The 43,826-nt window shown below is 64.0% G+C and carries 44 protein-coding genes and 1 tRNA gene (1 of these 45 cut by a window edge); 25 read left to right on the forward strand and 20 right to left on the reverse strand.

Annotated elements, in window-relative coordinates; all coding sequences use genetic code 11:
• From RY1_RS22385 to RY1_RS22395, 3 genes are all read left to right on the forward strand, one after another.
• Nucleotides 1–26, forward strand: partial view of a putative bifunctional diguanylate cyclase/phosphodiesterase gene (locus RY1_RS22385; RefSeq protein ID WP_245819869.1) — the final stretch only. 1,777 nt of this gene lie to the left of the window's left edge; only the last 26 of its 1,803 coding nucleotides appear in the window; its start codon lies off the left edge, out of view; its stop codon occupies nt 24–26.
• 52 nt (nt 27–78) lie between these two features.
• Nucleotides 79–149: transfer RNA gene (locus RY1_RS22390), tRNA-Gly, on the forward strand.
• Nucleotides 150–404: 255 nt separating this feature from the next.
• A complete protein-coding gene (locus tag RY1_RS22395) occupies nt 405–1,358 on the forward strand; it encodes an esterase/lipase family protein (RefSeq protein WP_072806249.1) in 954 nt (317 codons plus the stop codon).
• A 21-nt stretch (nt 1,359–1,379) separates the two neighbouring features.
• Here RY1_RS22395 and RY1_RS22400 read toward each other — a convergent pair whose 3' ends face one another.
• Complete coding sequence (locus tag RY1_RS22400) at nt 1,380–2,573, reverse strand: PucR family transcriptional regulator (protein WP_084727729.1); 1,194 nt, start codon at nt 2,571–2,573, stop codon at nt 1,380–1,382.
• Between the two features lie 195 nt (nt 2,574–2,768).
• Between RY1_RS22400 and RY1_RS22405 the strand changes: the two genes are divergently transcribed.
• Together RY1_RS22405 and RY1_RS22410 are read left to right on the forward strand one after the other, a co-directional pair.
• Nucleotides 2,769–4,475, forward strand: coding sequence for an aldehyde dehydrogenase family protein (locus RY1_RS22405; protein ID WP_072806301.1), 1,707 nt, complete (start codon nt 2,769–2,771; stop codon nt 4,473–4,475).
• A 12-nt stretch (nt 4,476–4,487) separates the two neighbouring features.
• Nucleotides 4,488–6,062 (forward strand): GMC family oxidoreductase, encoded by a 1,575-nt coding sequence (locus tag RY1_RS22410; protein ID WP_072806250.1) that lies wholly within the window; start codon nt 4,488–4,490, stop codon nt 6,060–6,062.
• 9 nt (nt 6,063–6,071) lie between these two features.
• Here the strand turns inward: RY1_RS22410 and RY1_RS22415 are convergent, their stop codons facing one another.
• Nucleotides 6,072–6,902, reverse strand: a complete 831-nt coding sequence (locus RY1_RS22415) for a sulfurtransferase (RefSeq protein WP_072806251.1) — start codon at nt 6,900–6,902, stop codon at nt 6,072–6,074.
• A gap of 385 nt (nt 6,903–7,287) precedes the next feature.
• Here RY1_RS22415 and RY1_RS22420 point away from each other — a divergent pair, with 385 nt between their 5' ends.
• The 4 genes from RY1_RS22420 to RY1_RS22435 are packed head-to-tail and all read left to right on the forward strand — an operon-like array spanning nt 7,288 to nt 10,390.
• Nucleotides 7,288–7,974 (forward strand): hypothetical protein, encoded by a 687-nt coding sequence (locus RY1_RS22420; protein ID WP_072806252.1) that lies wholly within the window; start codon nt 7,288–7,290, stop codon nt 7,972–7,974.
• Nucleotides 7,975–9,237 (forward strand): molybdopterin-dependent oxidoreductase, encoded by a 1,263-nt coding sequence (locus tag RY1_RS22425; protein ID WP_072806253.1) that lies wholly within the window; start codon nt 7,975–7,977, stop codon nt 9,235–9,237.
• Nucleotides 9,237–9,731, forward strand: a complete 495-nt coding sequence (locus RY1_RS22430) for a hypothetical protein (RefSeq protein ID WP_072806254.1) — start codon at nt 9,237–9,239, stop codon at nt 9,729–9,731. The genes RY1_RS22425 and RY1_RS22430 overlap by 1 nt, the downstream gene beginning before the upstream one ends.
• Nucleotides 9,728–10,390: a methyltransferase domain-containing protein gene (locus tag RY1_RS22435; RefSeq protein WP_072806255.1), complete on the forward strand. Its 663-nt coding sequence runs from the start codon at nt 9,728–9,730 to the stop codon at nt 10,388–10,390. Before RY1_RS22430 ends, RY1_RS22435 begins: the two co-directional genes overlap by 4 nt.
• A 27-nt stretch (nt 10,391–10,417) precedes the next feature.
• On the opposite strand, the gene RY1_RS22440 is transcribed toward RY1_RS22435, so the two are convergent.
• Nucleotides 10,418–11,743, reverse strand: a complete 1,326-nt coding sequence (locus RY1_RS22440; protein ID WP_072806256.1) for a glycosyltransferase family protein — start codon at nt 11,741–11,743, stop codon at nt 10,418–10,420.
• 59 nt (nt 11,744–11,802) lie between these two features.
• On the opposite strand from RY1_RS22440, the gene RY1_RS22445 reads away from it, so the two are divergent.
• The 9 genes from RY1_RS22445 to RY1_RS30215 are packed head-to-tail and all read left to right on the forward strand — an operon-like array spanning nt 11,803 to nt 16,623.
• Nucleotides 11,803–12,594 (forward strand): S-methyl-5'-thioadenosine phosphorylase, encoded by a 792-nt coding sequence (locus RY1_RS22445; RefSeq protein WP_072806257.1) that lies wholly within the window; start codon nt 11,803–11,805, stop codon nt 12,592–12,594.
• Nucleotides 12,591–13,646: an NAD-dependent epimerase/dehydratase family protein gene (locus RY1_RS22450; RefSeq protein WP_072806258.1), complete on the forward strand. Its 1,056-nt coding sequence runs from the start codon at nt 12,591–12,593 to the stop codon at nt 13,644–13,646. Before RY1_RS22445 ends, RY1_RS22450 begins: the two co-directional genes overlap by 4 nt.
• On the forward strand, nt 13,630–14,274 hold the full coding sequence (locus RY1_RS22455) for a glycosyltransferase family 2 protein (protein WP_139279954.1): 645 nt from the start codon (nt 13,630–13,632) through the stop codon (nt 14,272–14,274). Before RY1_RS22450 ends, RY1_RS22455 begins: the two co-directional genes overlap by 17 nt.
• Nucleotides 14,275–14,931 carry a TIGR04282 family arsenosugar biosynthesis glycosyltransferase gene (locus RY1_RS22460; protein ID WP_072806259.1) on the forward strand — a complete coding sequence of 219 codons (657 nt, stop codon included), beginning with the start codon at nt 14,275–14,277 and terminating at the stop codon, nt 14,929–14,931.
• 7 nt (nt 14,932–14,938) lie between these two features.
• On the forward strand, nt 14,939–15,094 hold the full coding sequence (locus tag RY1_RS30210; RefSeq protein WP_169914796.1) for a hypothetical protein: 156 nt from the start codon (nt 14,939–14,941) through the stop codon (nt 15,092–15,094).
• A gap of 15 nt (nt 15,095–15,109) precedes the next feature.
• Nucleotides 15,110–15,622: a DinB family protein gene (locus RY1_RS22465; protein ID WP_072806260.1), complete on the forward strand. Its 513-nt coding sequence runs from the start codon at nt 15,110–15,112 to the stop codon at nt 15,620–15,622.
• A 42-nt stretch (nt 15,623–15,664) separates the two neighbouring features.
• Nucleotides 15,665–16,081 carry a helix-turn-helix domain-containing protein gene (locus tag RY1_RS22470; RefSeq protein ID WP_072806261.1) on the forward strand — a complete coding sequence of 139 codons (417 nt, stop codon included), beginning with the start codon at nt 15,665–15,667 and terminating at the stop codon, nt 16,079–16,081.
• Complete coding sequence (locus tag RY1_RS22475; RefSeq protein ID WP_072806262.1) at nt 16,078–16,419, forward strand: DUF4180 domain-containing protein; 342 nt, start codon at nt 16,078–16,080, stop codon at nt 16,417–16,419. Before RY1_RS22470 ends, RY1_RS22475 begins: the two co-directional genes overlap by 4 nt.
• A 45-nt stretch (nt 16,420–16,464) precedes the next feature.
• Nucleotides 16,465–16,623, forward strand: a complete 159-nt coding sequence (locus RY1_RS30215; protein ID WP_169914798.1) for a hypothetical protein — start codon at nt 16,465–16,467, stop codon at nt 16,621–16,623.
• Nucleotides 16,624–16,627: 4 nt separating this feature from the next.
• Here RY1_RS30215 and RY1_RS22480 read toward each other — a convergent pair whose 3' ends face one another.
• Nucleotides 16,628–17,056, reverse strand: coding sequence for a MarR family winged helix-turn-helix transcriptional regulator (locus RY1_RS22480; protein WP_245819873.1), 429 nt, complete (start codon nt 17,054–17,056; stop codon nt 16,628–16,630).
• Between the two features lie 156 nt (nt 17,057–17,212).
• On the opposite strand from RY1_RS22480, the gene RY1_RS22485 reads away from it, so the two are divergent.
• The 3 genes from RY1_RS22485 (at nt 17,213) to RY1_RS22495 (ending at nt 20,850) form a co-directional block, all read left to right on the forward strand.
• Nucleotides 17,213–18,268 (forward strand): glycoside hydrolase family 183 protein, encoded by a 1,056-nt coding sequence (locus RY1_RS22485; protein WP_084727748.1) that lies wholly within the window; start codon nt 17,213–17,215, stop codon nt 18,266–18,268.
• 28 nt (nt 18,269–18,296) lie between these two features.
• A complete protein-coding gene (locus tag RY1_RS22490) occupies nt 18,297–18,920 on the forward strand; it encodes a class I SAM-dependent methyltransferase (RefSeq protein ID WP_072806264.1) in 624 nt (207 codons plus the stop codon).
• Between the two features lie 94 nt (nt 18,921–19,014).
• Entirely contained in the window at nt 19,015–20,850 is a 1,836-nt protein-coding gene (locus RY1_RS22495) for an acyl-CoA dehydrogenase (RefSeq protein ID WP_072806265.1), read from the forward strand.
• A gap of 295 nt (nt 20,851–21,145) precedes the next feature.
• Here RY1_RS22495 and RY1_RS22500 read toward each other — a convergent pair whose 3' ends face one another.
• The 6 genes from RY1_RS22500 to RY1_RS22525 all read right to left on the reverse strand — a co-directional run bounded on the left by RY1_RS22500 (nt 21,146) and on the right by RY1_RS22525 (nt 25,887).
• Nucleotides 21,146–22,114 (reverse strand): hypothetical protein, encoded by a 969-nt coding sequence (locus tag RY1_RS22500; RefSeq protein WP_072806266.1) that lies wholly within the window; start codon nt 22,112–22,114, stop codon nt 21,146–21,148.
• 248 nt (nt 22,115–22,362) lie between these two features.
• Nucleotides 22,363–23,580 carry a GTP cyclohydrolase II gene (gene ribA, locus RY1_RS22505; RefSeq protein ID WP_371829500.1) on the reverse strand — a complete coding sequence of 406 codons (1,218 nt, stop codon included), beginning with the start codon at nt 23,578–23,580 and terminating at the stop codon, nt 22,363–22,365.
• Nucleotides 23,580–24,080 (reverse strand): flavin reductase family protein, encoded by a 501-nt coding sequence (locus RY1_RS22510; protein ID WP_072806268.1) that lies wholly within the window; start codon nt 24,078–24,080, stop codon nt 23,580–23,582. The genes ribA and RY1_RS22510 overlap by 1 nt, the downstream gene beginning before the upstream one ends.
• The gene (locus RY1_RS22515) at nt 24,077–24,586 is read right to left on the reverse strand and encodes an NADPH-dependent FMN reductase (protein ID WP_072806269.1); all 510 of its coding nucleotides are present in this window, start codon (nt 24,584–24,586) and stop codon (nt 24,077–24,079) included. The genes RY1_RS22510 and RY1_RS22515 overlap by 4 nt, the downstream gene beginning before the upstream one ends.
• A gap of 300 nt (nt 24,587–24,886) precedes the next feature.
• The gene (locus RY1_RS22520) at nt 24,887–25,378 is read right to left on the reverse strand and encodes a flavin reductase family protein (protein ID WP_072806270.1); all 492 of its coding nucleotides are present in this window, start codon (nt 25,376–25,378) and stop codon (nt 24,887–24,889) included.
• A complete protein-coding gene (locus tag RY1_RS22525; protein WP_072806271.1) occupies nt 25,375–25,887 on the reverse strand; it encodes an NADPH-dependent FMN reductase in 513 nt (170 codons plus the stop codon). The genes RY1_RS22520 and RY1_RS22525 overlap by 4 nt, the downstream gene beginning before the upstream one ends.
• A 182-nt stretch (nt 25,888–26,069) precedes the next feature.
• On the opposite strand from RY1_RS22525, the gene RY1_RS22530 reads away from it, so the two are divergent.
• Both RY1_RS22530 and RY1_RS22535 read left to right on the forward strand, forming a co-directional pair.
• Complete coding sequence (locus tag RY1_RS22530; protein WP_072806272.1) at nt 26,070–26,837, forward strand: SGNH/GDSL hydrolase family protein; 768 nt, start codon at nt 26,070–26,072, stop codon at nt 26,835–26,837.
• A gap of 293 nt (nt 26,838–27,130) precedes the next feature.
• Complete coding sequence (locus RY1_RS22535; RefSeq protein ID WP_072806273.1) at nt 27,131–27,880, forward strand: GntR family transcriptional regulator; 750 nt, start codon at nt 27,131–27,133, stop codon at nt 27,878–27,880.
• Nucleotides 27,881–27,928: 48 nt separating this feature from the next.
• Here the strand turns inward: RY1_RS22535 and RY1_RS22540 are convergent, their stop codons facing one another.
• From RY1_RS22540 to RY1_RS22585, 10 genes are all read right to left on the reverse strand, one after another.
• Nucleotides 27,929–29,563 (reverse strand): ABC transporter substrate-binding protein, encoded by a 1,635-nt coding sequence (locus tag RY1_RS22540; RefSeq protein WP_072806274.1) that lies wholly within the window; start codon nt 29,561–29,563, stop codon nt 27,929–27,931.
• 40 nt (nt 29,564–29,603) lie between these two features.
• The gene (locus RY1_RS22545; RefSeq protein ID WP_084727733.1) at nt 29,604–30,503 is read right to left on the reverse strand and encodes an ABC transporter permease; all 900 of its coding nucleotides are present in this window, start codon (nt 30,501–30,503) and stop codon (nt 29,604–29,606) included.
• A 2-nt stretch (nt 30,504–30,505) separates the two neighbouring features.
• Entirely contained in the window at nt 30,506–31,549 is a 1,044-nt protein-coding gene (locus tag RY1_RS22550) for an ABC transporter permease (protein ID WP_072806275.1), read from the reverse strand.
• Entirely contained in the window at nt 31,546–32,349 is an 804-nt protein-coding gene (locus RY1_RS22555; protein WP_084727735.1) for an ABC transporter ATP-binding protein, read from the reverse strand. Before RY1_RS22555 ends, RY1_RS22550 begins: the two co-directional genes overlap by 4 nt.
• Nucleotides 32,346–33,242, reverse strand: coding sequence for an ABC transporter ATP-binding protein (locus RY1_RS22560; RefSeq protein WP_072806276.1), 897 nt, complete (start codon nt 33,240–33,242; stop codon nt 32,346–32,348). Before RY1_RS22560 ends, RY1_RS22555 begins: the two co-directional genes overlap by 4 nt.
• A 101-nt stretch (nt 33,243–33,343) precedes the next feature.
• Nucleotides 33,344–34,651, reverse strand: coding sequence for an NtaA/DmoA family FMN-dependent monooxygenase (locus RY1_RS22565; RefSeq protein WP_072806277.1), 1,308 nt, complete (start codon nt 34,649–34,651; stop codon nt 33,344–33,346).
• Nucleotides 34,652–34,678: 27 nt separating this feature from the next.
• A complete protein-coding gene (locus RY1_RS22570; protein WP_072806278.1) occupies nt 34,679–35,983 on the reverse strand; it encodes an NtaA/DmoA family FMN-dependent monooxygenase in 1,305 nt (434 codons plus the stop codon).
• 77 nt (nt 35,984–36,060) lie between these two features.
• Entirely contained in the window at nt 36,061–37,365 is a 1,305-nt protein-coding gene (locus RY1_RS22575) for an MFS transporter (protein ID WP_072806279.1), read from the reverse strand.
• Between the two features lie 168 nt (nt 37,366–37,533).
• Entirely contained in the window at nt 37,534–39,696 is a 2,163-nt protein-coding gene (locus RY1_RS22580) for a VanW family protein (protein ID WP_072806280.1), read from the reverse strand.
• 335 nt (nt 39,697–40,031) lie between these two features.
• The gene (locus RY1_RS22585; RefSeq protein ID WP_072806281.1) at nt 40,032–41,330 is read right to left on the reverse strand and encodes an acetyl-CoA C-acetyltransferase; all 1,299 of its coding nucleotides are present in this window, start codon (nt 41,328–41,330) and stop codon (nt 40,032–40,034) included.
• A 185-nt stretch (nt 41,331–41,515) separates the two neighbouring features.
• Between RY1_RS22585 and RY1_RS22590 the strand changes: the two genes are divergently transcribed.
• Both RY1_RS22590 and RY1_RS22595 read left to right on the forward strand, forming a co-directional pair.
• A complete protein-coding gene (locus RY1_RS22590; protein ID WP_072806282.1) occupies nt 41,516–42,862 on the forward strand; it encodes a 3-oxoacyl-ACP reductase in 1,347 nt (448 codons plus the stop codon).
• Nucleotides 42,859–43,716, forward strand: a complete 858-nt coding sequence (locus RY1_RS22595; RefSeq protein ID WP_072806283.1) for a MaoC/PaaZ C-terminal domain-containing protein — start codon at nt 42,859–42,861, stop codon at nt 43,714–43,716. The genes RY1_RS22590 and RY1_RS22595 overlap by 4 nt, the downstream gene beginning before the upstream one ends.
• The last annotated feature ends 110 nt before the right edge of the window (nt 43,717–43,826 follow it).

A 43,826-nucleotide genomic window follows, 5' to 3' on the forward strand; every position in this document is an offset into this window, starting at 1 on the left:
TCCGCGACGTCACCATCGACATCTGACGGTCCGCGCTACTGCTAGAGTGTTCCCTCGCGGGCCTTGTCGGCCCGCAACGCCGGTGTAGTTCATTGGTAGAATGCGACCTTCCCAAGGTTGAGAGGCGGGTTCGATTCCCGTCACCGGCTCTCTCTTCTCTCCGTCTCGCTCTTACTTCCCAAGTTTGCGAGCCGTATTCAGCACTCTCCCTCCCGAAGACCTGCCTCCCGAAGACGCATGTCACGAGGATGTCGCGCGCAGCCGGTCGCGGGGAGGTTTCAGTCCGCTCTCGTGTCGCAACCGTGTCATCATGTATCCCAAAAATTTACGCGTCTCATTGGGACAACACACATACATCGGCATACCCTTGGGCCCAACGGACAATCGAAGACCTGGGGTATTGCGTGAACTTTCGACTTGCGACGACACTCGGTGCGGCATTGGCCGCCATTGCGGTCGGTGCTGGAGTCTGCGGCGCCGCGCCCGTCGTGCCGACGGTTCCAGGTCCCGCGCAGTCCAACCACGCAGATGCCATCAGATACGCCTCCGCGCATCCCGACGCCACGCCTCCCGGGGTCAACGAGCCCGATTGTGTTCCATCCCCTGATCATCCGGTACCGGTGATTCTGGTTCACGGAACGGACGCGACTGCCTACGCGGACTGGGCCGGGTTCGGCCCGATACTGAAGCAGCAGGGCTACTGCGCGTACGCCTTGAACTACGGCCAATCCGCCGATGGAACCACGTTCGGCTACACCGATATTCGTGACAGCGCGAAGGAACTGCAGGAGTTCACCGACTCCGTACTCGTGCGGACCGGCGCGGAATCGGTCGACCTGGTGGGCTACTCGCAGGGAGCCGCCGTGTCGAGGTACTACACCAACGAGCTGGGCGGATCGGCGGTGGTGGACAAGTGGATCGGCATCGCCTCCCCCACGTACGGCGGCACAGCATACGGATTATCACCTGCGCTGCAAGCACTTCCGGGCGGCACCACCCTGGTCTCACACGAATTCGGGCCTGCGCTCGTCCAATTGCTGCAAGGATCGCAGTTCCTCGACGAGTTGAATGCAGGCGGTGATACCGTGCCCGGCGTCGAGTACACATCCATCGCCACACGCGTCGACGAGACCATTCAGCCCTATACCAATGCGCTCTTCCGCGATCCAGGGGTGAAGAACATCGTCGTCCAGGACGTGTGCCCGTCGAACAACGTCGCGCACTTCACGTTCACCTACGATCCGACCACACTCGGTCTCGTCTTGCAGGCGCTCGATCCATCGGCGGGCATCACACCGTTCTGCGGTCCCGTTCCACTCGGTGCAGGCATACTCGACGTCGTGATCGCGAGCCACTGATTCGGCAGCACCGAAGTTCGATCACTCCGACTCTGCTGCCATGCACAGTTGATACGCACGAAGCCCGACGTACAACTCGGCCGCATGGACCGGGTCGAGGAAATCCCGCCCGGTCAGCTCGCCGATCCGGCGCAGCCGATACAGCACCGTGTTGCGGTGGTAATGCACACGATCGGCAGCGTCGGTAGTGGAGCCCTTCGCCTGGAACCATGCCTCGAGTGTGCCGAGCAGACTGGCTCGTTCGCTCTCCGGTAGATCCAACAACCTTCCCAGAATCTGCTCGGCCGCAACACGTCCGGAACCGGGGTTGCTCGCGATCAACACGGGCACCGGAACCGATTCGAACCTCGTCACCCCAGGGCCGTCGACCCGCGCGCACACCCGCGACAACCGAGCCTGTTCGACGGCTGCGGGCGCACCGGACGGCGTTGCGAACACGGCACTGACACCGATGTTGCCGTTGCCCGAGTCGATGCCCGCCAGCACTGCGTCGAGTGCCGAATCGGAGAACGCGTACAGCAACCCCAGCACTCCGTCGATCTCGGTGTCCCAGATGGCGTCTGCCCCCGGCGTCGCAATATCGGCGCACCGCGCGTCCGCCGACAGGACGACGAAGCTTCCGCGGTCCGGGATGCGGAAGGTACGCACGGCATCGGTCATGGCTGAAGGGTTGGCCCCGTGGCCTGCGAACAGTGCGCGCACGAGACGGCGTCGCTCATCGGCGTCCTGCTCGGCTCTGGCGTCGATACTGAGGCGGTACGCCTCGGCTGCCGCATCGGAACAGACGTCGACCAGGGCCCACACCTGCGCTGCCATCTCGAGCAGCACCCGCGGCGCGTCCCCTTCGGATCGGCGCATCAACTCCTCCCAGATGAGGCGCCCGCCCAAACGGAACGCGTGAAGAAGAGCCGCCAGCGGTACACCCTGCGCGGCCTTGAGTCGACCGGCAGCCCGCGCGGATTCGAGGTCCACCGGTTTCTCGCCCGCAAGATCGGCGATCATGGCCGTGACGTTCGCCAGACACGCACTGCGCAGTTGATCACGAGTCAACGCAGTGGACTCGACGTAGGCGTGTTCGGCGGTCAGTATGCGGCGAACCAATTCGTCGGTCAGTTCTTCCGCGCCGTCCATCAGTGGCGCAGCCAGCTCGAACGAACTGGGTGGCGCAGCCAGCTCGAACGAACTGGGTGCGGCAGTCGCCGTCGTATTCGTCATGCTTCGACACTATCGGACCCCATGTAATCCACGCCACAGCCATTTTGTGCGGCTGCACAAACCGGCGGCACAGTTCGAGAGCGTCCGCCCATAGCGCCGGAAGGGCGTGCGAGAAGACAATCACAGTTCGAGGAACGGACGCCGACCGAGACGGAGTTACCCGAAGTGACCGAACACATCGCACCCCGATCACCGGTGCCGCCCAGCACCGAAGCGCACGCAGCCGTGGACTCCGCGCTGGCCGACCTCCGTGCAGGGGAGAACACGTGGGCAGCACTGCCGCTGCGAGGTCGCCGCGCGCTACTCGAACGCGTCCGCGATCTCACGGTCGCCCATGGCGCCGACTGGGTCGACGCCGCACGAACCATCAAGGGGCTCGACGCGTCGTCGCCTCTCGTCGGAGAAGAGTGGATGTCGGGTCCGTACGCGTTCGCCAGCGGCGCCGCGACCCTCGCCCACACCCTCGATGCCCTCGACTCCGGCAGGAGCCCACTGGAATCGGCCACGTTCGGCTCCGCACCCGGCGACCGCACGACCATCCAGGTTCTCCCGCTCGGCATCTTCGATTCACTGCTACTGAACGGCTTTCACGCCGAGGTATGGCTGAACCCCGGAGTCGACGCCGAAAAGGCCAAGCGCACAGCAGGTCTCGCTCAGCTGGACCCGGCCGCCACCAACGGCATCGGCGTCGTCCTCGGTGCAGGGAACATCACCTCCATCGCGCCACTGGACACCCTGTACGAGCTGATCGCGCACAATCGCGTCGTAGCGCTCAAACTCAACCCCATCACCGACCCTCTGCTCCCGGTGCTGACCACGGTCCTCGGTCCACTCATCGAGGTCGGGGCAGTCCGCATCCTCACCGGAGGACCGGACACCGGCACCTACCTCGTCCACCATGCGCACGTCGATCACGTTCACATGACCGGCAGTTCGACCACGCACGACGCCATCGTCTTCGGTCCCGGCGAAACCGGTGCCGAGCGCAAGGCGGCCAACGATCCGATCCTGACGAAGCCGATGACCAGTGAACTCGGTGGGGTGTCGCCGACCATCGTTCTGCCGGGCCAGTGGAGCCGCGCCGACATCGCGTTCCAGGCCGAGCACATCGCCACACAACGCCTGCACAACAGCGGCTACAACTGCGTCGCCTCGCAGGTCGTCGTCCTGTCCTCGGGCTGGAAGCAACGAGACGAGTTCATCGCCGCGCTACGGGCGGCTCTCGATCGAGCTCCGACACGCCGTGCCTACTACCCCGGCAGCGACGCACGGGTGAGCGGAGCGCTGGAGAATTATCCCCAGTCCGCGCGTCTGCGCGGCGGACGCGTCCTGATCGGGGATCTCGATCCGGGCTCCGAGACCGCGCTGCTGACCACCGAATACTTCGCGCCGGTACTCGGGGTGATCGAACTCCCCTACGACGGTGAGCAATTCGCGATCAAGGCGGTCGAGGCGGCCAACAGCAGGTTCGTCGGAACCCTCGGGGTCAACATCATCGCCCATCCGAAGACCCTGCACGCTCTCGGTGATCGTTTCGAATCCCTTCTCGCCGAACTTCGATACGGAACCATCGCCGTCAACTCGTGGACCGGACTCGGATTTCTCAGCGCCGCGGCGACGTGGGGAGCATTCCCCGGCCACACCATCGACGACGTCCAGAGCGGAATCGGCATCGTGCACAACGCATTGCTCATCGACGGCGCCGAACGCACCGTGGTTCGAGGACCGTTCCGGCCGTCACCGCGATCGTTGATCAATCGCGAGTGGACCATCTCGCCGAAACCACCGTGGTTCGTCACCAATAGGACCGCGGCCACGACGGGCAGGCTGTTGACCGGGTTCGCAGGCGCACCGTCCTGGGCAAAGCTGCCCGCCATCTTCGCCTCGGCTCTGCGCGGATAGGGGGCCGGCACCGTGACGCATCCATCGATCGCAGATTACGTCGTCGTCGGGGCAGGATCGGCAGGCGCCGTGCTCGCGAACCGGCTGAGCGCCGATCCACGCAACACCGTCGTTCTCCTGGAGGCAGGACCGGAGGACAAGAACAAGTTCGCGCACATCCCAGCGGCGTTCTCCAAACTGTTCCGCAGCGAGGTCGACTGGAGCTACGACTCCGAGCCGCAACCGGAGTTGAAGGGCCGCAGCATATTCTGGCCACGCGGCAAGATGCTCGGCGGGTCGTCGTCGATGAACGCGATGATGTGGGTGCGCGGTTTCGCCGCCGACTACGACGAGTGGGCGTCGCTGACGGATCCGTCGTGGTCGTTCGAGCGCATCGTTCCGTACTTCCGCAGGATCGAGACCGTCGAGGGAACAGCAGCACCCGATGCGGGACGAGCAGGTCCGCTGATCGTGTCGAATCAGCGGAGCCCGCGTGCGTTGACATCGTCGTTCCTCGACGCCGTGAAGGAGGCCGGCTATCCCGTCGAGCCGGCGAATCTCCCCGAGCCCAAGGGCTTCTCGCAAACCATGGTCAATCAGAAGCGCGGTGCGCGGTGGAGTACCGCCGACGCGTATCTGAAGCCGATCCGCAAGCGCGAAAATCTGACGATTCTCACCGAGGCGCTCGCGACGCGTGTTCTCTTCGAAGGCTCGGCGGCCGTCGGAGTCGAGTACGTCGCGGGCGGCGCAACCCGCACGGTGCGCGCCGCCCGAGAGGTGATTCTCGCCGGCGGCGCGATCAATTCGCCGCAGCTGCTGATGCTGTCGGGAATCGGCGACAAGGATCAGCTGGCACCCAACGGAATCGCCGTCCGGCATCACTCGCCGCAGGTCGGCAAGAACCTCACCGACCACCTGTCCGCGCTCATAGGCTGGAGCGTCGAACGAGACTCCCTGTTCTTCGCGGAGAAGATCCCCGAGCTCGCCAACTACCTCGCACGACGACGCGGAATGCTGACCTCGAACGTCGCCGAGGCGTACGGCTTCATCAAGAGCCGCGACGAATTGGCGCTGCCGGACGTCGAGCTCATCTATGCACCGGCTCCGTTCTTCGACGAGGGGCTCATCGCGCCCGACGCGCATGCCGCCGTCATCGGCGCGGTTCTGCTCAAGCCGGAGAGCCGCGGCGAGATCACACTGAGATCGGCCGACCCGGCGGCCAAGCCGATCATCGAGCCTCGGTATCTCAGCGATCCCGACGGCGTCGACCGAGCAGCGATGCTCGAAGGGCTGCGTGTCTGCACCGAGATCGCCTCACGACCGGCGCTGAAAGGCCTGCTGGGCGATATCGTGCGGCCCCGGATCGGCGCGAACGAAGACCTGCTCACCGAGGCGCTGGAGCGGAACGCGCACACCCTGTACCACCCGGTCAGCACGTGCCGTATGGGAAACGACGCCGCAAGCGTCGTCTCACCTGACCTCAGGGTGCGCGGTGTCGACAGGCTGCGTGTCGCGGACGCGTCGGTCATGCCCACGATCGTTCGCGGGCACACCCACGCGCCGAGCGTGCTGATCGGGGAGAAGGCCGCCGATCTGATTCTGAGCTAGAAGCGCAGGTCAGCGTGGGGACGGGCCCGTCGCAACCGGACGGGCAGGGTCGTTGGACCACTGGGACCACGACCCTGGGAACAGTGCAGCATCGATCCCGGCAATCGCCAACGCCGCGATCTGATGCGCCGCGGTGACTCCTGATCCGCAGTACACGCCGACGTCGCCGTGCACACCCGCGAAGCGGGCCCGCAAGGCCTCCTCGGGCAGAAAGCGCCCGTCGGCGTCGAGATTGGCGGACGTCGGCGCACTGACGGCTCCAGGAATGTGGCCTGCCCGCGGATCGACGGGTTCGGCTTCACCGGAGTATCGCTCGGCCGCCCGCGCGTCGAGCAACGTACCCGTATCGGCCAGTGCCGCTGCTTCGTCCGCGGTCAAGGTCGGAAGGTGACCTGGGCTCAGTTCCACATCCCCCTCGGCGCGGGCGGTCTCCTCGCCGGACGCCGTCTCGTTGCCTCCGGCGATCCACGCCCGCAGACCGCCGTCGAGCAACGCGACGTCCTGCACACCCGCCCACTTCAGCAACCACCATGCACGTGCGGCCGCGAGATTTCCCGTGTTGTCGTAGACGACCACCGGAATTCCCACGGTGACGCCCCAGCGACGTGCCGCGGCCTGCAGATTCTCGATCGACGGCAGCGGGTGTCTGCCCTGCTCCGACGCCCCGTGGTCGGCGAGCTCGGAATCGAGGTCCACGTACACGGCACCGGGGATGTGCGCTTCGAGGTAGTGGTCGCGGCCGGCGGTGTCTCCGAGCGCCCAGCGCACATCCAGTACGACGGGCGGAACGAGACTCCCCAGCGCTGGCAGCAGGTCGGAAACGGTGCGGAACGGGCTCATGCAGATTCCTTCGGTCGACGTCGGGTAGGAGCCTAACGAGGAAGGGGCATGTCGAACCAGTCCTCGCCCGGGAACAGGCCCGCGCCGACCCTGCTGCAGTAACGGTGCGGTCACGAACCGTACCGTCGAACATCACGGGCCGTAACGATCCCGTCGAACCCATTCTGCCCTTTCTCCCTGGGGAGTAGCGTCGTCGACACAGAGCACGATGCCGAATGACACACCGCCGCAACCGATATGGCCCCGCACACCGTTTCGTGGGGTTTGTCAGAACAAAGGCGCGGCGGAGATCGTGTGCGATCCATACCCATCCGGATGACACACCGCGGCGAATCACCCACAACGCTCGAGAGATTCGAGAGCCGATGCAAGGGAGTAAACAGACATGATTTCGATCCGTAAAGTAATGGCCGCCACCGCAATTGGCGCACTGACGCTCGTCCCTCTCGCCGCATGCTCCAGTGACGACTCGTCGTCCAGCAGCAGCACCACATCCGCAGCAGCAGCGGAGACGACGGAAGCGACACCGGAGCCCGCAGCCGAGGTCGATGACCTCAGCAACGGCGTCAGCACCGCAGTCGCCCTCGATCCCGGATTCACGGGCGCTCTGACGACCCTGGGCCTCACACCGGGAACCATCGGAACAGCCACTCTCGCAGACGGTTCCGTCACCTTCCCGATCACCGGCGGCAACGTCAAGTACTGGGAGCCCGGCACTGTCGATCCCTACGTCCAGGGCGAGATCGAGCACGACGGCAGCGGACTGTCGCTCACCGCAGGCGACACCGTCGTCGAGCTCACCGACTTCGACATCGACCCCGGCACCTCGCTCCTGACCGGCACCGTCACGGTCAACGGCGCAGTCGCAGCCGAAGACGCAGTCATCTTCGACCTCGACGGCCGTACCCTGAACCCGCTGGCCACCGGCCCGAACAACACGGCCATCCTGCAGGGCACCCAGGTCAAGATATCCGAGACCGCCGCGGGCCTGCTGAACGACACGTTCAAGACCGACGCCGTCACCCCCGGCCTGCTCGTGGGCGTCGCAACCATCACCGTCGCAACTGCGTAAATGAATACCGACTCCGTGGGCCCGCGGTCACCGCAGACGGTGACCTCGGGCCCACGGTTTCGTAGTCCGCTGCGGGGTCCATGGTTGACCTCGATCTTCGGCGCAGTACTTCTCGTCGGTCTCCCGATCGTCATCGTGACCGGACTGCTGTCCTACATCGCGTACGGCCCGCAGTTCGGTCAGGCCATCCCCGGTGACGTCGGGTGGCTTCGCCTACCGCAGTTCGACTGGCCGACAGATCCCGCGTGGCTCTACCGCCTGACCCAGGGTCTGCACGTCGGCCTCGGTCTCGTCCTCGTTCCCATCGTGGCGGCGAAACTGTGGTCGGTCATTCCCAAGCTCTTCGCTCGGCCGCCGGTACGGTCGATCGCCCAAGCACTGGAACGACTTTCGCTCATCGCCCTCGTCGGCGGCATCCTGTTCGAGATCGTCACCGGGGTACTGAACATCCAGTACGACTACATCTTCGGCTTCAGCTTCTACACCGCGCACTACTGGGGCGCCTGGATCTTCATCGCAGGCTTCGTCACCCACGCAGTTCTGAAGACTCCATTGATGATTCGGACACTACGTGGCCGCTCGCTGATGCAGGTACTGCAGGACGGCCAGGAGAAGGGCGACTCGGATCTCATCGCCGAGAACCCGTCCGAGCAGACGATCAGCCGACGCGGAGCCCTCGCCCTCGTCGGCGGAGGTGCCCTGTTCGTCGCCGTCCTCACCGCAGGCCAGACGACCGGTGGATTCCTCAGGAACGCAGCAATTCTGCTCCCCCGCGGACGCTCCTACGGCGACGGTCCCAACGACTTCCAGATCAACCGCACGGCATCCGCCGCACAGATCACCGAGGACAAGACCAGCGCAGACTGGACCCTCGAACTGACGGGCGGATCGGAACCGCTGACGTTCACCCGCGAGGCGTTGGAACGCATGGAACAGCACACCGCGGATCTCCCCATCGCATGCGTCGAAGGGTGGTCGACGGTGCAGACATGGACCGGCGTGCGACTGCGCGATCTGGCCACGGCAGCAGGCGTCGGGAATCTCGAATCGGCGCAGGTCACCTCGCTGGAGGAAAACGGACCGTTCCGGCAGGCGACGCTGCAGTCGAACCAGGTTCTGCACCCGGATTCGCTGCTGGCTCTGCGAGTGAACGGGGCAGACCTGTCCCCTGACCACGGCTACCCCGCCCGCATCATCGTCCCCGCCATGCCTGGGGTGCACAACACCAAATGGGTCAAGACGATCGAGTTCAGGAGCGCGTGATGAAGACCTTCGCTCGCTTCTACGGTGCGCACCCCCTGCACCTGCTCGCGATGGGTTTCGCCTTCGCGCTCATGGGATATGTGGTGTACGTGGCCGGCATACAGACCTTCTGGAACCGAGACGTATGGTGGCAATCCATCGCAGTCTGGTTCGCCGGCGCCGTCGTCGTCCACGATCTCGTGCTCTTCCCGCTGTACTCGCTCGCCGATCGATCGCTCTCCGCAGGCCTGAACGCCGTACGCGGCAGAGCACCGAACATTCGCCTGCGTATCTCGCCATTGAACTACGTCCGGATTCCACTGATGGGAACGGCACTGACATTCGCTCTGTTCTTCCCCGGCATCATCGAACAGGGATCCGACACCTTCACCACGGCAACAGGACTGACGCAGGAACCGTATCTGGGCCGGTGGCTCGTATTGACCGCATGCCTGTTCGGCGCCAGCGCAGTCGTCTACGCAGTTCGCCTCGCATCCTCCAGGAGACCCTCATGACAGTCACAGCCGACGAGCTGTTTCGCCGGGCCTCCTCCGGCCTTCCCTGTTGGATGGGAAACCCCGACGGCACTCGCGAACCGCTGCCGATCGCCCGCTGGATGGGCGGCGACGCGTCGAGCATGGAAGACCGTGCCGCCGACCGTACGATGATCGGCCAGTGCACCGGCCCCACACTCGACCTCGGCTGCGGCCCCGGCCGTCTCACCGAAGGGCTTGCCCGACGCGGAATCTCGGCGCTCGGCGTCGACACCTCGCGTGAGGCGGTCGACCTGACCGTCGGCCGCGGCGGACGCGCGGTACTGCGTGATCTGTTCGAGCCGCTTCCCCGTGCCGGTGAATGGTCGTGTGTCCTGCTCGCCGACGGCAACATCGGCATCGGCGGCGATCCGGTGCGGCTGCTGCGTAGAGCAGCAGACCTGATTCGACCCGACGGTGCCGTCATCGCCGAGGTCGACGCGCCGGGCGCCGCACGGTTCCAGAAGCGCACGGTTCGCTGGGAGACCGACACCATGGTCGGTGACTGGTTCGCGTGGGCAAGTGTCAGCACCGCCGCGATCGCCGATCTGGCCCGGACCGCAGGTCTGACCGTCGTCGACATCGCACCGATGCACGGTCGGTATTTCGCTCGGATGTGCCCCGCCCCCGTGGGTGGGTAGTTGCGCCGGGCAGCAGCTGTGCACTCGCTACCAGTTCGTGAACAACACGTGATTGATCGCCAGCGCTCCTGCCACCTGCAGTGCGAGCCAGAACTTGTGCGTACGCTGCGGCAGAACCGCGGGTGCGAGCAGCATCCACATCGCGAACGGCAACCAGATGCGTTCGGTCTCCGCCTTGCTCAGCTGGCTCAGGTCGGCCATCACGACGGCGGCGAGCCCGGCGATCACGAGCAGGTTGATCGGCTGCAGCCGTGTGGCGATGCGCGGGAACGCAGCGGGCACCGCGATCCCGAGCGCGCAGAACAATGCCGCGAAATTCGCCCATCCCCAATAGGCGAACGGACGGTCCGTGGCGATACCCTGGTAATAGCGTTCCTGGACCAGCTCGTACCCGTCGAACCACCAGAATCCGTATGCGGTGAAGATCCCGGCGACGACGAGCGCTCCGAGTACCGCACCGATCAGCGGCCACGCGGTCCGCGCTCCGATCAGTACTGCAACGGCGACCAATCCCATCAGCACCAGGCCGTAGTTGAGGTAGATGCCGAAACCGAGCAGCACCCCGGCCGCGATCGACGCAGGCCACCGGTACCGCGTCGTCGAGATCGCAAGAAGCGCAATACCCCACGCGACGACGCCCGCATAGAACGCATCCGCCGACACCGCGATCCAGATCGCTGCGGGTGCCAACGCGACGAACGGGGCTGCGCGACGCGCCATCGTCTCGTCGCCCAGTGCCTTCACGGTCACGAGAACGGCCACCGCAGCGCTGGTTCCGACGAACACGCACAACCCTGCTGCCCACGCGCCGCCGCTCAGACCGAGCCGGTCGAGCCACACGAACGTCAGCAACGCCCCGGGCGGATGACCGGAGACGTGCGTCGTCCACGAGTCGACCTGGTAGTCGAGTATGCGTTCGGAGAAGCCGCGCAACGTCGCCGGGATGTCCGTGATTCCCGGGACCTCGTGCAGATATTCGTCCGTGGACGCGAGTCTGGTGGTGAATCCGCGACGCCAGCCGTCGATCAACGCGAGCGACATCGTCCACGCGGCGGACGCGGCCCATGTGGTCAGCAGGAGTCGGCGCCACGGCAGTCTGCGCGCAAGATCCGGGCCCCACAGCACCCCGGCGATCGCGATCAGGATCGCCGGCGGAGTTCCCCAACCGAAGTGAAGTTCTCGAAATCCGAAAAGCGGTGCTGCGTCTGCGAAATCACGCACCTGCTGCGGAGTGCGGTTGATGATCGGGGTGATCAGCTCGTTGCCGAGGTACGGAACCACGAACGCCACTGCGACCAACAATGCAGCGAGGGTGGCCGCAACGGACTCTCTCCAGTACCGGATAGCGTTCACCTAACGTTGTGCGATCGTGTTACTGCGCTCAGCATAGAAGAAGTACGGAAGAGGAGACCATGACAACCAGTCACCGACCCGAGATCGCCGTCATCGGCGGCAGCGGCTTCTACTCGTTCTTCGACGACGACGCCGAATCGGTCACGCTCGACACACCGTACGGCCCGACGAGCGGTCCGATCACCATCGGTGACGTCGACGGTCGCAGCGTCGCCTTCCTACCCCGGCACGGCGCGAACCACGAGTACTCCCCGCACACATTGCCGTACCGGGCGAACATGTGGGCACTGCGGATGCTCGGGGTACAGCGGGTCTTCGCCCCGTGTGCCGTCGGCAGTCTGGTGGCCGAGTACGGACCAGGGACCTTCGTGGTTCCGGATCAACTCGTCGATCGAACCAGCGGCCGTGCACAGACATACTTCGACCGAGGCGGTGTGCACGTCGAATTCGCCGATCCGTACTGCGGTGAACTCCGCAGTGCGGCCCTCGGAGACGGTGTGATCGACGGCGGAACCATGGTCGTCGTCGAAGGCCCCCGGTTCTCCACCCGCGCCGAGAGCCAGTGGTTCGCCCGACAGGGGTGGACCCTGGTCAACATGACCGGCCACCCCGAAGCCGTCCTCGCCCGCGAACTCGAACTCTGCTACGCCCCGATCGCACTCGTCACCGACCTCGATGCGGGGATCGAGGCGGGGCAGGGAGTTCGGGCGGTCGACGTGTTCGCCGAGTTCCAGCGAAACATCGAGCCACTGAAAACGCTGGTCCGTGCGGCAATCGGCGCTGCCGCGACCGGCCCGTGCACCTCGTGCCGAATCCACGACGGCGCGAACCTCCCCATCGAGCTGCCATGACCCGCGTACTGCTCACCGGCGCAGCCGGTTTCATCGGCGGGCACATCCACACGGCCCTGCAACCCGAGTACGACGTCGTCGCCATCGACGCGCTGCTTCCGTCGGCGCACGGCTCCGGTGGACAGATCGAGGGCATCGCGACGGTGGACGTGCGGGATCGAGCTGCTCTGGCCGAGGTTCTCACCGGTGTGGATGTCGTCTGCCATCAAGCAGCCGTCGTCGGCGCAGGCGTGAATGCAGCCGACGCGCCCGCGTACGCGAGCCACAACGACTTCGGCACCGCGGTGCTGCTCGCGGCGATGGCCGACGCCGGTTGTTCGCGGCTGGTGCTGGCGTCGTCGATGGTCGTGTACGGCGAGGGCAGATACCGCAATCGAGCGGGCGAGCAGATCGCTCCCGGTCCGCGCTCGCGCGGCGATCTCGATGCGGGGCAATTCGACAACACCGATCCGAACACCGGCGAGATCCTCGACTGGGCACTGGTACACGAGGATTCGGCTCTACAGCCGCGCAGCACCTATGCGGCCAGCAAACTCGCACAGGAGAACTACGCGCTCGCATGGTCACTGGCGACCGGCGGATCGGTGACCGCGCTGCGCTACCACAACGTCTACGGCCCGCACATGCCGCGCAACACTCCGTATTCCGGGGTGGCAGCCATGTTCCGATCCTCTCTGGAGGCCGGGCGAGCTCCGCAGGTGTACGAGGACGGCCGCCAGGCACGCGATTTCGTCCACGTCACGGACATCGCGCGGGCCAATGCACTGTCGGTCGCCGCCGCGCTTCCCGGATTCACCGCACTCAACGTCTCCTCCGGGCAACCGATCACCATCGGCGAGGTCGCCGCCGCACTGTCCGACGCGTGCCACGGACCCGCCCCCGAGATCACCGGCCAGTACCGCCCCGGCGACGTCCGCCACATCGTCGCCAGCCCCGAACTGGCGCGCGAGAGAATCGGTTTCGACGCCTCCGTCGGGCCGGCCGACGGGTTACGCGAGTTCGCCACTGCGCCACTGCGCGACGCCGAAGGAACGGGTGCGCCGAGTGTCTGAGGTGACCGTGATCATTCCGTGCATGAACGAGGCCGGCTCGCTCCCCGGGGTTCTCGGTAGAATCCCGGACGGCTACCACGTCGTCGTCGTGGACAACAACTCCACCGACGACACGGCCGAGGTCGCGCGGGCCCACGGTGCGACGGTGGTCGGCGAAACCGTTCCTGGATACGGATCCGCGGTGCACACAGGAGTTCTCGCCGCCGAGACCGAGGTGATCTGCGTGCTCGACGGCGACGGATCGATGGACCCACAGGACCTGACACACCTCGTCGCCGCGTTGGAGGGTGCCGATCTCGCCGTCGGGCGGCGCGCCGCGGGACACTCCCCACTGCACGCCCGTATCGGCAATGCCGGGCTGTCGCTGCGCCTTCGGACCAAGTACAAGCTTCCCGTGCACGATCTCGGCGCGATTCGGGCGGTTCGACGGCAGGCACTGCTCGACCTGAACGTGACCGACCGCCGATCCGGCTACCCCCTGCAGCTGCTCGTGCTCGCCTCGAAGGCCGGATGGAAGGTCGTCGAACGCGACGTGTCCTACAGCCCGCGTACCGCAGGCACATCGAAGGTCTCGGGTTCGTTCAAGGGGACCGTCGTCGCGGTCCGAGACTTCTGGAAGGTGTTGTAAGTGAACGTTACCGCGCTGATCGTCGCGAAAGCACCCGTGCCGGGGCTCGCCAAGACTCGTCTCGCCGCAACACTGGGCGACGACACGGCCGCCGACATCGCCGCCGCAGCGCTCCTCGACACTCTCGACGCCGTGTCCGCCGCCGACTTCGCGGTCCGCGCCGTCGCGCTTACGGGCGATCTCGCCGACGCGGCCCGGGGGCCGGAAATATCGGCGAAGTTGGCGTCGTACACCGTTTTTCGGCAACGCGGCGACGGATTCGCCGAGCGGCTGCTGCACGCTCACCTCGACGCGGCAGGTGCCGGTCATCCCGTGTTCCAGATCGGTATGGACACACCGCAAGTGACGGCCGAACTACTCGAGTCCTCCGCATCGTTGCTCACCGACCCCGGCGCATCGGTACTGGGGATGGCCGAGGACGGCGGGTGGTGGGCGCTCGGCATCCCGGACCCGGAGTTGGCGCGGGCGTTGCTCGGCGTGCCGATGTCGACACCGGACACGGGCGCGAAAACACGTGCAGCTCTTGTCGATCTCGGTGCTCACGTGAGCGCGCTGCCCGAGCTTCGCGATGTGGACCATGCGTCCGACCTCGCGGCCGTGGCGGCGGTATGCCCGCCGGGGAGCCGGTTCAGGGCGGTTGCTGCGTCTCTGCAATGATCGAGTCATGCTCGCACTCATAGGATTTCTTCTTGTTGTCTGGCTTGTTTTCGTCGTTCTCGGTTTTGTCGTCAAGGGGCTCGTCTGGCTCGCGATCATCGGCATCGTGTTGTTCGTCGCCACAGCAGGCTGGGGCTGGCTCAAGCGCAACACTCGTGCCTGAGCGGATGATGGACCGATGAACTGGACATCACCGGAGGTCGTCGTTCCCGACGGACCCCTGACCGGCGACGATCGCGCCATTCTGATTCCGTATCTGAACGCGCAACGCCACACACTGCTCAACATCTGCGCCGGGCTGACTGCCGAGCAGCTGTCGACGCGGGCAGTTGCTCCGTCGCGTCTGTCCCTGCATGGCCTCGTCCGTCACGCGGCGAAAGTCGAGCGAGTCTGGTTTCGGATTCGGGTCGCAGGCGAGGAGATCCCGCATCTCTACGGCGGGCCGGGCGATCCGAGCGACTTCGAGGACATCGATCCTGCGTCTGCCGAAGCCGAGGTCGAGCAGTTGCGTCGGGAATGGACACTGGCCGACGCCGCAGTCGCCGACCGATCCTTCGACGTCGAGTTCTCCCACCGCGGAGACCCCATGTCGCTGCGCATGGTCTACGTCCACATGATCGGTGAGTACGCGCGCCACAACGGCCACGCCGACCTCCTGCGCGAGCAACTGGACGGGGTCACCGGGCGGTAGAAATTTCCGTATACTCCCGAAAACAGGGTAGTTTAGGGAACCATGGGGAATGACTTCTACACCGCCGAGCAGGTGGCCGAGCTGCTCGGCCTCCATGTGCGGACCGTGCGCAACTACATCCAGGACGGGCGACTACCTGCGGTTCGTATCGGCAAGCAGTACCGCATCACCCCGGATGGACTTGCGACGCTCACCGGCGGTGAGACCCGAACCGAACGCCCGCGCATCGATGTGACCAGCATCGTCACCGTCGACCCCATCGACAGCCACACCGCATCACGGCTGACCACCTCGCTCTCGGCCGCCACCATGGGACGCGGCAACACCGGAACACGCCTGCGTGTGGACACCGCATACGACAACGGCACGTCCTCGCTGAAGATCGTGGTCATCGGAGATCCGCTCGACTCGGCCGAAGTGCTCAGACTCGTCGACACGTTCGTCGAGGGCACCCTATGACCGTGCTGTTCGTCGACTCCGACGGCCCTCCGCTCGGGTCCGAAGCGGACGCCGTCGACCTCATCGGTCACGCGTTCGGCGAGCAGGCATCCACGATCGTGGTGCCGGTGGAACGTTTTCGACCCGAATTCTTCGATCTCCGCACCAGGCTGCTGGGGGAATTCGCGCAAAAATTGGTCAACTATCGAATTCTGCTCGTGATCCTCGGAAACATCGATCAGTACACACTGGCCAGCGAGTCACTGCGCGCATTCGTTCACGAATCCAATCGCGGCCGACACATTTGGTTCACCCAGGATCGGAAATCTTTTCAAGACCGGATTGCAACCAACACATAGCCCGTTTCTCCAGCTTTTCACAGGACCAGGTGCTACAAACGAAGCATGCTCGGGGTTCTGATCGGCGTAGCGATCTGGTTGGCGGTGGCAACGATTGTTGCCGTCGTGCTGGGACGCGTCGCGAGGCGGGCGGACGCCGAAGAACTCGGGTCCACGTTGGACTGGAACACCCACGAGATCGACGAGGCCGTTCAGCACGACTGAGCCGTCACTCCGCCCGTTCGACGATCTCGGTCAAAATTTCGGCGGCCCGCGCGAGCGTGTTGCGCTGGTCGTCGGTCAACGACGTCAGCTGCTCGGCGAGCGCTCGCTCTCTCTCCGCGACGTCTTCCATCGCCATCCGGCGCCCCTCGGCGGTGAGTGTCAGTAGTACCTGACGCCCGTCTGTGGCGTGCGGCACGCGCTCGACCAGGCCGATCTCGAACAATGCGTGCGAAGAACGCGAGATCGACGGCGGTTTGATGCGCTCACGCAACGCCAATTCACCCGTCGTCAACGGACCTTCCCGAAGCAGCGTGGTCAGGATCGACAACTGCGCGACCGGAATTCTGTCGCTCGAGTGCCGCAACCTGAGTTGCCGGTTGAGACGCATGGCCGACACCGACAGGTCGCGGGCAAGGTGCGGGTCGCTGCTCACCGCAACACATTAGCCCGCCACATCATTTTTCCGGTTGTCCGATCGCCGGTTTTCAGCGATTTACTGGGCTAAACTACCGGTCGCTCGACCAAAACAATACTGACGCCCGGGGGATTCGTGAATCGTTCTGTACACGTGGCAACTACGGTGCTCGTGATGTCGCTGATTCTCGCGGGCCCCGCGGCAGCAGATCCCAATACCGTCAATCCCATTCCGGGATTGAACGGAGTCTTCGGCCTACCACCGTTGGTCGGACGCACAGTCGCCGTCGCGCAGGCCACCGGAATCGCCAGCGGCAACGAAACCCAGAACTTCAACATGCTCGGGACCGACCTCGGCATCATGTGGGACAACGGCAACGGCGAGATTCTGACGGCGTTCGGAGATACGGCCGGCCTCGGACTTCCCAACCTGCTGCAGGGCAGTATCTGGTCGTGGCGCAGCAACTCGCTCATCCGTAGTCGCGACGGCAATCTCGCCGACGGCATGAACTTCGACAATGTCGTCCGGGATCCACTCGGCCAGTCGAAGGAACTCGTGCCGAGTCCCAAAATTCCGTTCGTGGAGATCAGTCGCATCCCGACCGCAGGCGTGGCGCTTGGCCCCAACCAGTTCATGAGCCTGATGTCGGTCAAGGACTGGGGTCAGCCCGGCAAGTGGGAGACCAACTACTCCGGCCTTGCGGTGTCGGGGGACAACGGCGAGAACTGGGCCGTGATTCCCGAGACCGCGCGCCCGAGCGAAGGCGGCAATCGGAACTTCCAGCAGAACGCGTTCCTCAAAGACGGCGGTTTCGTCTACGAGTACGGGACGCCGCCCGGCCGCGGCACCCTCGGCCACGTGGCGCGTGTGCCCGAGAAGGACATCCTGAACCTCGGCGAATACGAGTACTGGAACGGCCACGAGTGGAAGAAGAACGATCCCGCAGCCGCGGCGCCCATCGTCGATGACGTCGGTGAATTGTCGGTGGCCTACAACGAGTACCTCGGGCAATACCTGATGCTCACGACCGACAGATTCGATTCGATCGTGATGCGACGGGCCCCCTCACCCGTCGGCCCGTGGAGTCCACCGGAAGTGCTCGTCGACACCCGCCAGCTGCCGAGCGCATACGCGCCGTACATTCACCCATGGTCCTCCGGCCCGGATCTGTACTTCCTTGCCACTGTTCATCGCAACTACAACGTGCTGCTGCTCCGCGCCAGCTTGTGACGCTGCTCCGGCCGCATACTGTCGGTGCATGGACAGCGCCGCATGGGATGCCAAGTACTCAGCCGAAGATCTGGTGTACGGCGCACCGCCGAATCAGACGCTGGTCGAGTTCGTCACCGCTCTTCCGCGTGGGCGCGCGTTGGATCTGGCGTCGGGCGAGGGCAGAAATGCCCTGTGGCTCGCCACTCGCGGCTGGGACGTCACGGCCGTCGATTTCTCCGGCGTCGCGCTGACCAAGGCGAGTCGGATCACCGCGACGGCACCCCGCTCGGTTCGCGAACGTCTCACGTGGGTCCACGCAGATGTGACGGATCTCGCTCCCGAGCCGATCTATGACTTGGTTCTCATGCTTTATCTACACCTGCCCCACGAGCAACGCCGCAAAGCAGTCGACGTGGCACTGGCAGGGCTCGAACCTGACGGATTCCTCATGATTCTGGGTCACCACTCGGACAACATCGAGCATGGAATCGGCGGCCCGAGAGTGCCCGAGATACTCTATACGCCAGAGGAATTGGCGTCGGACGTCGGGGATCGAGCGGTCATTCACCTCTGCGAGAAGAGGCTACCGACAACCGACAGCGGTACCGCCATCGACGCCTTGCTACTCGCCGGTAAGTCCGGTCTTGGCACCGGGAATGAACCGGGGTAATATGCCGTTATGTTACCGACGAGTAGCTATACCGAGTAGCTAGATGCTTGGGCGGTACTCACGAGACCGCACCACCGACTGGAGAGCGAACGCAATGGGCCATTACAAGAGCAACCTTCGGGATCTCGAGTTCAACCTCTTCGAGCTGTTCGGGCTCGACGAGTCGCTCTCGGGTGACAAGTTCGGCGACCTCGACAGCGAGGCAGCCCGTGACATGCTGAAGGAGGTCGCGCGCCTGGCAGAAGGCCCGTTGGCCGAATCCTTCGCAGACACGGACCGCAATCCCCCCGTGTTCGACCCAGAGACTCACACCGTGAAGCTGCCGGACTCCTTCAAGAAGTCCTTCAAGGCGCTGTACGACGGTGAGTGGTGGCGCGTCGGCCTCGACGAGGAGGTCGGCGGCATCCCGGCCCCTCGCAACCTCGGTTGGGCGCTCAACGAGATGCTCCTCGGCTCACAGCCCGCTGCGTTCATGTACTCCGCAGGCCCCTCCTTCGCCAACGTGCTCTACCACAACGGCACCGACGAGCAGAAGGAATGGGCCAAGGTCATCGTCGAGCGCCGGTGGGGCGCCACCATGGTTCTCACCGAGCCCGACGCAGGCTCCGACGTCGGCGCAGGCCGCACCAAAGCGATCAAGCAGGAAGACGGCTCCTGGCACATCGAGGGCGTCAAGCGGTTCATCACCTCGGCCGTGTCCGACGACCTGTTCGAGAACACGATGCACCTCGTGCTCGCACGCCCCGAAGGCGCCGGCCCCGGCACCAAGGGTCTGAGCCTGTTCTACGTTCCCAACACGCACTTCGACTTCGACAAGGGTGAGCTCGGCGAACGCAACGGCGTCTTCGTCACCGGCGTCGAGCACAAGATGGGCCTCAAGGCGTCCACCACCTGCGAGCTCACGTTCGGCGGACACGGAATCCCCGCGCAGGGCTGGCTCGTCGGCGAGGTCCACAAAGGCATCGCGCAGATGTTCGACGTCATCGAGCACGCACGAATGATGGTCGGCACCAAGGCAATCGCCACGCTGTCCACCGGATACCTCAACGCGCTCGCATACGCCAAGGATCGCGTCCAGGGTGCAGACCTGACGCAGATGACCGACAAGGCCGCTCCCCGCGTCACCATCACCCACCACCCCGACGTGCGTCGCAGCCTCATCACCCAGAAGGCATATGCCGAGGGTCTCCGCGCCGTGTACCTCTACACGGCGGCACACCAGAACCCGATCACCGCACAGCAGGTGTCCGACGCCGACGAGGACCTCGCCTACCGCGTCAACGACCTGCTCCTCCCGATCGTCAAAGGTGTCGGCTCCGAGATCGCCTACCGTCAGCTCGCCGAAAGCCTGCAGACACTCGGCGGCTCCGGCTTCCTGCAGGACTACCCGATCGAGCAGTACATCCGCGACTCCAAGATCGACTCGCTGTACGAAGGCACCACGGCCATCCAGGCCCAGGACTTCTTCTTCCGCAAGATCGCCCGTGACCGCGGCGTCGCACTCGCTCACGTTGCGGGACAGATCAAGTCGTTCATCGACAGCGAAGCAGGCAACGGTCGCCTCAAGGCCGAGCGCGCCCTGCTGTCCACCGCACTCGAAGACGTACAGGCCATCGTCACCGGAATGACCCAGCAGCTCATGGGCGCTCAGGAGCAGCCGACCGAGCTGTACAAGGTCGGACTCGCATCCGTGCGCTTCCTCATGGGCTTCGGCGACCTGCTCATCGGTTGGCTTCTGCTCCGTCAGGCCGAGATCGCCATCAAGGCACTCGACAACGGCGCAGAGGGCAAGGAGAAGTCGTTCTACGAGGGCAAGATCGGCGTCGCATCGTTCTTCGCCAAGAACGTGCTCCCCGAGCTCACCGCTACCCGCAGCATCCTCGCCAACATCGACCTCGACGTGATGGAGCTCGACGAAGCAGCCTTCTGATCCTCGATTCGCCAGCGGCCGCACCCTCGTCGGGGTGCGGCCGTTGTTCGTTTTCCTCGCTGATCACCCCTACCCCGCAGCACCACCCCTCCCCTCCCCTCCCCTCCCCGCAAACGCACACGCATTTGCGCCGACCGGCGGGCTCAGCCCCACCACCCACACAAACGCACACGCATTTGCGCACACCAGCAGGCCAGACCCAGCACCCACACAAACGCACGTGCATTTGCGCACACCAGCAGGCCAGACCCAGCACCCACGCAAACGCACGTGCATTTGCTGGGCCGAAATCGGATCAGCTCCGTGAGCCGAACGGCGGCATATAGATCACACGCCCGAGGGGTGTAGGAAGTTTCTCAGCCAATGCCAGAGCCTGCTCGATACGCTTCACGACCGGATCGAAGTTCCACAACTCGTCCCACGTGATACGAACGAACGGGTACCCGAGCGCGCGGACGTTGTCCTCACGCTTCTTCTCCTCGAACACAACGTCTCCCGGATCCTGTCCCGGTCGAAGGTCACGCCCGTATTTGACCTCGCCGTCGAACTCGATGACAACCTTTCGCGCCGCCAGAATGTCGACGCGGGCAATGATTCGACCTTCGGTATCCACAATCTTCGCCTGTGGATCGAGGTCTCTGAAACCTGCCGTCAACAATCGAGTTCGACTCAGTGACTCACCGACACTTTCACTTCTACCGTCGAGGATTTCGATCGCCTGCCTCGCAGCGGCTATCCCCTTCCGCCCGCGAGCACGATCCAACTCGAGGTTCAGCGCAGAATGCGACAGCCCACCTCGAACGGCGGCGTCTCCGAGTGCCACAGCTGTGTCGAGAGATGCAGTTCGCCCCATGTCGACGACAGTGCGCGCCTGCGTGGTCACCCTCCGACCGTCCAGGATCTCGACCTCCTCCAGCGGTGCACAGTGCACCACCGACCTGGCGCTCGAACGACCACCGCCCTTCCGATCGCGTGTCACGTGAACCTTGCTCAGATTGATGCCGGTCAGCGGCAGCCGGTGCAGCACTGCTGCAGAATGATGACTCACCACCGCTGCGTCGTCCACGCAGGGGAGGAGAGCATCGACGGCCAGAACATGTCGGGCAACATCGCTGAGCAGCGCGTAATTGCTCGAGCTGACGTAACTTCCGTAGCCCAACCGTCGCCATCCACCTTCGGTGTACAGCAGCCGCAACTGAAAGTCGGTAAGTCCTGCTTCGAGTGCGTCGACGCGACGAAGAGGATGCGCGGGATCCGGTTTCATGCATACAGCGTGCCCCACGAAAACCCCGATTCGACCGGGCTCCGGCAATCTGTGGATAACTATTTCCCGCGCCGGAGGGTTATCCACAGGTGGCCGAAGAGCACTGGTGGACTGCCACTTTCAGTGGTATACGACGCCAGCATCACGCAAACGCACGTGCATTTGCGTAGCAACCTGGGCCGCACACCCCACCACACGCAAACGCACGTGCGTTTGCGCAGGTACCAGCGGCGACGACCCCGGGTCGATCAGATGCTTCGCTCCAAATGCCCCGGAAGCAGGTGGCCCATCCGGTCGCGTTTGGTCTCGAGGTAGCGAACGTTGGCGGGGGCAGCCCCCACGATCAGTGGGACTCGGGCGGTGACGCCGATTCCGTTGGCGCGCAACCCGTCGACCTTGTTCGGGTTGTTGGTCAGCAGCCGCACTTCAGTCACACCGAGATCTTCGAGTATCGCTGCGGCACCGCCGTATTCGCGGCCGTCGGCGGGCTCGTCCAGTTCGAGGTTGGCCTGCATGGTGTCGAATCCCTGGTCCTGCAGTCGGTATGCCGCGAGCTTCTTGAGCAGCCCGATGCCTCGCCCCTCGTGTCCGCGCAGGTACACGACGACACCACCCTCGCGCGCGACACGTGCCAGCGCCGCGTCGAGTTGCGGGCCGCATTCGCATCGTTCGGACGAAAATGATTCACCGGTAAGGCATTCGGAGTGCACACGCACAATAGGTGCACCGGCAAGATCCCCGTTGGCCAAGGCGATGTGCTCGGCGCCCGTTTCTCGATCCGTGTAGCCGTATGCGCGGAACTCGCCGTGCGACGTCGTCAGGACCGTTTCTGCGACGCGGTCGACCCTACGAGGCGCTGGAACCGAGGAAATGCCTTGTGCAAGACGATAGTTGATCAGTTGTTCGATGGTGAGCACCGGCAGCTGCAATCTTCGCCCGAGCGCTTCGATGTCGGGGAACGTCATCATGGAACCGTCGTCGGCGACGAGTTCTGCAATCACTCCGACGGCAGGGACGCCGGCAAGAGAGCAGAGGTCGACCGCCGCCTCGGTATGCCCTGGACGCTCCAGCACGCCACCTGGCCTCGCCCGCAACGGTATGACGTGCCCAGGGCGAATCAGATCCGACGCCACGGACGTCGGATCTGCCAGAACCCGCAGTGTCCGAGCCCTGTCGGCGGCGCTGATGCCCGTCGTCACTCCGACTGCCGCGTCGACGGTCACGGTGTACGCGGTCTTCTTGGGGTCCTGATTGTCGGCAACCATCGGCGGAAGCTCCAACGCGTCTGCGCGCGCCCCGGACATCGGCGCGCACAGCAGGCCGGAGGTGTTGCGAATCGTCCACGCCGTCCATTCCGGTGTCACCCGGTCGGCAGCGAGGATGACATCTCCCTCGTTCTCGCGTCGAGCATCATCGGTCACCAGGACCGGTTTGCCTTGCGCAAGCGCCTCGAACGCGCGCTCGATCACTGCCCGACCTCTGTCGCCAGCTTGCGAAATTTGCTGCCGTGGAACACGATCGGCGCGACGTCCTTGATCTCCAGTTCGTTGATCCGCAGCAGCACGATCGCATGATCGCCCGCCGGGACCTCCTCGGTGACCGTCGCGTCGAGCCACATGCTTGCGCCGCCGATGAACACTGCACCGTCTTCGGTGGTCGTGACCTCGAGCCCCTCGAAACGATTGCCGGTCTTGGCGGCAAGTGTGCGGGCGGCGACGTCGTGTGCCTCACCGAGGACGCTGATACCGATGCGCTCCGCCGCAGCGAACTTGGGCCACGTCGTCGACGTGTTCTGCACACAGACTGCGACGAGAGGCGGCTCGATCGACACTGCGACGAAGCTACTGGCGGCCATTCCGATCGGCGTACCGTCGATCTCGGCGCACAGAGCGACGACCCCACTCGGGAACTGCCCGAAAGCCGCACGGAGGATTCCCGAGTCGAGTTCGGTGGAAGCCAGTGTCATGAGATGTCCGTTCTGGTGGTCGATGCTGCGGTCAGAACGCCGCCCCAACGGGCAACGTAATCGGCGATACGAGTGTCGGTCGTATAGGTCGTGTCTATCAGGTAGAGGCCCGGGGCCGGTGTGACGGCACCCAATTCGACGAGGGTGTGCTTGAGAAAGATGTCCGACGCCATGGCGTGCGCGGGCCCGGCGCCGAGCATCAGCGGCACCACGACGACGTCCTTCAGCCCGTCACCACCTGCGAATTGATCGAGGAACAGCTTCAGAACACCGGTGTATGTGGCCTTGAACGTCGGGCTGGCCACGACGACGAGATCGGACGTGCGTACCGTCTCGACGGCGGCGGCCACTGCCGCGTCGCCCCATCCGAGCAGTCCGGCACCCAGGGTGATGACATCGACCGTCTCGTCGACTTCACGGCCTGTCAGGCTCTCGGCCACCAGCCGGGCAGCGTCGAGCGTCCGGGATCCGGGTTTCGGGTTTCCTGCCACCACTGTCAGTTTCACTCGGGCCTCCAGCCACATCGTTTTGCGAGGTGACTGTTACTCAACACCGTGCCTATGTCGGATATGCAACCCGAATGTGGCGGCCGTATTGCGCCGCGGGCTGGTACATCCACACGACGTCGAGCAGCGGCTCAGCAGGAAAATCGCATCTGAACGCCGCTCGCAAACGCACGTGCATTTGCGCAGAACCAGGGCCATACCCACCCCAAACCCACAAACGCACGTGCGTTTGCGCAGAACCAAGGCCACACCCACCCCAAACCCACAAACGCACGTGCGTTTGCGGGGAAGGAGGGGCTGCTAGGCCTGCAGGCGCCTGAATTTGCTGCCGTGGAAGATGATCGGATCGATCTCGCTCTGGACTTCGAGAGAGTGGATACGCAGGAGAACTATCAGGTGATCGCCTGCCGGAACCTGCTGATCGATGGTGGTGTCGAGCCACGCCGTCGCACCGCTGATGAACACCGCCCCCTGCTCGGTGGTCTGAAGCTCGAGACCCGCGAACCGGTCGCCGGTCTTTGCAGCCAGCGTCCGCGCAGCGTCGTCGTGCGCCTCACCCAGGACGCTGACGCCGATGCTTCGGACGCCCTCGAGCTTGGGCCAGGTCGTCGACGTGTTCTGGATGCAGACGGCGACGAGCGGTGGCTCGATGGACACTGCGACGAAGCTGCTGGCCGCGAGGCCGACAGGAACTCCGTCGATCTCCGCTGCCACCGCGACTACGCCACTCGGAAACTGCCCGTACGCCTGCCGGAGTGTTGCCTGATCCAGGTCTGTGTGCGTGAGCGTCATGCCGAAGCTCCCTTTCGCGAGTCCGCAGCGGCCGTGATGATGGGTCCCCATCGCCGTGCGTAATCCACGATACGAGTGTCGGTGGTGAAAGTGGTATCGATCAAATAAAGCCCAGGCGCAGGCGTGATCGCTCCCAGCTCGACGAGTACCGGCTTGAGCAGGAGATCGGGTGCCAACGCGTGGGCGGGACCGGCACCGAGCATCAGGGGGACGGCGACGACGTCGCGTAGCCCTTCATCGGTGGCGAACTGGTCGAGGAACAGCTTGAGAACACCGGTGTACGTGGTCTTGAACGTGGGGCTGGCGAATACGACGATGTCGGACTTCGAGACCTGGTCCACTGCTGCAGCGACGGCCTCGTCACCCCATCCGAGCAGGCCGGATCCCAGCGTGATGACGTCGATCTGCCCATCTGCCGGGGCACCGACCAGCTCCGAGGCAAGCAGTCCCGCCGCCTCCAGAGTTCGGGATCCTGGCTTGGGGTTTCCTGCCACCACTGTGACCGTCATTGCGTTACGCCTGCCTTCGCACTCGAGAATTGTTGCCCGGACAAGCCAACACCCCGGCACGCCTGATGTCCATGTCCAGAATCAGCGAGATTCTTAGCGGCGCCAGGACGCGGGAATTAAAGTGCCCGACGACGCGTCCTAGAGGGAAGAATCGTTAGCAAGACTTACGGAGGAAGATCGACGTGCCGAGGATCGACAGTTACATCGCGCTGGGAGACTCGTTCACCGAAGGCGTCGGCGATGCCGATCCGACGAGCCCGAACGGGGTCAAAGGCTGGGCCGACCGAGTCGCCGAGCAGTTGGCCGCGGGCAATCCCGACTTCAGATACGCCAACCTCGCGGTACGCGGCAAGCTCCTCGACCAGGTGATCGAGGACCAGGTGAAGTTCGCCGTCGAGGCCGCCCCCGACCTCGTCACCGTCTACGCAGGCGGCAACGACATGATGCGCCCCAAGGTCGACATCGACGGAATCGTCGGGCGGTACGACGCGGCCCTCGCGGATCTGAAGGCAACCGGCGCGCGTGTGGTCGCATTCACTGCGTACGACGCCGGCTGGTCGCCGATCTTCCGAACCTTCCGTGGCCGAACCGCGATATACAACGAACTCCTGCGCGAGGTCGCCGACCACCGAGGCATCGAGCTCGTCGACTACTGGCGGTTCGACGGGTACGACGACCCCCGCATGTGGGACTGGGACCGCCTGCACATGTCGACACGTGGCCACACGCGTATGGCGGCCGAGGTCCTCGACTTCCTCGGCGTCGAACATTCGATACAGCTGGAGGATCTCGACGCCCTGCCACCGATCGACCCGGCTGCCCGACGACGGGAGAACGCCGAATGGGTCAAATCCTTTGCCGCGCCCTGGGTGTCCCGACGCCTGCGCGGTGCGTCCTCGGGGGACGATGTCGCACCGAAGCACTCGGCGCTACAGCATCTGGCTCTCTGACGACGGGTCGTCTGTAAATTCTGCATTACGCGGCTCGAAACCTGCCGCACCCTGCCTGCGATTATGCATCCCCACAGACCGGCCGGTCCGAGGTGTCGCAGATGCGGGTGCAACGACTACCACACCTGCACAGCATGATTCGAACTTACTGGTGACCGAGACCACATACTTGTCGCTAGCGAAAATCTCGGAGCACCCTTCGGTGACCTGCCCGTAACACGCGGGTGATGCACTGGCCTCGGCAACGGTGCCGATCCGTCGTTCGTCCCGTGTACTCGCGTAGGAGCACCCCCATGCAGCAACCAGTAGTCGTACAGCCACCACGTCATCCGCGAGCGGTCGGCGGATCCGCTGGGACCAGGCAACGATCCACCCGCATAGTTCATCAACTGCTGCGGTCCTCGATCAAGAGTGGCGTGTTGAAGGACGGCGAGAATCTGAACGAGGAGCACCTGATCACCTCGCTGGATTCCACTCGATCCTCGGTTCGAACGGCGCTGCAGATGCTCGCCGACGAAGGACTCGTCAAGCGTCAGCGCAAGATGGGAACCATAGTGCAGGGCAAACCCGTTCAGCTCCGGATGCACGATATCATCGCCACCGGTTCGACACCGATCGAGTACGTGCGTTTCAACGAGCACATCATTCCGTCGGCCGGCCTGATTCGAGAGCGAATGCAGACCGACGTCGAACACGTCCGAATGCTGGAATTCGTCATGAGCGTGGACAGCACTCCGATCGGTACGTTGACCGCGTTCCAGATCAACCCGAACGCGCCGACGCCGATGCACATGGTCGAGGCTGCCAGAATCTCGGAACTGTTCGTGCAGGAGTACGGCGTGCCGTTCGGGCGCATGGACTGTTGGGTCGATGCCGTTCCGGCCGACGACAGAACCGCGCGGATGCTGAAGGTAGAGCCCAATTCCATTCTGCTGGTCAGAGATCAGGTTCTGTACGACACCGAGGGCTACGTGCACGAGTTCGGCTACGCGCACTACCGCGCCGATATGGTGTCCTTTCATTCTTCGCCGGATATGCAGTGAATCGTCGGGCACCGAATGTCTCGGTGCCCGACGACCCGGCACGAGGTGCTACTTGTAGGACAGGTTCGCGTAGTCGATCCAGTTGTCGGATCGCTGTGCGAATCCCGCTACGTCGCTCGACAGTACGACACTCGGCTGTACCTGCGCGATGAAGACGATCGGTGATTGATCGACGTAGATCTTCTCGGCCTCGTTCCACGCCTTGCCTGCTTCGTCGGACAGGGCGTCGGGCAACGCATTTCCGGCGTCGAGCGCATCGGTGAACGGCTGGTACTGCCAATCGGCGAAGTTGTTCGACGAATCGGGGGCGGTGTAGACGGTCAGCTCGTACGGCGGAGTCAGCGTGATGGCGTAGTCGCGCAGAATGAACGCCTGCGAGGTGTGCTCGCTGCGCTGCTGGGAGAACTGTGCGCCTGGCATCTGATCGATCTGGATGTCGAAACCGCCTTCACGAGCAGCGGTTTGGATCTGAATGGCCGCCTCACGGGTATCGGGATCCGCGGCGTTCACCGCGAGCGAGAACGACACACCGTTCGGGAATCCGGCTTCGGCGAGCAACTCCTTCGCCTTGATCGGATCGTAGGTGTACTCGATCTGACCTTCGTTGGTGTAGCCGGGAGCATCCTGGAGTAGAAACCCCGATCCGTTGCGGGCGGCGAGACCGCGGTACACGTCGTCGACGATCGGCTGATACGGCGTCGCATATGCCATTGCCTTGCGTACCAACGGATTGTCGAACGGTGCCTTGTTGGTCACGAGCGGCATCATCAGGTACATGTTCGGGTTGTCGACCTGCGGGACGAACACGTTCGAGTCGGACGAGAGCCCGGCCGAATCGGCGGGCGTGACAGCGGTCGCGACCTGAGCGTCGCCGTTCTTCACCGCGTTGGCTCGAGTTCCTGCGTCGGAGACGATGCGCAGGTTGACGGTGTCGATCGGGATCTCGCCTCCGATCCAGTCCTCGCGCGCCTTCAGTACTGCCCTGACGCCAGGCTCGTACTCGGTGACCTCGTAGGCGCCGAATCCGTAGTTCGGGTTCTCCGCACTCCACTTGACCGCATACGGATCATCGGCTGTGACATGCTCTTTCAGCAGAGTGCTGTCGTATATCTGACTCAGCAGATCGGACATCAGGGCCAGGAACGTGGTACCGAGGCCGGCCTGCGGCAGTGTGAACGAGACGGTTCGGTCGTCTATCTTGACGATCTGCGATGCGGGGTCGGTGATAGAGGGCGCCATGATTCCGGGCGACAAGGACGTGGGCGTACCGAACTTTCGCTCGAACGACCACAGCACGTCGTCGGCGCTGAGGGTGTTGCCCGCGGCGCTCTTCGCCTCGGTGAGGGTGAACGTGTAGGTCAGTCCGTCGTCGCTGACGGTGTATCCCGATGCGAGGTAGGGATCGTAGGTGTACGTGTCCTGTTGCTGGGCGCCGTCCTGAGTGGCATCGACGTACGGCTTGCGCAGCAGCGTCGCTTGCAGATTGTTCGCCGCTTCCAACCCTCCGAAAGCGTTGTCGAGCGCCCAGCTGATGCCGGTGTCGGGGGTGACGATGGTCAGTGTGTCGCCTGCGTCACCCGCCTCGGAATTGTTGTTCGACGACGAACATCCGGCGAGTGCCACAGTGGCGACGGTCAGCGCGGCGGCGAATCGCACCAAAGATTTTCGTGATGATGACAGCATTGATCGACACTCCTGAGATGAAGGGAAAATCGGGGGGTTGTCAGTTGTCGTTGTCGAAGAGTCGACGACCGACTGCCGTGATGGCGAACACGGTGAGAGCGATGGCAATTGCGGGGAACAGTGCGGACCACCAGCGGCCTGCTGCTGCGGCCGCGGCACCGGTGGAGATCATCGTTCCCCACTCCGGAGTCGGCGGTGCAAGGCCGACACCGAGGAACCCCAGGCCCGCGGTCAAGACGATCGCCGAGCCGAACACGAGCGACGCGTTCTCCAGAGCGGGCCACGCCGAGTTGGGAAGCACATGCCGGAACACGAGCGACAATTCGCTCTCGCCCGACACCCGTGCCGCGTCGAGGTAGGCCTCACCCCGGACTCTGAGAACCTCCGTTCGAACGAGCCGTGCCTGGTTCGGCAGGAGCACAACCGTCAGGGCTACCGTGATCGACAGAATCGATTGTCCGAAGAACGCGATGAGGACCAATCCGATGACGATCGCGGGAACGGCCTGCACGAGATCGACAGCACGGGCCATGCCGCGCGAGAGAATTCCGATCACACCGGACCTCGACTCGTTCATGCCGATGATCAATCCGATGGTGATGCCGACAATGGTTGCCACGATCGCAGTCCCGAGCCCGATGAGTACATCGTTCTGCGTCGCGGCGATCGTCCGCGAGAAGACGTCGAGCCCCGAGGAGTCGGTCCCGAACCAATGGTCCCCACCGGGCGAGATATCGGGCTTGGCAACGACGTCTCGTGTGCTGTACGGCACCAGGAGCGGCCCGACGAGAGCGATCAGCACGACGATTCCCGCGGGAATCAGCCCGATCCAGCGACGCAGTGACCGACTCGATCGCGTCACCTCGGGAGATGGTGCCGGTTCGACGCTCTTCGGTTCGCCGGTCGGCTCGGGTGTGCGTGGGTCGAGTGACAATGTCATGATCAGCTACCTTCCGTCGTGGCGCCGGGTCGTCGACGAGGGTCGAGGAGCATGTTGACGATGTCGACGAAGAAGAACACGAACAGCGACACCGCTGCGACGATGATCAGAAATCCCTGCAGCGCAACGAAGTCCGACCGACTGACTGCCTGAACCGCGTACTCACCCATGCCGGGCATCGCGAACAACTGCTCGACGATCACTGCGCCGCCCAACATGAATCCGAAAATGGTGCCGAACATGGCCACCGTCGACGGCAGTGCGCGGCGGGCGATGCTGAGCCTCACCATCGTCGGCGACGCCCCCGAGGCAATGCGGAACTTCGTCGACTGGGCATCTTTCGCTTGTTCGAGCGAACGGATGAACAGCTTGGACAACATCGGTGCGTAGGCGATGACGAGCACCGCGATCGGGAGCCACATGTGCTTGATCATCGAACCCATCAAGATGGTGTCGCTCGAGAGCATCGCGTCCACGAACGGCAGACCGGTGACGCGTGGGGCAGCATTGAGCATCGTGTCGTATCGGCCGATCGGTGCAGGCGCCCAGTGCAGCACCGAATAGAAGACGAAGATGCCTGCGACACCGAGGCAGAAATCCGGAACCGCACCTGCAGCTCGGGAATACCCCGCTACTGCTCTCGCGAGCGGATTCCGTGGCCTCATCACCACGAAGAAGCCGATTGCCAGCGTCAGGACGCTGGAGATGATCATCGCGACCAAGGCGAGTTCGAGAGTTGCAGGCAACCGAACCTTCATCTCCTCGAGCACTCCAGCGCCGGTGATGATCGAACTGCCGAAGTCGAGCGTGACGACGTTACCCAGGAACGTGGTCAACTGGGAGAAGATGCTTCCCGTCAGACCGAGGGACTCACGAGCGGAGTCGTATTGCTCCGGCGTCATCGTCTGACCGCCCGAAATGGCACGGACAGGGTCTCCTGGAATCAGCCGCACCACGAAGAAGACGACGATCGAGAAGAAGAAGATGTGCAGCGGCACAACGATCAGCCTGCGCATCCACCACAGGTTGGATTTCAATATCGTCATCGGGCCGCTCCTGACCGGTCGGACGACGCGGTGGTCCGGTACGCGTCGACGAGGCTTCTGGTGTACGGGTGCTCGCTGTGGAAGACGACCTGCGAGGTGCTGCCCTGCTCGACGATCACGCCCTGATACATGACAATCAGTTCCTCGCAGATGAACGCCGTCGCCGGCAGTCCGTGCGAGACGAAGACCAGGCCCGCCTCGTTGTGCACGCAGTGATCCTTGAGCAGGTTCAACACCGAGCCCTGCACCGACACGTCCAGAGCGGACACGGCTTCGTCGCACACGATCAGCTTCGGTTCGATCACCAGCGCTCGCGCGATGGAGAATCGCTGTCGCTGGCCACCGGAAACCTGGTGCGGCTTCCGATCGGCCAGGGACGGATCGATACTGAGCGATTCGAGAGTCGAGTCGACACGCTCGTTCGCCTCCTTGGTGGACAACCCGAGCAGGGTGAGCAACGGCCGACGTACACCGTCGCGCAACGACCTGCGCGGATCGAACGAGGAGGACGTGTCCTGAGCCACCAGCTGTACGTTCGTTCGAAATTCGTGAATCTCACTCTTGGACATCGATTTCAAGTCGCGACCTCGGTACTCGACGCTGCCCGACGTCGCGAAGTCCAGACCCATCATCAGTCGCACCAACGTCGACTTGCCCGAACCGGATTCGCCGACGATGCCGAGTCTGGTCGTCGAGTCGAGCAGCAACGACACCTTGTCGACGGCGACGTGGGCGTTACCCGACCGCCCGTCGAACACTCTGCGCACATCGGTGAACTGCACCGAACCGTCGTAGCTCATCGCTGCACCGCCGATACGGAATTCATCGTCGGAAGATGTTCCAACAGAGACGATTCCAACGTCGGGATACATGCGAGCAAACCTTGCGTGTACGGTTCGGTCGCCGTCCGCGCCAGATCTGCCGAACGTCCTTCTTCGACGACCTTTCCCTTGTGCATGACCAGGGTGCGGTCGGTGAACTCCTGACACAGGGAGATGTCGTGACTGACGATGATCAGCGCGGTACCGAATTCGTCGGTCAACGAGACCATCAGTTGCATCAGCTCACGCGAGAGCGTGGCGTCCAGCGCGCTCGTCGGCTCGTCGGCGATCAACAGCGCCGGCTGTGCACACAGCCCGAGCGCGATCATCACTCGCTGCCGCATGCCACCGGACAACTCGTACGGCCTCGAACCGAGCACCCTGGCCGTGTCGTGCAGACCGACTCGGCTCAGCCACTGCTCGGCCGACGCGTCGGCTGCCTTGCGACTCACCTTCTCGTTGTTCCGAATCACCGATCGAAGCTGACTGCCGATCTTCCACACCGGGTCCAGCGACGTCATCGCATCCTGGAAGACGACCGAGATTCCGGGGATTCGCGACGGCAGCACACCCGCTCGACGTGCAAGTAGATCTTCGGAGCCGAACCGCATGGCCTCGGCACTGACCTGGGCATCCGATGCCAGGAAGCCGGCGATCGCCATGGCCGAGTTGGTCTTGCCCGAGCCGGATTCTCCGACTATCGCAATACGTTCGCCTCTCTCGACCGACAGCGAGAAGCCGTCGACAGCCTTGAACGGCCCGCGGGGCGTGGCATAGACCACGCTGAGGTCGGAGACCTCCAACAGCGGTGCGGAGGTGTGCTCGGCGAGCTCCGCCACTGCCGTGACTTGTTCCTTGGTCGATACTGACATACGTACTCGATTCGTTCGTGGAGCTTTCTGTAGGAAAAACCTAGGAGCACCGTGTTTCCGGACGGTCCACCGCAGGTAACCGCCCCATTACGCGACCTGGGTCAGAAGTCGAGCAGGTTCTCGCGGAACGTTTTGTGCGCGTATCCATCTCGAATGAGTCCGCGGCGGCGGAGTTCGGGGGCCAACCCGTCGCACACCTCGATGATGGATCTGCGCGTCATCTCCGGATACAGCAGGAAGCCGTCGCCGCCTGCTTCTTCCATGACATCGCCCATCTGCGAGGCGATGCTGTCCGAGGTTCCGACGAACTCCATTCCGTAGTTGGTCGGGCCTTCGGCCAGGTCACGCAGGGTGATGTTCGCCGAATCCGCGAGCCAGGATTTGGCCGTCGTCGTCTCGCCGTTGCCCAATTCCTGCGGAACCGGGCCGTCGAGATCGTATTTCGCGTAGTCGACGACGCCACCGGAGACGTAGGACAGTTGCCACAGCCGTTTTTCGACGTTCTCCTGGTCCTTCTTCGCTGCGTCGTACCGATCGAACCGGGCTTGCGCCTCGCTCTCGGTGTCGGCGAGATACGGGATGGCCATGAACAAGATCTTGAGATCACCCGGCTTGCGGCCGTGCTTGATCAACCGCTCGTCCATGTCCTTACGCAGCGCCTTCATCTCCTCGGGAGACTTGGCGAGGGCGAGCATCGTGTCGGCGTGACGCGCGGCGAGTTCGCGTCCTGGCACCGAGTTTCCCGCTTGCGCGACGACGGGGCGACGCTGCGGCCCCGGAATCGTGTTCAGTGGTCCGCGGCAACTGAGATACTTGCCTTCGAAATCGATGGTCTTGACCTTGGTGTGGTCGGCGTAACGCGGTTCGAGTTGATCGTGCACCAGCGCATCGGGCTCCCAGGACTCCCACAGCTGACTGACGATGTCCATCCACTCCTCGGCCATCGCATAACGCTCGGAATGCTCGAAGTGCTTGTCGTAACCGAAGTTCTGTGCGACACGATGCGTCACGGATGTGACGACGTTCATGCCCACTCGCCCACGGGTGAGGTGGTCGAGCGTGACCATCGATCGTGCCGCGAGGAACGGCGGGTATTGAATCGTCGACATTGTCGCGACGACGCCGATGTGTTCGCTCGCCGCGGTGAGCAACGGCACCAGCGGTATCGGATCGTTCTTCGGGGCCATCATTCCGTACTTGAGCGTCGTCTCCATCGACCCGCCGTAGGTGTCCTCGATCATCGACGTGTCCTCGATGAAGAGCAGATCGAACCCGGCGCGTTCGAGCGAGGTCGTCAAATCGACGTAGAGACCCGGCTGCGTCCAATCGGTCATGGATCGACCCGCCCAATTGCCGTACCACGGCTGCATTCCGAAACCGTTGCCGAGGAACCATCCCAGTCTGAACATCAGTGTCTCCTTTTCGTGTCGAGTCGGTCAGAAGGACCGGAGGTTGTCGCGGAAGTGTTCGTGCGAGAATCCTTTTCGGATGAGGCCGCGGCGGCGAAGCGCAGGGCACAGACCCTCGGTGATCTCGCGTGTGTATTCGCGTGAGGTGGGTTGGCTCAGAAACATGAATCCGTCACCGCCGACGTATTCCATGGCCGCGTCCATCTGCTCGGCGACGGTGTCCGGAGACCCGACGAGCTCCATGCTCGCCACCCGCATCCCCGACGCGAACTCGCGCACGGTCTGATGCCCGAAATCGCGCTTGTAGCCATCGAACATCCCCTGATGGCCGTTGGTGGTCATGTCCTCGGGAATCGGCTTGTCCGGGTCGAGAACCGAGAAATCGAGCTCCATGGTGGCGGCGAAATTAACCATCTGGGCTTCGAAGTTGCGCTGCTTGTCATCCTTGAACTGCTGATGCCGTTCCTGCGCTTCGGCATCGGTCTTTCCGATCGTCGGATGCACGACGAAGAAGATCTTGATGTCGTCCGGGTTTCGGCCGAATTCCTCGGCGCGAGCGCGGATGTCATCGCGGTACTCCTTCATGTTCTCGAGACCGTTCGGGATACACAGCAGCATGTCGGCGTTCTTCGCGGCGAAGGCCCGGCCACGCGGAGACGATCCTGCCTGACAGATGACGGGCTTCTCCTGCGGGCTACGCGGAGTGTTCAGTGGACCACGGACCTTGAAGTACTTGCCCTCGTGGTGAATCGGCGAAACCTTGGTGTGATCGGCATAGTATCCGGACACCGGATCGGCAAGAATCGCCTTCTCCTCCCACGAATCCCATAGTTTCGTCACGACATCGACGAACTCCTCGGCGATCTCGTAACGCGTGTCGTGTGCGGGCAGCTTGTTCATCCCGAAGTTCTGCGCCGCGCGGTCCTCGCTCGAGGTCACCACATTCCACCCGACACGTCCCCGGGTGACATGATCGAGCGTCGAGAACGTCCGTGCAAGAAGGTAAGGCGGGTAGAAGGTCGTCGACGCCGTCGCCACTATTCCGATGTGCTCGGTCGCGTACGCGAGCATCGACACCACGGGGACGGGATCGAGCTTCGGCGCGTACATACCGACCTTGAGCTCCAGTTCGGCTGTACCGGCATAGATGTCGGAGACCATGAGGGAGTCCTCCAGCATCATGAAATCGAATCCGGCACGTTCCATGTCGCGCACCATGTCGACGTAGTACCGCGCGTCGGTCCACCCGATCGCGTCTTCCGACCATCCGGTCCGCCACTCGGGTGTGGTCAGATTCCCGAACCACCCGAGCCTGAAAGGCGCTGCACCCATTCGCATCCTCCTGAAGAAGTCCTCACGCGACCTAAGGAACGCCGCGTCCGATGGAACAAGGAAACGGCGTGAGGATGTCACATCGAAGACGTGGGAGTACCGGAACGATTAAGCAGGTTCACAGGCTCGACATCGGCCCGCTGAGCTGGTGATACCTCAGCAGTCGTCACGATGTACGCCGGATTCTCGATGTCCGTGTGCGCTTCGATCGGGCGCAGAGCCGTCCGAATCGCCAGTGCAACGCACGCGACGCCGAACACCGTGATCGCGGAGACAGTACCTCCCAGCACACCCCAGGACGTCCCTGCCGCACCCGTCACCAACACGAACAGACCTGCTGCGAGATAGCAGATTCCGGAGTACGTCGCGGCGAATCGACCCTGCTGCAGCGGCGACAGGCCACCCGCGAGGATACGAAATCCACCCGAGTACGACGGGGACTGGCCGATGCCGAACAGCACACACCCCAACCCCGTCACGACGACCGATGCCGCCGCGAAGCCGACCGAGGTGACCACGGCACCTGCCGCGAGGACACACAGCGACATCGACAGTGACATACGGCGGCCGACCGCAGTCGAGAGCATCTGGAAGGCGGCTGCAGCGGTGAGGCAGGCCACGCCTGGCACGGCAGCAATGACCAAGGAGAGATCGGGATCCTGCGAGACCAGTACGGTCGGAACGATTCCCACCGCGAATGCCCCTACGATCCAGCCAAGCGCACCTGCCGAATAGGCGACAGCGGTGCGTGCGACGTCGCCGCCTGGGCGCGCTGCAGGTGATACGTCCTGCATTTCTTCGACCGACCCCCTCCACACGCGTCTGCCGTTGATCAATGCCGCTGTCAGCAACACCAGGACGACGACCGATACGGTCGCGTGAATCACGAACACAGTCGTCCGAGGGGAGGGTAGGACGGCAACGACGACCATCGAGAAGCCGAGGCCGACGGAGGCAGCCAACATCGCCGTTGTCGTGATCATCGACCTGCCGCTTTCGCCGAGCGCGGCGAGCGCAAAGGTCGCAGCGGGTCCCGTCGCGAGCCCGACCGCGGCACCGGTACACACTCGGGCCGCGCACAGCAGACCTACGTTGTCACCCATCACACAGAAGACGACGTCGGCGACCGCGGTGAGTACGAGCGCAGCAGGAAGGACGAACTGCGGGTACAGGGAGAGCCGAGAACGAGCCAGAGTGAACAGTGCGGCCACGAGGCCGAAGAAGTACGCGCTGAACGCGATCCCCACGTCCAGCTGGGTCAGACCCAGGTCCTGGACGTAGAGCGGGAACAGCGGAGTCGGTCCGTTGGATCCGAGAACTGTGACGAAGAAGGCGAGCGCCGCCGTCACGCCGAGGTGAAACCGTGTGCGTCCGATCGACATTGCACTCCCGAGGACATGCCTCCGACCGTGCGTCGGAGATCTCGCCCGCAGTACACATCACACTGGAGTCACCGCCGTTGCCGTCGCCTCACGTCTTCATTTCGCGGCTGACGATGCTCCCCGACCTGGCAATCAGGGGTGATTACGCAGCTTTCGATCGCGAGACGCTCACTCGCCGTCCTCGTCCGGCGGGGCACCAGCGGCGGGAGCTGCAGGTGCAGGCTCGTCCGCCGGCTTCGGATCAGGTTCGGGGGAAACGCATTTCACAATGGGGATCGGGTCGTACTTGACCGTTCGGGTGTCGCGCGAGACCTCGTTGCCCGACGCGATGTCTGTGACGACTCGGGTGTCACTGGCAGTGAATCCTGGCCCGCCGCCGGAAGGGACGCATCCGCTGCCTGCGGGGAGTGTGACGGTGTCGGGGCTGGTCGGGTTGGTGCGCGACCCGGTGATCGAGTCGACCTCGACCGTCTTGGTACCCCACAGCCTCACCGTCACATCAGAACTGGTCCCGAATGCCTCGATGACGATGCCGGTCTTGGTCGGATTGGTGAACTTCAGGTCGATGGCACCCTCGAAGACCGTTGCCTCCCGGGCTTCGGGATACCGACTGATGTAGTAACTGTGCTCGGTGTGCCCTGCATCTTCCATTCCGCCGAAGTACGACGCGTTGTACAGCGTCGTCGCGAACTGACTGATGCCGCCGCCCACCGCTCGATCCGGTCGGCCGTGGTCGATGATTCCGGACTCGACGAATCCTTGCGCGGTGCCACGAGGGCCGGTGAAGTCGTTCAGCGAGAACGTCTCACCCGGCTTCACGAGCGCACCGTTGACGATGTCGGCGGTGAGCCTGATGTTCACACCGGACGCGTATTCGAACCCGCCCGTGGTGTATTCGGCGACGACCTCCTTGATCCCGAGGGCTTGCGCCCCCTCGGTGGTCAGCGCGGGCTGCGCGGGCTCGTACAGCGCGTCGGTGGTTCGGGTCTCGGACGACGACAACAGCGCAGGCAGCTGCTCGAGCGTCTTCGGCCACTGCACCATCTCGCCGACTACGCCCGGCACCACAGTCGGCGCGCCACCGCCGAGTGCGAACGTCGCATCCTTCGGTTCGGTTTCCGTCGACACCAGTTGCGGCGCAAGCACTCCGATTGCCGCATCGGTGTCGTAGCGGGCCGCGAGCGCACCCTGTCCATCAGGTTCGAACGACAGAATGTTCGCTACACTGTCCGGCGCGAGAACGGCATCGACACCGTTTCGACCGGTGAACACGACCGGCGCCGACACCGCGGGTGTGGCGATCTCGGCCAGAACACGATCCACCTCGTCCTGATGCACCGTCACGTCCACGGTCTCCACCGGCAGCTCGACTGCACCGAAAGCCCAGTTCGTCTCGATCTCCTCGCGCGCCGATGCCGGATCCACCGTCCGACCCGGAGCAGGGCTCACCCCGACGGGTGTGACGCCTTCGAAGACGACGTCACCTTCCGCGGGTTGCCGATCCGTCTGGGAGCGAATGGTTTCGACGGTTCCGTCGAGTGCCACTGCATCGACCGTGGACTGCACACCGATCTCACTGTCGGCGAAGAAAGACACGATCCTGGTGAACGGATTGAACGACTGCGACCCTGCCCGATCGAGTGTCGCATTCCAGTCGATACCGAGACCCGCTGCAGCGGGCACGAATTCGAGCTCCTGATCACCCGCGTCGACACGCACGGGCTGGTCCACGCGCGGCCCGAGTTCCGAACGAAGCCGGGCTTCGGCGTCGTCGTGACCGAGTCCGCCCACCGAAATTCCCGCGACGGTCGTCCCGCGCGGCACGGAACCACTCGTGGACAACAGGTCGGCGGTGTAGAAGACCCCGAGGATCGCAACGGCGGCGCCTGCGATGACCGCGGCATTCACCCAGCGAGGCTTACCACCCGGGGTGACGTCAGGCTGCGCATCTGTGGAAGCTGCAACCGCAGGAGCCGCAACTGCAGGAGCCCCGAACTCTGGAACCTGAGTATCCGACGCAGTGGTCTCAGGTTCCGAGCTGTCGGGGTCGGACGCGGCGTACTCGGACTCGGCCTCGGCCTCGGCCTCGGGCTCAGGCTCGGGCTCAGGCTCAGGCTCGGGCGGCACCTCGGAGAACGCCTGCGTTGCAGGTTCCTCCTGATCGGTTGCCGCCTGCTCGCCGGGCGCGGGGGCGTTCGGATCGACAGCCCTCAACACTTCGGTTACTGCGTCGTAGGGGGCGACGTGATCCTCAGGCGTCGGAACGTTCTCGCCTGGCAAAGGATCCGGCTTATTCCCGTGCTTACTGTTGCCGTCTCCACCGACGCTCACGTTCTCGGCCCTCCCGAACCCCCAGCGATTGAATCGTCACTCGACACGAGCTTACGCAATCCATCGTTGGACCTCTGGGCAGAGCACCCGGGTAAGAACGTCAGCGGCTCCGCACCGCTGCCGGGTCGGGGGTCGGGCAGCAGTGCGGAGCCACTACGACTATCGCCATTCCTAGTGACGCGTTACAACGGAAGCTCAGATGTCTATCGGATTAATCCAACTGAATGAACGACGCCCCGTCGTGGTGCCCTGTTGGAACGATACGGTCGGCAGATCCGTAAACCCCTCGCTTGACGGATCAGCCGACCGTCGGCCCCCTGTTGTCGAGCGCTGAGTCAGCGCTCGATGATTGCGGTGACGCCCTGGCCACCGGCCGCGCAGATGGAGATCAAGCCGCGGCCCGAGCCCTTATCTGCCAGCAGCTTGGCCAGCGATGCGACGATGCGCCCGCCGGTAGCAGCAAACGGGTGTCCTGCCGCGAGCGACGATCCGTTGACGTTGAGCTTGCTGCGATCGATCGAACCGAGGGCAGCGTCGAGACCGAGACGCTCCTTGCAGTACTCGTCACTCTCGAACGCCTGCAGCGTCGCGAGCACGACGGATGCGAACGCCTCGTGGATCTCGTAGTAGTCGAAGTCCTGCAACGTGAGCCCGTTGCGAGCGAGCAGACGCGGAATGGCATACGTCGGGGCCATGAGCAGGCCGTCCTTGAACGAGCTGTTGCCGTGGATATAGTCCACCGCGGCCGTCTCGGAATCGACGAGGTGCGCGAGAACAGGCAGATTGCGCTCGGACGCCCACTCGTCCGTCGAGAGCAGCGCCGCCGACGCACCGTCGGTGAGAGGCGTCGAGTTACCTGCCGTCATGGTGGCGTCGCCGAGCTTGTTGCCGAACACCGGCTTGAGCGTCGACAGCTTCTCGACGGTCGATCCCGGTCGCAGGTTGTCGTCGCGGGTGAGGCCGAGGAACGGCGTCACCAGGTCGTCGAAGAATCCGCGGTCGTACGCGGCGGCCATATTTTTGTGGCTGGCGGCAGCAAGCTCGTCCTGGTCTTCGCGGCGAATGCCGAATTCCTTGGCGGTGATGGCCGCATGGTCACCCATCGACAGGCCCGTGCGCGGCTCACCGTTGCGCGGAATCTCGATGCCGAGCATCGACGGACGGACGCTACCGAGAAGCTTGATGCGGTCGGTCGTCGACTTGGCGCGGTTGAGCGAGAGCAGGAACTCGCGGAGGTCGTCGTTGACGCCGATCGGCGCGTCCGACGTCGTGTCCACGCCACCGCCGATACCCGCATCGATACGGCCCGACGCGATGGCGTCGCCCACTGCCACGATGGACTGCAAGCCGGTGCCGCACGCCTGCTGGATGTCGTAGGCCGGGGTGTACGGGCTCAGTGCGCTACCGAGGACGGTCTCACGAGTGAGGTTGAAATCGCGACTGTGCTTGAGCACGGCGCCCGCCACGACGAGTCCGAGCCGCTCTCCCTGCAGGCCGAACCGACTGACCAGGCCGTCGATGGTGGCGGTGAGCATGTCCTGGTTCGACGCCAGCGCGTATTTCTTGTCCGAGCGCGCGAACGGGATTCGGTTGCCACCGACGATTGCGACCGGTCGTAGCTGTCTGCTTGTCACTATTCGTCTCCAAACATCGTGGTCTCCACCATCGTGGAGATGGCCCTGGTGGAGTTTCATCTTACTGGCGAGTAAGTTGGTTGTCGACACCCGGTCGTGCGCTTCGCACCCGTGCATGCACAGTTACGTTCGAAGGTAACTACGCGCGCACGGGGCGCCGGAGGCGCCAAATGAAAGGTAGGACAGTGGCAGCCACCAAGGGAGCCCCAGACCTCTACTCCACGTTCCTGGCATCCGCGCCCGGAGCATTCATCGCCAAGCAGGCAGGTCTGCCGCAGCCCGAGAAGCTGCGTCGCTACAAGTCGGGCGAGCCGCCACTGGCCGGGCCGGTGCTGATCGGCGGCAACGGCCGTCTCGTCGAACCGTTGCGTGCACTGCTCGCGGACTACCCGCAGGCTCAGGCCCACGACGACAGGTACGGCGCGCTCGTGTTCGACGCCACCGGCATCGCGAACGTCACCGAACTCGAGCAGCTCTTCCAGTTCTTCCAGCCGGTCATCCGCAACCTCGCACCCTCTGCCCGCGTCGTCGTCATCGGCACGACGCCGGAGCAGACCTCGTCCGTCGACGAGCACATCGCCCAGCGCGCACTCGAAGGCTTCACCCGCAGCGTCGGCAAAGAGGTCAAGCGCGGCGCCACTGCCCAGCTCGTCTACATCTCGCCCAACGCCTCCACCGGGCTCTCCGGGCTGGAATCCACATTGAGGTTCCTGCTCTCGGCCAAGTCGGCATTCGTCGACGGCCAGGTCATCGCCGTCGGCGACGCCGATTCCGAGGCACCCGCATCCTGGGACAAGCCGCTCGCCGGCAAGGTAGCCGTCGTCACCGGAGCCGCCCGCGGTATCGGCGCCACCATCGCCGAGGTCCTTGCACGCGACGGCGCAACGGTCATCGCCGCCGACATTCCCGCTGCCGGCGAGGCCCTGTCCCAGACGGCGAACAAGGTCGGCGGAACGTCACTGGCGCTCGACGTGACGGCCGAGGATGCAGGGGAGGTGCTCTCCAAGCACCTGCTCGAACGCCACGGCGGCGCGGACATCATCGTCCACAACGCAGGCATCACGCGCGACAAGACGCTCGCCAACATGGACGAAAGCCGCTGGAACTCCGTCATCGGGGTGAATCTGCTTGCGCCGCAGCGCATCACCGACCACCTCGTCGAGACCGGTGCACTGAAGGAAGGGGGACGCGTCGTCGACGTCTCCTCCATCGCAGGCATCGCAGGCAACCGCGGCCAGACCAACTACGGCACCTCCAAGGCAGGCGTCATCGGCCTGGTGCAGGCATCGGCACCCGTTCTGGCACAGAAGAACATCACGATCAACGCTGTCGCCCCCGGCTTCATCGAGACCGCGATGACGGCCGCGATCCCATTCGCGACGCGTGAAGCAGGTCGACGCATGAGCTCACTGCTGCAGGGAGGACAGACGGTCGACGTCGCAGAGCTGGTGTCGTTCTTCGCTTCTCCCGCATCCAACGCCGTGACCGGACAGATCGTTCGTGTCTGCGGCCAGAGCCTCCTCGGCGCATGAGCGTCGTACAGCTCACGGAGCAGCCCTCGACATCCGAGATCTATACCGCTGCCGCGTTGGGCGTGGTCCCGTTTCTCGGCACCAAGTCCACGACGGCGCCGAGCACCGTGTTCGAACTTCGCGGACTCCGTGTCGACCCCGACAATCTCGCCGGGTACAGCCGAGCGACTGGTCTACGCTTCGGTGACACACTGCCGGTGACCTACCCGTTCACCCTCGTCTTTCCGACGGTCATGAAATTGATGGTGTCCAAGGGCTTTCCGTTTCCGGCCATCGGTTCGGTACACGCCGAGAACGTCATCGAGCAGCACCGAGCGATCTCGTCGTCGGAGCCACTGGACATTCGGGTGCACGCCGAGAACGTACGCGAGCATCGCAAAGGTCTGCTGATCGACGTCATCAGCGAAGTGAAGGTCGGACGCGAACTCGTATGGAAGCAGACCTCGAGCTTCCTGAGCCTGCAGAAGACATCACTCTCCGGTGGTCCGCGCGAAACACCGCCTGCCGACGAGGTACCCCCGCCCCCGACGCGGACTCTGCGCGTGGATCGGCGAACGATCGGTAAGTACGCGGCCATCTCCGGCGACCGCAACCCGATCCACGTATCGACATTGGGCGCAAAGGCCTTCGGCTTCCCGCGCACAATCGCACACGGTATGTGGAGTGCTGCAGCGGTTCTACAGGTCGTCGAAGGTCGCATACCCGAGAAAGTGACCTACAACGTCCGGTTCGGCAAGCCCATCGTGTTACCCGCGACGGTCAACCTGTACGCCGAATCCGTCGGAACCGGATGGGACCTGTCGCTCAAGAATCCGAAAAAGGGGTACCCCCACCTCACCGCGACATTGCGGTAGTTCAGCTCCTTGCGCCGGGGTGAGCGAATGTCATATTCGGTCACCCCGGCGGGGAGCGAATGTCACATCCGGTCACTCCGGAGTGAGCGAATGTCACACTCAGTCACTCA

It is taken from the genome of Rhodococcus yunnanensis NBRC 103083, assembly GCF_001895005.1.
Taxonomy (GTDB): Bacteria; Actinomycetota; Actinomycetes; order Mycobacteriales; family Mycobacteriaceae; genus Rhodococcoides; species Rhodococcoides yunnanense.

Excerpts from the sequence above, each read along its gene's own strand:
- RY1_RS22400 (WP_084727729.1), bottom strand. The coding sequence starts at position 2,573 with ATGACGAATACGACGGCGACTGCCGCACCCAGTTCGTTCGAGCTGGCT.
- RY1_RS22415 (WP_072806251.1), bottom strand. The coding sequence starts at position 6,902 with ATGAGCCCGTTCCGCACCGTTTCCGACCTGCTGCCAGCGCTGGGGAGT.
- RY1_RS22420 (WP_072806252.1), top strand. The coding sequence starts at position 7,288 with ATGATTTCGATCCGTAAAGTAATGGCCGCCACCGCAATTGGCGCACTG.
- RY1_RS22425 (WP_072806253.1), top strand. The coding sequence starts at position 7,975 with ATGAATACCGACTCCGTGGGCCCGCGGTCACCGCAGACGGTGACCTCG.
- RY1_RS22430 (WP_072806254.1), top strand. The coding sequence starts at position 9,237 with ATGAAGACCTTCGCTCGCTTCTACGGTGCGCACCCCCTGCACCTGCTC.
- RY1_RS22435 (WP_072806255.1), top strand. The coding sequence starts at position 9,728 with ATGACAGTCACAGCCGACGAGCTGTTTCGCCGGGCCTCCTCCGGCCTT.
- RY1_RS22445 (WP_072806257.1), top strand. The coding sequence starts at position 11,803 with ATGACAACCAGTCACCGACCCGAGATCGCCGTCATCGGCGGCAGCGGC.
- RY1_RS22450 (WP_072806258.1), top strand. The coding sequence starts at position 12,591 with ATGACCCGCGTACTGCTCACCGGCGCAGCCGGTTTCATCGGCGGGCAC.
- RY1_RS30210 (WP_169914796.1), top strand. The coding sequence starts at position 14,939 with ATGCTCGCACTCATAGGATTTCTTCTTGTTGTCTGGCTTGTTTTCGTC.
- RY1_RS22465 (WP_072806260.1), top strand. The coding sequence starts at position 15,110 with ATGAACTGGACATCACCGGAGGTCGTCGTTCCCGACGGACCCCTGACC.
- RY1_RS22470 (WP_072806261.1), top strand. The coding sequence starts at position 15,665 with ATGGGGAATGACTTCTACACCGCCGAGCAGGTGGCCGAGCTGCTCGGC.
- RY1_RS22475 (WP_072806262.1), top strand. The coding sequence starts at position 16,078 with ATGACCGTGCTGTTCGTCGACTCCGACGGCCCTCCGCTCGGGTCCGAA.
- RY1_RS30215 (WP_169914798.1), top strand. The coding sequence starts at position 16,465 with ATGCTCGGGGTTCTGATCGGCGTAGCGATCTGGTTGGCGGTGGCAACG.
- RY1_RS22485 (WP_084727748.1), top strand. The coding sequence starts at position 17,213 with ATGTCGCTGATTCTCGCGGGCCCCGCGGCAGCAGATCCCAATACCGTC.
- RY1_RS22490 (WP_072806264.1), top strand. The coding sequence starts at position 18,297 with ATGGACAGCGCCGCATGGGATGCCAAGTACTCAGCCGAAGATCTGGTG.
- RY1_RS22495 (WP_072806265.1), top strand. The coding sequence starts at position 19,015 with ATGGGCCATTACAAGAGCAACCTTCGGGATCTCGAGTTCAACCTCTTC.
- RY1_RS22500 (WP_072806266.1), bottom strand. The coding sequence starts at position 22,114 with ATGAAACCGGATCCCGCGCATCCTCTTCGTCGCGTCGACGCACTCGAA.
- RY1_RS22510 (WP_072806268.1), bottom strand. The coding sequence starts at position 24,080 with ATGACACTGGCTTCCACCGAACTCGACTCGGGAATCCTCCGTGCGGCT.
- RY1_RS22520 (WP_072806270.1), bottom strand. The coding sequence starts at position 25,378 with ATGACGCTCACGCACACAGACCTGGATCAGGCAACACTCCGGCAGGCG.
- RY1_RS22525 (WP_072806271.1), bottom strand. The coding sequence starts at position 25,887 with ATGACGGTCACAGTGGTGGCAGGAAACCCCAAGCCAGGATCCCGAACT.
- RY1_RS22535 (WP_072806273.1), top strand. The coding sequence starts at position 27,131 with ATGCAGCAACCAGTAGTCGTACAGCCACCACGTCATCCGCGAGCGGTC.
- RY1_RS22540 (WP_072806274.1), bottom strand. The coding sequence starts at position 29,563 with ATGCTGTCATCATCACGAAAATCTTTGGTGCGATTCGCCGCCGCGCTG.
- RY1_RS22545 (WP_084727733.1), bottom strand. The coding sequence starts at position 30,503 with ATGACATTGTCACTCGACCCACGCACACCCGAGCCGACCGGCGAACCG.
- RY1_RS22550 (WP_072806275.1), bottom strand. The coding sequence starts at position 31,549 with ATGACGATATTGAAATCCAACCTGTGGTGGATGCGCAGGCTGATCGTT.
- RY1_RS22555 (WP_084727735.1), bottom strand. The coding sequence starts at position 32,349 with ATGAGCTACGACGGTTCGGTGCAGTTCACCGATGTGCGCAGAGTGTTC.
- RY1_RS22560 (WP_072806276.1), bottom strand. The coding sequence starts at position 33,242 with ATGTCAGTATCGACCAAGGAACAAGTCACGGCAGTGGCGGAGCTCGCC.
- RY1_RS22565 (WP_072806277.1), bottom strand. The coding sequence starts at position 34,651 with ATGTTCAGACTGGGATGGTTCCTCGGCAACGGTTTCGGAATGCAGCCG.
- RY1_RS22570 (WP_072806278.1), bottom strand. The coding sequence starts at position 35,983 with ATGGGTGCAGCGCCTTTCAGGCTCGGGTGGTTCGGGAATCTGACCACA.
- RY1_RS22575 (WP_072806279.1), bottom strand. The coding sequence starts at position 37,365 with ATGTCGATCGGACGCACACGGTTTCACCTCGGCGTGACGGCGGCGCTC.
- RY1_RS22595 (WP_072806283.1), top strand. The coding sequence starts at position 42,859 with ATGAGCGTCGTACAGCTCACGGAGCAGCCCTCGACATCCGAGATCTAT.